Genomic DNA, 57671 nt, shown 5'->3' with positions numbered 1-57671 from the left:
CTCATCCATAACCTTGTAATATTTCCCGTTTTGCTGCTTACAGTAAAAGCAATACAGAGCATGTTTGCTTGTTGTCCTGGGGACCCAGCTCACCGAATACTGAAAGCCGCATGGGCAGACATATATCCAGTGTCCCCGGGTCAGTGTCACGGATTTGACTTTTATAAGCGGTTGAACGACGGTTCCAGTCTCACCCATACGCCGAGATCGTTTTTCTCGTAGAAGTAGAAGTTCGTGGAAGAGGCTTCGACCAAATGGGATTCTTTGAATAGGCTCATAATGGAACTGTATTCCGGGTTATTGAAACGTTCTTCCAATTCATACAGCTTACTGACGGATTTATAGTCGAGATCGCCGTATTTGTTACGCTCCAAAAGTGTCATTGCTAATTGATACATCGGATCGTTCGTCCCGTCTTTCTTTTCCTTGATCCAACTTTGCAGGAACTCGATCAGGCGACTGGCGGCTACATCGGCACGTTCATCGAATTTCTTGATCTTGCATGTTTTCACCTCGATCCGGAAATTGCCTTCCTGCACGGTGTAATTCATTTGGCCGGGATTACGAAGCTGGCCGTATTCTGCGAGCGTATCACGGAACGCCCCCAGTTCATCCACGCAAAACTTATGAAGTCCCTTGACTTCCTCACATACTGCCCGGACCTTGTTTTCAACCCGTTGCACCAATTCGGCACGAATACCCTCATAGGCTTCACGGTTTTTCAGTGCCGTCTGATGTTCTTCTTCTCTCTTTTTTGCCAGCAACTCTTTCAGTTCCTTGCTTGACAGTTTACTTAAATCTAATGACATGTTACTTTGATATTTATACTGTTAATATTCCATTGATTTTTCTCCGGACAGACGGACGTAATCGACATCTATCCGGTTGAGTTCGTCCAATAGCTCCTGGTTGGTCGGATCGTCAAAAAGCAAGTCGAGTATCCGGTCGCTTTCCCGTTCCAACCGCGACAACTCTTCCCGCTGGGAGGCTGTCGGGATTTTCTTCTCTTGTTTGACACGAGGCATTTTATCAGTTTTCTGTTATGATATAATCCAGTTCCGGGTTCCCGGTAATATCCACGGCGTTCTTGTTCCGCCATTCCGCATATACGGCACGTAAACGACTAAGGGGGATGCCATTGAAATAGGCACAATTCGCGGCCCTGGCTGCGATAGCCTTCGCATATTCGACTTTCGCCGCAGGGCTGGGAAAAACATATTTGCATTTGTCTACATAGGCACAGATCGCCGCAATGACGCGCTTACGCTCCTTATCCAGGGATTGGTCGTAACGTTGCGCCTTCTGCTTACCGGAACCTTTCATGTTCTCTATCATCAGGCTGTATTCACCCGGATATTTAGAGTACATTTCAGAAAGTGAACTCGTTTTACCACTACTGTAATTATAGACCAGTCCTTCTTTTATGACATCTTTGTACTGTTCCTGATAGCCTTTCGTCTGCTTTAACAGTTCCCAAAATAACGCATGGGTAGACCTTTTTTTTCTTGTTTTTGCTGCCATATCCTTAATTGATTTCACGTTCCCCATGAATGAGGGCCGCTTTGTTTTCGTCGATGTCTATCCGGCCTCCTTCACCGTCACCGCCGCGAACCGTGACAAATGCGGAGAGACCTTTTATCTGCACATACACGTTAGAGAGTTTTTTGGCAAGGATACCGGCCGATGTTGCCGGTTCCCCCGCTTCTTCATGATCCAGAAAAACAAAAAGCGTTTCAGGGAATTGACGGAGTAATTCTACAATGGCGTTTCCCTTCAATTCGTCCTTATAGGCGATCAGGTTGTCTATGAAGACGATTTTTTCCGCTTTCCGGTTTTCTTCCAGTTCTTTCCTGAGTTCTTCCATAGGGAGGTAACCCAGCGTATGGAATGCTCTGTTGTCTTCCCGTATGCCGGCTTTTTGAACAGCCCATGTATACGAATATCCATAGCCTTCTTCCGCTGCGATGTACAGGACCTTTTCGATGGAAGACAGATAATTTGCAAGCCGTAGGGCAAAAGACGTTTTCCCGTTTTTCGCATTGCCGTAAATCATCCAGCAGCCTTTCCTTTCACGATTCCCCAGTATCTTTTTCCATTCCCCCGTAAAGGGCATGAATTTGAATTTCTGGCTGTACAAATTGCTTACTGATAATCTGCGAGGCATATCCTTATTCCTCCATTAAGATTAATAATGATTCGGCACGGCGTAAACCTGTTTCGGCCTCCTGACTGTCGGTTGCAAGACAGCGGGTAACGATCCGGTCAATAAGGCTCTTGTTAGCTACGTTTACCGAAAGGACGTCCCGGATCAGTTTCCGGTAAAAATCCAACCGTTCAGACGGGTTGTAAGGGACCACATGGTTATACTTGCTGGAGAAACGGCTGAACAGTTCCTTATAGGATTGCTTCTTTGACTTTCCCTTGCCTTTTTGTAACTTGGTACGAAGACCGTCCGCACCCATCATATACCATCCGCATGTATCCTGTGTACCGTTCCAGAACTCATGTAGAAGCTGGAGCGACGAATAGGACAGGCAACCGGCTTCATCTATAATCACGATCGGACGGGGAAGGATGTTCAAAATATACTTTGTGGACGCTTTGATATCTTCCAGGGTTCCTTCCAGTTCGGCACCGACAGAACGTGCCAGTTCCTTGATAAAGGCACGTTCCTGACGGCATTGGCTGGCATCGACATAAAAACAGTTTTTCAATGTCCGTGACAGGTAACGGGCCGAGTAAGTTTTTCCGATGGCGCATTCATCCACGAACATCATGGATTTGCCGAACTCCTTGCAGAATACGACGTCATCTTCAATCATATTGAACACGTCGGTCCGGGCCATGTTCCATTTGCGTTCGTTAAGTGATACTCCCAGGACCCGGCCCAGTTCCAGCCATTTGGCCGGGGATATCTTTTTCTCCGTTTCACCTTTTTTCAGTGAACTGTAGACCGTTTTGTTTATGCCGTATTTCTTTGCAAAGTTGGCGTCGCTGCCATCGTAACGGTCGCGTGCCTCTGTAAGTGCGGCCAATACTTTCGTTTTAAAATCTTCTGTCAATTCTATCATGGTTGTAATTTTTATTGTCGTTAAAATCTTTCACTAAGTCCTCTCACGTATGACCTTTGAACAGGATTCGAATACCCTTCAAATGCCGTTTCTTCGACCTCTTCCAGGATTTCAGTTTCTTCCTCCGTTTCCGGCGCCTTATAACGGTTCAGTCCGGAAATGGAGAACTTTTTGTTCAGGGTGATATCCCGGTTGTCTATGACCGTGACTTTCTCTATTGCATGGTAACGGCGCTGGCTGTAACCTTCCAGCGTGGCACGGTAACGGGCAAACAGTTCGCGGTTCCGGGCCTGCTGGGGCGTTTCCTCAATTTTTGCACGTGCTGTTTCCGGCTGTCTTACGAGTTCACAAATCACACGTGTCGTATCTTTCAGGCAAGCTACGGCGGCAAGGATATCGCCGTTATTGTCATCCAGCCAGTAGATATCGATGTCCCTTCCGGCAAGGACCTGCATGTGACGGATCAGCCTTTCACCGGTCACCAACTCGCCGCCATCGGCCAGTAGAAAAATATCTTTACGGAACCTGATTTGACCGGCTTTGTTACAACTGCTTGCCGTTTTATACCCAAGGGTGAGCAAAATGGATTTGTAATTGATCGGGCGGTTGTTGTCCGGATTCTGCTTTTCCATAAAGACTTCCCAGCGGGTTTTCCCGGGGTATATGGTGCATTCCATGTTGTTACACGTCTCGATGTCCCGCAAACACTGTTCAACCAGCTTTTCGTAAGGAACGATCTCTTTTTTATCCGTTCCTGCCTGGTTGGCTTCCGAACGGGCAAATGGACGCGCGATCCAGCCGATATGCTGTTTTTCCAACTGGTAACGTATCGGTTTCCAATAGGCTTCGCAACGCTTGCTTCGGGCACTGTTGGACTCGATCCGAACGGTTTGGAACATGCTGCCTTCTTTCAGGAAGCCATCACGATAATCTGCGTTCAGGTTGCTTTCACATTCGATTTCAGCAGGAAGGGGTAGTCCCCACATGGCATAATTCCGGACCATCTGGCGATAAAAATCAAGAATGATCCCTTCCTTGCTGGTCCCGTACACCCAGGTCACGATCGCTTCACTACCCAGGTCGACGCCAAGATAAAACCACATGCGTGAACCCTTTTTATATTCGAAAGGAGGCTGGCGGTCATCGACCGATATGATCGATCCGGCAAAGCGGGGATGAGCCAGCTTTTCGAACGGTACGAACTGCGCCAGGCGTATCTGACGGTTCCCTGTTCGTTTCCGGGATGTGGCCAGCGAACTGTTCCATGAGTTCAGAAACATGGTTATGCTTCTCTGACTTATGCGTTTGAAGTCCTTCGGGTCAAAGATTTCTCCGGTCTCGTTGTTGATTACCTGAACATAGCCTGACAGGAACCCGTCCAACTGGCGGTAAACTTCGGCGGGACTCGGTTTAAAAGATTGATGGGTGAACATACTTTCCAGCAAAAGGCGGGTTTGTTCAGCTGCCTGACCGCGATTATTGTTATCGTAGCCTTTCAACATCGAACTGTAGCCTTCTTTCTCAAACCGTTCGATCTTCCGTTTCAATGATATGTGATTAGAGGGAAGTTTATGCAAGGGAAGTTGTTTCAACGAGCGGAACTCATTGAAGTTATTCACGACTGTGGATAATAACTTGTACGTGTTTTTTAATGGTACATCGCGTTTAATACATTCTTCAGTATGGGCAACACGCCAACGGATGGCCGCCCTCATAACACTGGCATCCAGAACATATTCTTTCTGCCTTTCCGGGTCTATATTTCCGTATTTACTGGGTGATATCTCTGAAAAGAATGTGACTGCTTCTTTGTCCTCCCAGAAAAACAACTCCAGAGAACAATCAACCTTGCGGGGATCACCTAATTGATTACGCCATTCTTCGGGAAGGGTGTCAAAATCAATAAGTATTTTTGTATTTGAACCACCACCTCTCTGAACTCGTCGAATACCAAAAGATTTTCTTGAATCACGGGTAATCTTTTTTTGTAATGCACCCAACGAAGGAAAGAAAGCCGGTATCAGCTCATCTTTCGTAACCACTACCATATTATTCCAAATTTGAGGCATATTCTTATTCATTTTTATTTTTCTATGTTGTTCCCCGGACCAGGATTCGAACCTGGGACACCATAGCGCCGGACTTTGCCGGCGCCGTGCTCTGCCTGACTGAGCTATCCGGGATACCACCCTCGTACCGCGGGCCGCGTACCGATACTAAACCAAAACCAATCTTTACCTAACCACCTTAGATTGTTTATCTTTCGTCTCCGAACGTTCGGTCGAACCACCGGTCGAACTCGGTAACAGCTTCATCCACTTCTTTTTGATACTTGATCGCCAGCAGGCTGAAGACCACAAACGACATAAACATCGCCAGTCCTGCAAAAAAACAGGGATCACCCGTCTCCATTGCCCAAGCCATCAAAATCAGACCGATCAACATGACCGGAAGGCTGGCCACCCATCCATAAAGTATTATCCTGCCTTTCATGTCACTTGCCTTTCGCTAATTGTGTCTTTGTCAACAGTCTCGTTTTTATGACCAAAGACGGATCAGTCAGTTCCATCCATCCAAACCGGTTCGCCAGCAGCCGGTCCAGTACCGCCCAGTTCTCCAGCGACACACAGTCGTTGTAATTATACCACTGGTTCTCGCCCGTCTCCGGGTCCAACCCGATAATGCCCCAAAACTCCTTACCTGCCGCTCCGATACGCACCTTGCACTCACCCTTGGCAATCACCACCCGGAACACCGGACGTTCCTCTTCTTTCTTTCCGGTATACACCAGCATCTTGAAGTTTACCTCATATTCAGAATCCATGTCAAACGGTGCCTGGCATAATGCCTTGTAGTCGATTCTTTCCTTTGTTTCCATTTTGATATCTGTTTTTTTTATTATCAATCGTTCCCGTCCCCGGTCTCGCTCCGGTAGTTGCAAGTCGTTGGCTTTCTTGGCGGGAATAGTCAGAGGTCTCGGTTAAATTACCTACCTTTGTAGGTTCAGGAGAATCCTTTGATCTCGCTGAAAGGGCACAAAAACACTTGTTGAACCTGCTTACGCCACTCACATCTGAAATTGGGCTAAACGTGACTTCAGAGATATTCGACCAGTATGAGGATGAGATTCACGAGATGAAGGGAATTCGACAACCGATAGTTTCTCTTCATTTTGAAGCTCATGCACGAACGATCGACCAGCTGGTTGATTACAATCTGTTCCTTCGTTCGTTGGCTCGTCTGATGGACGACCAGTATTCTGATATCCGTGTCCGTTATGAGCCGGGGAAAAGTGCGGTTTGCCTCTCTGGGATTCATTCCAAATCCCAGCCCAATAATCCTCGATAGTCCTGATCCGCTTTTCGCTTCGCAGTGTCATTAATATCTGCATTGCCTTGTCTATATCTTCCACCGTGTTGTTTACCGTGATGGAAATTATGTTGCTGTCTATTGTTGCTGTCATGTCTGTGTGATTAAAAAGGTTTATTATTTTACGTCCTCTTCGTCCCGCTTAGCCCGAAGACCGGGAATTCCATATCGGCATAGATTACAACAGGCTTGGGAAAGGCAGTCCTTTTTTGGTTTACGGTCACCTTTGTTTTTTCCTACAGAAATGGTATCGGAATTAGCCTTCTGACTATTCGGTTTATACTCTGGAACATGAGGTACACCGATAACTGAGCCTTTATGTAGATTTACAAGGAGATTTTCAATTTCCTGATCTACTTGCTTTACAAGGCGGAAGAAATTTTCTTCCTGAATTTCTTCCTGTAGGTCTCTAAGCTGATCAATTAATATGTCGATATCCTTCGAACCGGATATCCCCTCAATACGGATATCGATTTCTGCCAGTTGAATACGATGTGTTGTTTCAGATGCTTGGTACGTTTTGATAATTTGAGTCTTCATGAATTCTGATTTTTTTATAGTTTACATGTTTTATTACTTGATTACCGAACGGGAACCACTTTCCTGGATATTACATTCGTCCCACTTGATACACATTTGTTCATGCACCGGCTCCGGCTCCGGATAGGTCACATTCCGGTGGCGGTTGTATAATGCTTGTTCGGTGATCTCCCTGACGATCCGCTCGCTGACCGATGTCCCGGCATATACCTTGCGGACATGCCCCATTGTCACTCGCATGCTGCTTGCCACGCAATCCAATTCGCTCCAGCTGATATAAGGCTTCACACGATTCTTCCACTCGTCGAAGAACGGGCGGTATTTCGGAAGGGGAAGACGCTTGCGCATGCACTCCGACTCACCTTTGATCCTGTACTGGCCGGTGCAACGGAGGGTGGGGAGAACTTCTCCGGCCACCCAGTTAACGAAGGCATCCGCCTGCGGCTTGTTGCTTCGGAAAGTTAATTTGTAGAGGGCGGCTTCGTTGATAACCGTTAGCATCTGTTCACCACCGCCACGGGTTCCAGAAGAAGGGGTGGTGAGTTTTACCATCCCTTTCCATCCCTCTGGAATGGAGTCGAGTGTATGTCCCGACCAAGTAATCTCTAAAGCGTTTGCCACATCCTTGGCCACAAACCAAGGCTCATCGTTCACTTGCTGAGTGCGAATCGTTACGTTCGTGTCTTCGTTGTAGAAAAATTGCAATTTGTTTTCCATTTGAATACCATTTAAAATTCAACATTCATTCTTGTAGGAATCCCACGCCTCCGAATATTGGCCAAAAACATTTCCACCGGTTGAGTCTTCGGAAAACGTGGGCGATTATCTACCGGCATATCTTTGCGTAATGCCTCAAGGACTGCGATCGCATCGCTGATTTCGTCTCTCGAACAGCCCACCGCTATCGCGACGGACTGTTCGTTCTTTAATACTTTCATGTTCTATTAGATGATTGTTACTTCCTTATAGGGGTTATCTATCTCTCTCTTCTCAATGTTGATTGTCAGATCATACATCCGCCCACCATGATTCAAGGCGTAAGCACGGATAACCTTTGCCGTCGGGCTGTTTGTGTTGAACTGCAAGGCTTCAACTACCGTTCGCATGGTTACTTTCAGCTTCGCCCGGATTTCGTCCTTGACCTCCTTGTTTACTTCAATTACTTTCTTTTTTTCTTCCATCTTATTTAATGTTTAATGGTTTGTTGTACCTTTAGAGCGCCTTTCCACTGGAAGACTTCGCAAAGATATACTCTTTTGTGGATATTTGTTTGGATTTTTGACGCAAAGTATATTCGTTTGAATATAATTAACAATTTAATATATACTCGTATGCTTATAGATCGCATAAAAGAAGTAGCAAAATTGAAGAATATGAGCCTGAGAAAGTTTTCAGAATCAATAGGTTTCAATTATACCACATTAAATGGTTATTCTACGGGTAATCGAAAAACTATAGATTCTTCTCTTTTGGAGAAAATAGCATCCACATTTGAAGATATAGACTATTCTTGGCTTCTCACTGGTCGCGGCAGCATGTTGAAAAGTGATAGTGTGGTGTTGATGGGTGACAAGGAATCGGAAAAATCGGAGGTTTTGCCGGCCAAAAAGAACCTGATTCCGTTTTACGATGATGTCTCTACCATTGGCGGATTAAATGACCGTGTGGTCAATACCGACCCCAATAGTTCTCCCACCGAATGGATCGATGCAGGCGATTGGTTCCCGGAAGCGACAGCCGCTATACGACATTATGGCGATAGCATGGTGGAATACTCCAGTGGTTCTATCCTTGCTCTGAGGCGGGTAAATGACCAACGATTAATAATGAATGGGCGTAACTACGTGATAGAGACCTCTGAATATAGAGTAACAAAACAACTTCAAGACGACGGAGACCACTTTATGGCTTATAGCACCAATCGGGAGACTTATCCAGATGGTCGTCAAATTCATGCGCCATTTTCTATACCCAAAGATGCGATCCGGTATATCTATCTTGTGTTGGGCTGCGTGACGAAAGAGTATAGCAATGGGGCTATACAGATTAGGAAGTAATAACCGGCGAAAGCCATAATATAACGAATATGATAACAGCAGAATCAACAAAGAAAGGAACTGGTATCCAGATTTGGGGTGATTATGGTGATTTGACATTTTTGTATGAAACAGTCTCCAAATTAATGCTTACGGAAGAGGATACACAAAATAAATATGTAATAGCAAGGGGACGTTTGATTTCATTTTTCTGTTACGAACTGAGACACGCCTATCAAGGAGACCGTGATTTGAAATCAGTTTGCTATACAGAACAGGAATCTCCCTATCTGGGTTTTAAAATTGATTGGATCACATATATAGTAACCTTGTCCTGTCTACGTGATAATATGTGCATGATAACTATCAATGAATTGGATATAGCCCATATTCGGCTTTTAGAGTTCTGGGGGAAACAGGCTATGCGAAGTTTTGATGAGAAAGGGGCTGCATTGTTGGAGAAATACATTGATGTGGGCATACTTACAAATGAATACGTATATCTTATCCACCAGCAACTGGTTCGGAAATATTATCAAAACAAACCAACGGTATCCCGCTTTAGAAACATATCGAAAGTACTATATGACTTCTATGTTTACAGCAAGAATAAACAAATTCTTAAAGCGCAAATAAAGGCTGATGCAGATCGTCTCAAATGTGATTTAAACGAACTTGAACTTCCGTATGAAGATATTGATTTTGAGTGGTGATTTTATTCTTCACGGTAAATCATATCGGTATTGATATAATGGATAATGTTATCAGCCATATACGATACTTCACAGTTATCTGGATTATAATTCCGGTTGTAAGCAGCCTTAGAATGATTTTCTGTCTAAGGCGCTTTCTTTCCAATCTTTTATTTTTGATAATATAGACATTGCTAAAAAGGTATTATTTGTATTACAAAACCAGCCCAAAAGGCTTCTCGCATCACAAATATAATAAAAAACTTGAAGGCTCAACGTAAGATATTGATTTATAATATACTATATTTACACTCCAAGCCGTAACCATGAAATAAGGGTACACGAAACCGAACAAAAAGCCCGATATTAACAACAATTAACCACCGATACGGTATCGAACACGTCAAAAAGCACAGACGAAATGTCCGTCCAAGTGTCCACCCAAGTGTCCACCCTCTCTTCATCGAATAGCTTTTTTTGCTCCTTTCTCTGATTATGAGAAAACATCATAATTTGCCTTGTTACCTATTGTATACTTCTTTAGTAGAATTGCAAATCAGGGGAAAAAGGCATGTTTTGCAGTATATATTCAGTTACTACGAAGGGAATTTCTATTAAGTCCCTAAAGTGCCTTTCAATCTTTCTAAACGATTAGAATTCTTACTGTTATGAGATTTGCATCATAAATTTTTTACAAATAATATCGGTGGATTTGTGGTCCATTTTAGAGGTTTTAGATTGGAATAGATATCAGAAGGCCAAATGTGAAGAAAAGGAAGGCTGAATGTGAAACAACTTCACATTTTTCTTATGCTTTCTCCATTAAATGTGAAGTAAATGTGAAGCAATGTGTATTTTTCGTATTCCGTAGGGTTGTATGTTATTTTCTGATTATCAATATTATATAAAGACAGGGGGTGTACTTTTCGTATTTCCTATAATAGTTGTTGTCATAGTTTTTTACTGCTTTACTTTCAAATGTAATGTTTAGTGTTGTCATAATTCTTTTTATTTTAATATTTTCCCTCTTTTCTGTTCGGGATTTCAGGAAACCAACTATCGAGATGTGCACCTCTCGTTGTTGATTACACTGCAAATGTATGGCGACTATGGCAAGTATATAGGATAAGTTTTGATTATACGATTTGTATCCTTTATTTGGGGAAAGTCCAAGATAAATCCATTCCTAGTTCATATTTATGAGACATATTCATTTTCTGATCTTTAAAATCTCTCATAAGTTTGTTATAATAGCCTAAGTCTAAGTAGTTCTCTGGATTATCAGCAAATTTACATACATATAAAAGACAGAGTATTAGTTCTTTTTCCTTATTAGACAAGTTAGCTTTTTCTCTTCGCTTAATACTAGAAACACCTTCAATTTGTAAAAACAGAGATAATTGAAGAGCAAAGAAGTAGCTTGTCTTTCTTCTGGAATCTGCTTTCTCCGCTGGACTTAAAGTATGTAAACCGCTTGCAAGTTCCATTTTCTTTGAAGAATTAAGATTATTGGGAATAAATTCTAATGACAAAATGTCTATCAATAAAGGGTCAGATAAAGTTATTTTCTTTTTATCCGCTGTCTCAAAAGTAATAGAGGTAATATTCGGATTAGATTTTACAAAATCTATAAACTCTTCATATATCTGAATATGAGTTTTTTGAGGGGAAAGTAGATTTTTACAAGCATCTGTCACGAAATCATAGAGATATAGCGTTAACCCCCAGAATGCGTCTTTATCCAGATTCAATTCAGTAAGAAGTTCCTGCAAACGCTCATGTTTATCATAGTCCGATTTTTTGAAAGGGATTGATTTTAGAATATCCTCATACCAATGGGCAAATCCAACAGGATACCAAGTATTCATTAAATACGTGTTGCCATCTTCATCTGTTTCTAAGATAGCTTGACAAGAACCGAAGTATTTCAGTACATACGTTAATAATGGGTTATCTATTTTCAGTATCATTCCTTTTACTTGTTTGATGAGGCAAAATTAAACAATAATTATGCAAAAGTAGAAATACAATTCAAATCACTATCTTTGTGTAATTATCAAATTTGTTGTTTTATGTATAAAGATATACCTGATATAGAACCATTGAACGATGATGTTCAGATATGGAAATATATGGATTGGGCTTCTTTTACAAGCCTTGTATTAAATAAGCGTTTAATGTTTCGTAGGGCAAGTTTTTTCAAAGATTACTACGATACTTATGTTGATTTAGACAAAGAATCAATAAATTCTTTAATTGATGCTTTTAAAAAACAAGAAGGTCAACCTGATAATTTTCTGAATATATCTGATGTAAGTTGTGAAAATGAAACAGATAGATTGTTCTTTGGAGGAAAACCGATACAGCCTTTTTATAGAGGAGAGGAAATTTCTTTTGAACTAACTTATGATGGCAAACCTATAACAACTGCAGATGTAGCTTACTGTTGTTCTTGGCATGAAAATAAGAAGGAAAATTATGCTCTATGGAAGATTTATTTAGGTAATCACCCTGAAGGGGTTGCGATAAAAACATCTGTTGGCAATTTGAGAAATATATTGAATGTTCGATCAAACAGTGATTTTTACATCGGCAAGGTTAATTATGACAGTAAGAAAATAAACATTTTTAAAGACAAAGAATCTAACCATACCATTATATTAAGAAAAAAGGAAGAATATATTTATGAACAAGAAATACGTATTTATACTATAAATGAAAAGCATCCTGATCCATTTTTCTATCTTCAATTATCTAATATTGAAGATTTAGTTGAAGAATTATGGGTATCTCCTTTTGTTGGAAATTGGTTTTTTGAAGATGTCAAATTGTTTCTTAAAAACAATGGAGTAACTCTAACTCCTCAACGATCATCTATAAAAGAACGGTAAAATGAAAAGAATCCTGTCCCCATTGCTGGAAACAGGATTCTTTTGCTTAATACATTAATCATTAATATCGAACTTCAATATATTTTCCAGTTCATCCATTTCTCTTTCAACTGAACTATCCAAAATCCTAGCATAAATCTTAGTCATAAGAATAGAACTATGTCCTAACATCTTAGATACAGATTCCATTGAGACATGATTTGCAAGCGTTACAGTAGTGGCAAAAGTATGTCTGGCACAGTGAGTTGTCAGATTTTTAGTAATGCCACATAACTCCGCAATTTCCTTCAAATAGGCATTCATTTTTTGATTCGTAGGAAAAGGCAAAAGAAAACCTTGTTTTCTTATTGGGTGCTTATCATATTTATCTAAAATAGCTTTTGCCTGTGGTAACAATGGTATATGTGACCATTTCTTTGTTTTCTGTCTCTGCATTTTAATCCACACCTTACCTGATGAGGTTGTATAAAGATGTTCTTGTGTTAAGTTCTTTGCATCAATAAAAGCTAAACCGGTGAAACAGCAGAATAGAAAAGCATCTTTAATCTGTTCCAATCTCTGAACTGTAAACGTTTTATTAAACAAAGTCTGCAATTCTCTCTCATCTAAGAACGGACGGTCTATATCCTCAATATGTAAACGAACCGAACTCAATGGATTCTTTTTAATATGACCTGCTTCAAAGGCTATCCGTAGAACCTTACCCAGATTACGCAAATACTTGACTGTCGTATTATTCCCTATGTTTTTTTCAGACCTAAGGAAAAATTCAAAGTCAGTTACGAATACATTATCAACTCGCTCTAATGGAATATCATCTTTGTTATATTTCGTTCTGATAAAATCCAAAAGGTGATTTCTTGTTGTATAATGACGCTCTAATGTAGCATAGGTATAGCCTTTTCCTATCAAAGCCTTCATCTTATCATTGTGTTCATCATAAGCAGAAAATAAAGTAACCTGTTTATAACTTATTATCCCCAGATAGTTATCTTTAATATTCGCTGCCGTTACTTCAATTCCTCTTTCTTCCAAATCACGCATCGAATCACAAAGTTTGATATATACATGATCCAAATAAGTATTCAAACTCTTAGCGGAAATAGAACTCCCTAATGCTCTATTCGTTTTTTGATTCCACAATGAAGGATTCACACTATGCTTAGCAACAAACTCCGCTCTTTCACCATTCAATGTTATTCTTACAAGAATAGGAACTTCTCCATTACTAAAAGGCTTATTCTTCCTTAGTAAATACGTTACTTTAAATGTTGTTTTCATCATAAAAACATGTCTTTTAAATGTTAAAAAGGTGTACGCATTTATGATTTAATTCATTGAATAACAAATCAGTACAACGGCAGCCAAAAGTTAAAAAGGTGCCAGCCATCACACCAAACTTTCGAAACACCGATTTGGCACCTAAACAGCCTTATTTCGATATGATTTATCTATTTCTGAGAAAGGAAAGAAAACGTCGTAACCATCTAACAACCTGCATAAAACAAAAAATCCCTCTAAGAACATCTTAGAAGGATTTTGCATTTTGTGCGGCTGAAGGGACTCGAACCCCCACGCCGTGAAGCACCAGATCCTAAGTCTGGCGTGGCTACCAATTACACCACAGCCGCATTTGGTTTGCGGTGCAAAGGTAAATCTTTTTTATTAATCTGCAAGTATTTCGGGGGAGATTTTATTTATATCAGGCTCTGACAGTTCTGAGCCGGACAAAAGGCGTGAGATAGCAGCTTCTATAATAGTGTCTTTTCCTTTCTGCATATCTTCTTTGGCTATGGCCACTTCCTGATCCGGGTCAATGCCAAACTCTGTATGTCTCTTGTCTGCATCAAGGATCGGGCAAGCGGAAAAACGGACACTCCACCCTATGGGTAACTCCGTTGTAAAAGGGAAACCGCTACCACCTCCGGTACGGTCACCCATAATCGTTACGTGGGGTAATAAACGCATCGTACTCACAAAATTATTCGTGGCACTGTAACAATGACGGTTCGTCAAAACGATAACCGGTTTCTGCCAGCGAAGCCGATCGGACGGAGAAAGATATAAAGGATAAGGGGTGGAAAAGTCATTATGCCCATTCCCTTTTTTATACATGACATAGCCGGTCAATATCTTTTCTTCCAGGAAACGCTGGGTGATCCGGTCCGAATTTGACATCGCACCTCCCCCGTTATTTCGTACGTCAAAGATGATACCTTTACAGTCTTTGAAATGCAGGAACATATTATCCAGATTACTTTCGCCTACCCCACTGGAGAAATTACCATAGTAAACATAACCCACCTGGTTATCAGACAGACATTTATATTTTAGTCCACCGGCAATTTTATAATCTGTCCCCAGATAATTCTTCTGTATGTCCGAATCGAAATTAGCCGGATAATCCTCATACCAGGCCCAGTAACGGGCCACATCGAATGAAGAGAACAGATTCGTATGCCCGTCCTTCAGTTCCGCCAACATTTTACCCAATACATCAAACAGATCGTACTGGCTCATCTGATCGTTGATCTGAAGGCTGTAACGGTCATGCACCTCATCCCAATCGATATTTTTAAATTCGAAGAAACAGTAATTCTCATCCAGAATCCGCCAAAGCGCCTCAAAGTTATCCCTGGGAGACGGATTATACTTATCCGCCTTCTCACAAGCAGGAAGAAGGATAACAGCCAGGAATAAACAATATAGGATACGTAATTTCATTTCACTTTCAATAGTAGGCACTGCTGTACTTATGCTTCTGTTTCAGGCGTTTCCCTCCGAAGGAATAAAACTCCTTCACCAGGCCGATCATAAAGGAATTGGATAAAACATGCGTCTTAATCCCGTTCACATCTGTCCGGTACATGCTATTCAGATAGCCGGCCCTCACCGTAAAATTTGCTATCGGAAAGTCGAAGGTAAAATAATTCCTCATGGCGAACTTATTATGAAGCGAACTGAACTTTATCACGCCGCTACGGTCTCCCTGGCTGAGATAATAATAAGGTTGACCTTTATGGATGGCAAACAGGGCACCGACAAACGGTATTTCCATCTGGTAACGGAAAGTCACCGGATAATTTCCAAACTTAAAACCATAAATTCCCATTGCCGAGAAGTTCAAATCCAGATCAGCCTTGCCCGAAGCCGGATTGTTCGTGTTACGTGTATTATAAATAAAGCCACCCGACAAACGACCTGAAAGGCCTGTCAGAACCTTCAGATTCGGCAACAGGTTGGTAAAGCGGTAATGATATCCAAGCGAATAGTCCACAAAACCCACATAATCGGTTGCCACGTCCGCAGCATTCCGGGTAGATGCAAACTCGACATTAAGAAACTGCTGGCGCGATACCTTATAATCCGCCAGCCGGACAATCTTCATCCGTTCATTCTGTATCCGTACACCCCATCCCGTATATTTCGTTTCTATCCCGGGAGTCAGGTAGGTATCCATTACATTGTAACCGCCTATTCCTATCATCGTCGCCTCATTGACCGATCGCGGAATTTCGTCTTCCACATTTTTGTCTGTCTGGGCCGCAAGCGGAAACACCAGACAAAAAGACAAAATCATCAGAAAGGCCAACGTCTTCATAGGCTATTCATCAAACAGCTTCATCTGCCCGGTTATTTCGTCTATAATATCCGAATCACTCTCTGTTTGCCCGGTATCGTCATTATCCGGATTACCTTCTCCACTCGTATCTCCCGGCTGTTCCGCAGGGGCGAAGCGGGTTGGTTCAAGCTCGTTGACTGTTTCCACCTCAAAGGTAGAGATACGTTTGCCTTTCGCTTTGAAGCCTTTCACTGCGATAAACTCTTCCGCATCCAGTACAAGAGGCTCGCGGAAAGCGTCATGACCACCAAATACCACCTCAATACGAGGATAAACCTCATCGGTAAGCAACATCAGGCGACTCTTCGGATTCTCACCCAGGAAGTTCTGTTTCTTGCTACCGGCTTCCAGTACGAAACGTTTCAGATACGGATATTTCTGGTCGGCATCATATAAGGCGGCCGTCCAGACTTTATTCGAGTTGAATTTCTCTATAATCTGTATATTGTCGTCGTAGTGATTGCTCAGATCAAAGTTCGTCGTATAGAAATCGCCGTTGCGTAAAACTACCAGGATCAGGTCATCGCTCTGGAATTCACCCAGTTCGTCACCGCGACCGTCATAGTTCAGGCGCAGCACGTCCCAGTCGAACCAAACCTGACGTCCTCCCAACGTAGAACTACCCTTCTGTTTCAGGCTGATCTTATGCACATCCGCCTTTGTCAGGATATTTCCCATCGAGCCACGTCCCTTAATGGCGATCTCGCTGAAATCCTTTTCAAACACAAGCAATTTCTGGCGGGGTTTTGGTTTGAGGATCACTTTAACCGTTTCAGCTTCCCCATTAGGGTTCGCACTGAAATATAATACTCGCGAGCCCTCCGTTCCTTTCGTCACGTCATATTCCTTATCACGTGTCACACCGGTGACGGCAAAGCGTTTGATGTAGTTATAGCCGACTTTTCCATCGCGGTAAATAACATTGTAAATAGTGCGGGTATCGTTACGTTTGAATACGTTCACATACAAAACATCTTTCCCGACAAACATCTTATCGCTGACCTTCACTATCTTATAAGTTCCGTTACGATAGAACAGGATGATATCGTCTATATCCGAACAGTTACAAACATATTCATCTTTCTTGAGGCTCATTCCCATGAAACCTTCCGCACGGTTGATATAGAGCTTTTCGTTTGCTTCCACCACCTTCGTTGCTTCGATCGTGTCGAAGTTGCGGACTTCGGTCATACGCGGATAATTCTTGCCGTATTTTTCCTTCAACATGGTAAACCAGTTGATCGTATAGTCTACGATATTATCCAGATGATGATTGATACGCTCGATCTCTTCGCGAATCTGGGCAATCAATGCATTGCTCTTTTCCGAGTTGAATTTAAGGATACGTCCCATCTTGATCTCCATCAGCTTGAGGATATCTTCACGGGTTACTTCACGGATAAAATCAGGCTTGAACGGAGTCAGGCGCAGGTCGATATGAGCCACGGCCTCATCCATATCCTTCGAGTTTTCAAACTCTGCATCCTTATAAATACGTTCTTCAATAAATATCTTTTCGAGGGAAGCGAAGAAGAGTGTTTCTTCCTGCTCGGCTTTCTGTATCTGTAATTCAGTACGCAACAGATGCAGCGTATCGTCTGTCGAATGGCGCAACACGTCGCTCACTTTGAGGAAGTGAGGTTTGTTGTCCATGATCACACAACAGTTAGGCGAAATGCTGATCTCACAATCTGTAAAAGCATACAAGGCATCGATCGTTTTGTCTGACGATACGCCCGGAGCCAGATGCACCAGGATTTCTACATCTTTCGCCGTATTGTCATCGACTTTCCGGATCTTGATCTTTCCCTTGTCGTTTGCTTTCAAGATGGATTCGATCACGGAAGAGGTCGTTCTTCCGTATGGAATTTCGCTGATAACCAATGTCTTGTTATCCAGCTTGGTTATTTTAGCACGGACTTTTACCGAACCGCCGCGCTCACCGTCATTATATTTAGAGACATCGACATAACCTCCTGTCTGAAAATCAGGATATAAAGCGAAGTCTTCCCCCTTCAGGTAAGCTATCGAAGCATCCAGTAACTCGTTAAAATTATGAGGAAGTATTTTAGAAGAAAGACCGACAGCAATACCTTCCACTCCCTGGGCCAGCAGCAAAGGGAATTTCACCGGCAAAGTAACCGGTTCTTTATTACGCCCATCATAAGATAGCTGCCAAAGGGTAGTCTTCGGATTAAAGACTGTTTCAAGAGCAAATTTGGAAAGACGTGCTTCGATATAACGGGGAGCAGCGGCACCGTCACCGGTAAGGATATTCCCCCAGTTTCCCTGGCAATCGATCAGCAAGTCTTTCTGTCCTAACTGTACCAGCGCATCCCCAATAGAAGCATCTCCATGAGGGTGAAACTGCATGGTATGCCCCACGATATTGGCGACCTTATTATACCGTCCGTCATCCAAACGCCTCATCGAGTGCAAGATACGACGCTGCACCGGTTTCAGACCGTCATTGATATGCGGCACTGCACGTTCCAGGATCACGTACGAAGCATAATCCAAAAACCAATCCTGGTACATCCCCGACAGATGATAGGATATACGTCCTTCACCCTTCCCGGGTATTTTATATTCCGAATGTGTAGTAGAATCAGATTGCCCACCATTTTCCTGTGAGTCTGTATTTGTCTGTTCTATTTCCTCGTTCTTGTTTTCTTCTGTGAAATCTTCAATATCCTCTGGTTTCATATACTTATATGGTGCTCTATCTTCTTTTTCAGCCTCTGCCGGAAAGTAAATTCCAGCGTGTAAATATACGAAATATTGGCGAGATAATAAAAAAGCATTATTGTTTCAGTGAGATATCTGAATTCTCCCTATATTTGTCTCCTCAAAAATTTAGCGTAATGCTCACACTCGATAAGATTTATCAGGCATCTTTTGCCCTGAAAACGGTTATCCGTCGCACCGACCTGATCAGTGCGCCCAATATTAATCCGGATTCTCATATCTATCTGAAACCGGAGAACTTACAGATCACGGGATCATTCAAAGTCCGCGGTGCCTGCTTCAAAATCGCCCAACTGACAGAAGAAGAGAAGGCCAAAGGCGTCGTAGCCTGTTCTGCCGGTAATCATGCACAGGGTGTCGCCCTGGCTGCCACCACCCATGGCATCAAGTCGCTGATCTGCCTGCCGGACAATGCACCGATCTCCAAGATCGAGGCTACCAAATGGTACGGTGCCGATGTCTGCCTGGTCGAAGGCGTGTACGACGACGCTTACCAGAAAGCCCAGAAACTGAGAGATGAAAAAGGATATACGTTCGTCCATCCTTTTGATGACGAAGACGTTATTGCCGGACAAGGGACTATCGGACTGGAATTGTTGGAACAGTTGCCCGACCTGGATGCCGTAATCGTTCCGATAGGCGGCGGGGGACTTATCTCCGGCGTCGCCTTTGCAATCAAACATCTGAATCCGAATGTAAAAATATACGGCGTACAGGCCAGTGGTGCACCAAGCATGCTGAACTCCATCGAGCACAATAAAATCGAACGGATGGGATTCGTCCGTACCATTGCCGACGGTATAGCCGTAAAAGAACCGGGTGAACATACATTTGAATATTGTAAAAAGTATGTGGATGAAATCGTTACAGTCAACGACGATGAGATTTCAACCGCTATCCTGGCCCTGATCGAACAGCACAAATTAATCGCCGAGGGAGCAGGTGCAGTAGCCGTAGCGGCAGCCATGTTCAATAAAGTTCCCATAAAAGGTAAAAAAGCGATCTGCCTGGTATCGGGAGGAAATATCGACGTAACGATCCTGTCTCGCGTTATCGGACGCGGTTTGCAGAAATCCGGCCGGTCTTACACCATGACGATCGAACTGGTCGACAAGCCCGGACAGTTACAGCATGTTTCTGAAATTATTGCCCGTACCGGAGCCAATGTGGTATCCGTCCATCACGAACGAGTTAGCCATACCGCCGACATCAACGGCTGCTATCTCCGTCTGGAAATGGAAACACGCAACCAGGAACATATCGACCAGATACAATATACGCTGACAGCAGCGGGGTATAAGATTATTCCGGGATAATAATTATCCTCAATCAGTAGCATGCCTGTGGTAAAGTAATAGCATAATAGTGTCAGCCATCCTAACACTATTATGCTATTACTTTCAGTACTACTGTATCAATGGTGTGAAACCTTTGCTTCCTTTCCCATCTTTACTACGAGCTTTCCTCCTTTCAAGACATCTTCCTGTGATATTTTAAAATTATTCACCGGCTTTCCGTTCAAAGTTACCGACTGAATGTATTTATTTTCCTTGGATGCACCGGGAGCTTCGATCACAAAAGTTTTTCCCCGACCATACTTACCGTCCAGGCGAATCGTTATTTTCGGATAACGGGGGGATGCCAGTTCATAGAAAGGCTTTTCCGAACAACCTCCCTCCATCTGGAACAGGCCAATGGCACTCATAACAAACCAACTACTCATTTGCCCCAGATCCTCATCACCCGGATAAGCGTCATAAGGGGTAGTCCCGTAATACTGTTCCTGTATAGCCCGTATCCATTTCTGTGTCAGATGGGGAACGCCTGCCCAGTTAAAAAGATAGGCCACTTCCATAGAGGTCTCATTCCCATGATTGATTGGGAATGCAGAGAAATTATCTCCTGCCGCATTAAAGTTGGCATGAGCAGACTGCTCCATCGCTTTATCCAATCGATCAACAAAACGTTCCTTACCAACCTCACGAATTAACTTCTCCGGGTTATGAGGGACAAACCAAGAATAGTTGAAAGCATTCCCTTCCGTAAATCCGGGAGTATGATACGGGTCGAAAGGTTCCACCCATTTTCCATGTTCATCTTTCGGACGGATAAAACCGGACTCGGCATCAAACAGGTTATACCAGCTGTCAGACCGTTTGTCGAAGAAATGAAAATCGTCTTTCTTTCCCAGTATTTTAGCCATTTGCCCCAGACACCAGTCATCGTAAGCATATTCCATCGTATTGGAAACGGTACCTTTTCCTGCCGGAATATATCCGTATTCCATATAGGGAACTAAATTCTCAACACCAACAGTTCCACCGCCTTCGTATTTCTGAGGAGGTGTCGTCATCATCTTTTTCAAACCATCATACGCGATATTCAGGTCAAAGTCACGTATACCACTTTGCCAGGCTCCCAGAATCTGAGAGATCGGATGCATGGCAACCATAACACCGGTATGTTCGATTCCGGCAGGGTCCGTATTGAACCATCCGCTATTCTGATATAACTGAATAGCCGAACGAGCCCATTGGCTGGATATTTCAGGGGTAATCAAGTTAAACAACTGCTGGTTATTCCAAAATGTATTCCAGTATTCACCACTGACAATACAATCATCCGGTTTCTCCAACTGCCTGATCCGCTCGTCTTCATCTACAAAACGACCATCCGCATCGCTCCAAGTTGCTTTAGCTGCCAGGGCACGATAAAGATTCGTATAGAATTTTTTCTTTTGCAGGTAATCATCTGTTTCAATCGCTATCCTGCCCAGATATTCGTCCCAGACAGAACGAGCGTTATCCACGACTTTCTCAAAATCCCAGCCAAACGGATCAGCCAGTTCCTGTTTCAGGTTATTCCGTGCCCCAGCCATATCAACCAGAGAAACACCCGAGCGGACAAGAATCTCTTCATTCTCCTTCGTCTTATAATTTAGGAAAATACCGACATCACCTTTGCCGTCTATCTGCGTGATATTCTGTTTTATTTCAGCAGGAGTCTCAAACTCGTGATTCCTATTCCATCCAGGGATATAACCGGTTACCGGTTTAACACCTTCGTTCACCCATCCCCCCATCGAGTCAAAAGGCTTACTAAATTGAAGGACAAAATATAACGTATAACTCTGCTCCAACGTATAACCGGTAAAAGCATTGTAATAAGTCGCATATCCTTCTATCTCAGTATCATTCACTTTCGTGATATGCGCATTCACCAGATTATGCGGATACTCGTTGGGAGTAAACATATCGATCAGAATCCGGGCATCTTCCCTGGCCGGAAAAATATACCGTTGCAGGGCTGCACGACGCGTTGCCGTAATCTCCGCCTTAATCTTTGTGTCGGTCATATAAACGGAATATCTGCCTATTTCAGCTTTTTCGGAAGCCTTATCGATACGCGAACGATAACCTTCATCGGGAAAATCCTCCCGTCCGGGATTTACTTTCAGTTCCCCACAGGTAGGCTGCATCAGGAATCCGGTCATGGTCCAGTCGCTGAAATGATTGAAGCCCATGATATTTTCAATCGTATATTCATATCCGGCTTTCCATATCTCATCCTGGTTATCAGGGGCGATCTGCACCATACTCAACGGGAGACTCGGTCCGGGTTTAAACATCCAACGTGAATTACCGGTACCCATCAGCAGGTCGACATCATCCGAATAAGAATGAAGAGGCTGCCGGCTACGGGTAATTTCTCCTTTATAAACAATCTCCTTGCCATCCTGAATCGTGAACTGCAAAGTTTCCTGTTTGTCATTGGTCTTAGCAGCAGGCATCCATATCTCCTGGATACTCTCGCCCGTTTCAATCACACGCGAAACCGGCTGGCATCCCTCTATCCGGAACGTCAGTTCCCGGGAATGGTCAAACTGGTTCATATCCACCAGGACCGGTTGCATACGTTCCCCGTTTTCTTTCCGGTATTCGAACGGAGCTGCTTTGACAGAACGTATCAGGGAAGAAGAGGCTTTCCCCAGCCGGATGCCGGCCGGTGCTTCCAAACGGATACAATCAAAAATCGCCCAGGTTCCTTTAATTGTTCCCAACTGGATTTTATTCATCCCGGCAGTAAGCCACGCAGCAGGAAACTGTATTTTTATTTCTTTCGCCTTTCCGGTCTCCTTATTCGTAAGTAACTCTCCTGAGTTTTCTCCGTTCAACTCCTCCTCAAACCGGTTACCGTTTATCTCTACCCGTATCTTCACAGGATGGCTGTTATGCGCCCCGGTAAAGAAAAAAGTCAGGAAACATTCTCCCTGCGCAGAGACCTTATCCAGATTAAAAAACACAGCAGGGAAATGGCGGGGATGGAACCCGGCCCAATATCCGCCGCCAGCCCAGCTATCCAGTGGTCCCGGCAAAACATAAGGCCAATGCTTACCGGCCGACGAATAACCGACATAAAAAGATTTCTCCCCTCCGAAATTAGCCAAAAAACTATTATAGTTATCGGGATACAAAGCAAACTCGGCAGCTGAATTATCCTGCTTGCCTATTTCAAAAAGGACCTTATTCCCGGCATATAATCCGGAAGACGATAAAAACAAGAATAGAAATAAGAATAAATGTTTCATTTCGATCATTAGAATTACAATCTGAATAACTAAAAAAACTGTTTTGAATTTATCTTTTGTTCTATTCTTTCTATTAAGGAAACCAAACAGTAAATTCAAAACAGTTTCTAAATTACAAAATAAAAGTAACCTTCACTACTGAAAAATAGCAAATAGTTGCCTATTTGATGGATTATTATTGTTTTTTACTTCCAATAAATCAGTATCCCGGATTTTGTTTTATTTTTCCCTGAGATTCATCTATGATATTTTGTGGAATAGGGAATAATTCCATATGTGGTTGTGCTGATGTATAGCCTTCTTCATGAGCCGTAGAAATCAGTTTTCCATGACGTATCAAATCCCTGCGACGATGTCCTTCACAAAATAACTCTCTCCCTCTCTCATCTAAAATGAAATCACGGAATGCATCTTTGCTAGCTGTGGCTACTGCTGGTATTGAATTAGGTAAGCCTACCCGGACACGAACCTGCTCCACATAAGAAATAGCTTCCTGTGTAGGTCCATTTTGTTCATTGATAGCTTCGGCTAATTCCAGTAACACATCCGAATAACGATGAACCACCACATCATTGCCTGAATATTCGGTTGTCTGTTTCGGATCTTCAGGATATTTGAAAGGAAGAGCTCCCTTTTCAAGATATTGATAATTATCACGAGTCGCTAACACTGAATCCGTAGCCCCTTCCGGCAAATATTTAAACTCTCCAACCAAAGAATTCAAGCGATCATCCCCCTTTTCATATTTATCATAAAAACACCAGGGAGTGTTATGAACATACCAACGTTGTATTTTATCGTTTTTCAGGGGATATCCCGGAGGTGCAATGTGCGTCATCCACATATTTCCTTCCCCCCCTTCTGAAAGACAAGGTATAGCCCATATGATTTCATTATTTTTAGCATTTTCAACAGAGAAAACGGAAGAATAACTTGGCTGTAAGCTATATCCCAGCTTCAAAATCTCTCGACAAGTGGCTTCTGCTTCCTGCCAACGCTTTTCTTGCATATACAACTTCACCAATATGGCATAAGCTGCTCCTTTAGTAAAGCGTCCCCAATCGTTTGATGCGTAAGTCGAAGGCAATACTGAAGCCGCACTTTTCAGGTCATTCTCTATCAACCTAACGAATTCTTCTTTGGGAAGGCGTTCCAGGATCACTTCATTCTCCGGATTACGTAATATTTCCGGGTCCATTACAACTCCCGCCGTTCCATAAAAATCATATAACATAAACATATACTGGCCACGAGCACACTGTACTTCCGCTATCAGCTCCTGTTTACGGGTTTCATTCATCGGAGTACGTTGCAGATCATCCATCAAAAGAGTTGCCCTGCTGACATGTTTTATAAAGTTAGTATAATGTTTCGTCACGTTCCCCTCCGTAGAGGACCATAAGAAACGTTCCACCACCTCCAGGTCGTTCCGCTGTAATCCCATTTCGTCTGTAACCAGATTGGATTCCATAAAATAACTGGCGACATGGGCACTGAATATACTACCGCCCCATCCTGCTACAAACGGATTATATATAGCCGTAACAGCGGCCCGTGCATCATCTTCATTCTGAAAATAATTTTCCGGAATAATCTTGTCATTCACTACAGGATCCAAATCCAAACAAGAGGTCAGCCCCAAAGTACAAACAGCCAACAATGATATTGTATTTTTAAAATAAGTCTTCATAATCTATATTTATCAGAAAGTTATATCAACGCCAAATGAAACAGTCAATTGAGTCGGATAAGCTGCCATGCTATCCATTTCAGGGTCTACACCGCTATACTTCGTAATAACGAACGGATTCTGTACATCCCCGTAAACACGAAGATTCTGTATGACCTTATCCAGATTCTTGATTTTAGGCAACGTATATCCCAACGTAATATTCTTACAACGAAGGAAATTCGCATTTTCCAACCAGAAATCAGAACTCCGGTCGTACGGATTCATGATGCTGGAAGGATATTTGCCAGTCGGATTATCATGCGTCCAACGATCCTTTACAGCAACAGCCATGTTCACTCCATTTTTCAAGAACCAAGAACGTTTCAAATACCAGTCATAAGCTGGATTTTCCAATTGTCTGCCGAAATAACCATAGAAGAATATATTCAGGTCAAAACCTTTATATGCAAATGTATTACCAAAACCCAAATAAAATTTAGATGTTTTCGTTCCCAGGTAAATGATATCGGCATCATCCAGTTTACCGTCCGGCCCTTCCTTCAGGTTTCCGTTTTCATCACGTCCATTCAAGTCTTTATATTTAATCATACCCGGTTTAGCATTAGGCATATGGGGTAATTTGCAAGTACCATCCGGATTCATGTCTTCCGGCTGTACCAAACCGTCGGATATATACAGATAATACGGATTCAACATGTCTTTCTCGCTTTCATAGATCGCTTTCTTCCATTGAGGATTTCTTTCCAACCAACGGTCACGATACAAAGAAAAGACAACGTCAGTCGACCAAGTAAACTCACCGATCAAGTTACGGGTATTGATTCCCAATTCGAAACCTTTACTACCTTTCGCTCCGATATTGGCCATCACTTTGCTTATCGGATTATATTGCATCAATACTTTTTCATCCAACAAATCATCCACACGGCGAGTAAAGAACTCCATAGAACCGGTAATCCGATTTTGGAAAAAGCCGAAATCAAGACCGACATTCAATTCCGTAGTTGTTTCCCACTTCAAATTCGGATTTGCCAACTGGCTTTGTGCTACACCTACAGATTGCTGGTCGCCGAAATTATAATTATAACCCGTCGAATACAGAGCCAATGCATTATTTCCGATATTAGAGTTACCAGTCTGTCCTAGACTGACACGCCATTTCAAATCGGAAATAAGATCCTGTTCCTGCATGAATTGTTCATTGACCATACGCCATGCCAAAGCCACAGACGGGAAATAACCCCACTTATGATTCTCTGCAAACTTTGAAGAAGCATCACCACGCATAGTGGCAGAGATCAGATAACGATCGGCATAATTATAATTTACACGAGCAAAAACAGACCCTAATACCTCTTCACTACCATACGAGCCGACAGACGGTTTCGTATTTTCACCGGCTGCCAGGTTATTCCATTTAAAAGCATCCGTGATAAAACGGCTATTACCCGCATTAAAACCATTGGAAGAAAAATGTTGATAAGAATAACCGGCCATTGCAGAGAAATTATGTACCTCATTGAATGTCTTCGCATAAGAAGCAGTCAGATCAAACAACTTGCTTGAACGGTTAGAATACGATTTAGATGCTTCACCTCCAGCTTTCTGGCCATATAATGTGGTTTTAGGCACATACGTATTACGTTCGCCTTTTTCTTGTTGGAAACCGGCATTCATTTTTAAATCCAATCCTTCAAACGGTGTAAGAATCAAATAGAAATTTCCTAATAATTGATTAATCGTACTTTCATCAGTCATATCCAACAGAGATACAGCATTTGCCAAATAAGGCTGGTCCGGATCCAACGTATAATTACCTTCTTCATCATAAATAGGGATAGAAGGATTAGCATTCATAGCAGCCCTGATAACTCCGGCATTTTCATTTCCTCCATCTCCCAACGGCACATTATTGCTCTTTACCTGGCTGGCATTGAAGTTAATGCCTGTTTTAATATATTTCCCTAATTTCTGATCAAAGTTGGCTCGACCTGAATAACGCTGAATGCCATTATTCTTAACTACTCCCTGATGATCATAATAATTTCCGGAAATATAATAAGATGTCTTATCCGTCCCTCCGGTCAAAGACAAATTATGCTGTGTGATGACACCGTTTCTTTCCACTGCTCCCAACCAGTCTGTTGTCTGAGCATTGGCTATCTGATCCGCTGAATATTTCGGACTAAAAGGTGCTACTGTTGACGGATCCGTGTTTCCATAAGGGCCAATCTTATTATCAGACAAATAGTCTTCATAAAGAACCCGGTTTGTTTCTGTCATGAATCCTTGAGCATCAAGCATATCTATCTGTTTGACTCTTTTCTGAAAAGAAACAGAACCGGAATATTCTACTTTTGGTTTTTCACCTTCTTTACCGCGTTTAGTCGTGATCAATACAACGCCATTAGCAGCCCGAGCTCCATAGATAGCTGTCGCAGAAGCATCTTTCAGAATTTCAATAGAAGCGATATCCGCCGGATTGAGATTATTCAAAGGTGACTTATTGCCGGAACTATATCTGTTACCACTTCCAGGCTCCATATTCTCTGTCGAGATAGGAAAACCGTCAATCACATAGAGAGGACCGCTATTTCCTGCACCGCCGGACGCATTGCCACGAATCTGCATCCAAACACCGCCACCGGGCTGTGCGCTTTGTAACGACACTTGCATACCGGCAGCCTTTCCGGTCAACATCTGTCCCAAAGACATATTGCCTGCCTGAGGCAAATCCTCAGCCTTTACCTGCGTGATCGCACCGGTCAGATTACTTTTTTTGACGCTACCATAACCGATTACCACTACTTCTTCGAGGCTTTTTGTATCCTCTTTCATTGTCACATTGATAATTGTTTTATCTTTTACAGGGATCTCCTGTGTCAGGTAGCCTATATAAGAAATTGAGAGTACAGCGTTAGATGGTACATCCAACGTGTAGTTGCCATCCAAATCTGTTGTTGTTCCATTAACCGTTCCTTTAACAAGGATGTTGACCCCAATAATCGGTTCCCCGTTTGAATCGGTTATTACTCCGGATACTTTTTTCATCTGTTGGGGTTCTGACAGAGCCTTTGAATTGCCTACACTTCGTAAAGAAATATAATTATTGGCAAATTCATAGGAAATACCCAAATTCTTCAATGCATTGTCCAAAACCTCAGAAATCGTCTTGTTCTTTGCATTCACTTTTACCATCAGGTTCAAATCAATATCATTCTCGCCATAAATGAAAAGGTAGTTTGTCTGTTTCTCTATTTCTGTGATCAGTTTATCCAAAGAAACTGTCTTTTCGTTGATTGTAACCCGCACATTCTGGGAGTTGGAGGTCGTTGCATGGGAACAGAATACGGCAACGAGAACTAAAAAGATGGATAATCTCATAATACGAATAAAATGCTTTATTTCAATATCTTTGCATACGTTGAATAATAGCAATAAGTTTTTTTTCATAACTTTGCTTCTAATTTAAAGTTTATACTGTTTTTATCAGAGTTCAAAAAAGAAATAGTATTACTTTCAGGGACAGATGGTGGTACATCTGTCCCTTTTTACTATTCCTCAGGAATAATTTTTCTTATCTCATAGGCTATATGTGTTTTTAATGGTGAAACATATTAATAAATCTCTATCCGGTTATCATTCTCATGAATTCTGAATTTGAATTTATGTACTCCCTGGAGAGCTTTCAATATATATTCAATTTCATCACTCTGACGAAACTTACCTGAAACTTTACGATCCAGATTCGTAGCCCGGTTTAATTCAAATTTTACATTATACCATAAAGAAAGGTAATTCAATATCTCAGAAAACGGAACACCTGCAAATCTAAATATTCCATTCTTAAGATATTCCTCATTGTCAAAGACGTGAGATATTTTGACAAGGCAATTATTTTCCAAATAAGCTTTTTCATTGGGCTTAAGTATCATACTATCATCCTGATTTTCCCTGTTGTAGACATGTACTGAGCCTTCAACCAAATCCGTTTCAAACCGGGGAGATTCCGAATAGGCAAAAACATTGAATTTTGTACCCAACACTTTAACATCATATTTCTGTGTCTTGACAATAAACGGTCTTTGGGGATCTTTACAGACAGAAAAATACCCCTCCCCATCTAGTTCTATAATACGATTATCCTTATTAAACTCATTGGGTACAATAACTTTTGTCCGTGGGCTAAGCCACACCTTTGTTCCATCCGCCAATGTTATGTGAACACGTTGACCGGCCGGAACATCCACCTGTGTATGGAAAGATTGTCCTGACCCTGTTCCATACTTCGTCATCAACCAGGTTCCAGCTACAGCTAAAAGAATCACTGAAGCATATCTCAACATATTAAAAATAAGATTCCGGTATTTCTTCCTGTTTACTTTTTCATACAACTCATGCATCTTTCGAGAACTCCATTCCTCATCTCCTCTCTGAGAGGCCATAGATGACAAGGCAGTCAGTACCTGTAACCGGGCATATTCCTGCCTGCTCTTCTCACTGGCATTGATTTGGTCAAAGAGTTTGTCTTTTTCAGTAACAGTTGTTTCGTCTGTCAGGTATTTATATAGTTGTTCTTCCATAAAAAAGAATGAGTTGTTTTAACTTATAACGAAATAAATAAAAAACACCCCTACATGAAAATTGAAAAAAATGAACTCGGTGAGATAAATACTAGATAATAAATATAAATAAGGGAAGATAATCCTTCAGCTCAACTCTCAGTTTCCGGATCGCGGTCGTCATTTGATTCTCGACTGTTTTTGTAGATATATTCAGCTTTTCAGCAATCTCCCTGTTTTTCAGGCCTTCCATCCGACTGAGGATAAAGACCTCGCGACATTTCTCCGGCAAAGAGTTTATCGCATTATTCAATATAATTTCTATATCTTCATTTGAAAGCGCGTTTTCGTCAAATTGCTGTAAAGCATATATCTTAAGTTGTATCTCCTTATCGAAAACAGTTTTGAATTCTTCTTTCCTGCGCTCAAGAAGTTTTTGCTGCCTTAACTGGTCTATACATTTGTTTTTTACCAACGTAAACAGGAAGGCGTTCAAGTTTGTCAATGTATTCAGTAGCTCCTGGTGTTCCCATAGATAAATAAAAATGTCTTGTATAATATTTTCTGCATCTTCTGTAGACAAAACGAACTCACGGGCAAAACGTACCAACTTTGGAAAGTATATAGAATATACTCTCGAAAAGTCAGACTTCTTATCATTTTGTATATGTAAGTTTACTATATCCATTTGAAGATTTTCCGGTAATACAGGCAAAAATATAGAATTATTCCATTAATAATCTATTTTAACGTATTATTTTAAAAAAGATAGAAATAGATATTGTATTAAAAAAATATTATTCCAAATCAGAAAACTAGCAGAATGAACAAGAATCAGCCTATCTTTGTTTCTTTGGAAAACATATACATTTCAAGACGTGAAAATATTAATAGTATGCACAGGCAATAGTTGCCGCAGCCAGATGGCACAAGGATGGTTACAGTCTTTCGATAAAAATCTGAATGTTTGTTCAGCCGGGACAGAGCCTGCCAAAGAAGTAAATCCGTTGGCAATCAAGACAATGAAGTCCTCAGGGATCGACATCAGTCATCACACGCCCAAATCGATCCATGAATATCTGAACGAACCCTGGGACTATGTTATTACCGTTTGCGGTGAAGCAAACGAAAATTGCCCGGTCTTCAATGGGAAAGTAAGGCAGCGCCTGCATATCGGCTTTTATGATCCTTCAAGAGCCCAGGGGACTCCCGAATTCATTGAAAGTGAATTTCGCCGGATATGCAATCAGATCAAGACCAAGATGTATGATTTCTATACCGACGAAATACTCAATGGTGATGGCGGGCCAACCTGTACCTGCGGGGCGAACAGGTTTTGCAGATGTAACTGATACGAACAGGAATAACAGCCGGCAAGCTACCAGACAATCATTTATTTGCCGGCATTCATTACTCCCGAATCATTATCCTGGTTATATATCTTCTTCCCGTTACTCTGGTATTTACGACCGAACCGGAAATTCCAGGCAAGAGTCAGGAAAAAGGCATGAGAGCTTTCATTGATATAATTCTCCTTGTACGAGGAAACATACTTATTCCAGTTTTCATAAATCCGTTTATAGTTATTGGCAAAAGGATTGATCATACCGGCTCCAACTGAGAACTGTTTATAATTATACCGGACCATCAGCATATGAAGATTCTCTCCGCTCGACATTTTCTCTCCCCAGAAACTATTCCGGCGGTTGTAAATACTGAACATAGCCGTCAAATGTTTATACTGCCCCATTATCTCTGCACGATAATACCAGTTCGTATAGGTATGCCGGTAATCTTTCCCATCACTCCAGTAACGGTTCACGCCTCCGCTAAGAGAAAATTGCAGAATATTCCATAACATACCGGCCCGCAGGTTCAACTCGCCATTCAAGGACTGAAAACCCTCCTGATTTTCATAAGTATGAATAAACATGCCATTCTCAATAAAAGTAGATTCCATTATCGCTTTCGGAGCATTCCGATAACGGGAAGACAAGCCGACAGAGACTTTCCCCTTCCGGTATTCCATATACAAATCAGCCTGGTAACGGTTGTACGGATTCAGATCCGGATTTCCCCGCTGTATCTGCATCGAATCAATCAGCTGCTCGACAGCACTCAACTCCGACAGTGCCGGCGGATTGTTCGCCAGGCTGCCATTCAGGCGCGCATAGAAATTATCAGAGAAAGCATAACGGAAAGAAAAACGAGGCCAGAACGTATAGGTCTGATAACCATCTTCCCCTTCCTGTTTCAGCCATGAACGGGTAACGCCCACACCCAACGAATAATTGAGCTTTTGCCATTTGCCCTGAAACTCGGTATATAAATAGGTATCCAACTGTTTCATCTCCGTTTTATATGTCACATTTCCATCATAGGTATTCTCCGAAAAGGCTTGTGAATGTTTCAGTCCTGCACTTAACCGGCCTTTTTCAAAGCCCTTTTCATAAATACCTTCACCAATCACGGAATATTTATTCCCTTTTACACCGGAGTAGATACCGGTCAGCAACAGATCGTTCTGCTTTTCCTGATAAGTACGCCTGGAGTCGGTGTAGATATATGTTCCGACCAGGTTGAGCGCCAGAAACTGTTTATGCTTCAGGTTCTGCTGATAATATAAATCAACATACGGACGATGTGTGTATGTGTTATTGTTGTCCCGCATATCCGTTACATGGTCCGGATACTCAACGTTATACAACTCACTTCTGTAATCCGTATGCGGTTGCAGATACCCCCAGTAACCCAGCTTTGCATTCAGCAGGTATTTATCCGGTTCTTGATAATTATAGGTGAAAGAACCGCCATGATTCAGTTCCTGAAAATGTCCGGGCTGCCCTTTTTCATACCGGTGCAGGGAGGTACCGTCTTCAAAGAGGAAAGATTCTTCGTTCGTGCGCCAACATTTGTAAAAGTCACGCGGACTGGCATAATAACTCAGGCCAAACTCTGATTTCTTATGATTCAATTTAGCAGATATTTCATCATTATGGAATACGACATGCGGGGAATTCATCATATCCAGGCTGACGGAGCCACCCGTTTCGTACCGGCGGGTGATATAATTCAATACGGCTTCGGCATCTCCGTAACGCAGGCCGGGATTCTCTAGATATTCAATACGTATGATATCGTTCGGCTGTAATGCGGAAATATCCTTTGCATCCACTTTCGCTCCATTCAGACAAAGCTGTACGGAGCCACCGCCGGAAACACTGATATCCCTTGTCATCGGATTCACCTGAATGCGCGGCAACATTAGGGCCTGAAGCAAATTCACCCCATTTGTAGAGGCTGCCAGCTGTTGTTTATTGGGAAATACGATCTTACGATCCGCCCGGTTGACAATATTGGCGGCTGTAACTGTCACCTCATCGAGTTGTTCCGCAGTTTCATTCAATGTTAGTTTTCCCAAATCAACTGACTTGGAAAGGCCATTCAGATCGGTTATATTATCTGTATACCCAATAGCGGAAATAATCAGACGATAACTGCCTGTTTCTATTTTTTCCAACTGAAAACGTCCCTTCGTATCAGTCGATACACCTGTGATAAAAGTTGAATCGAGCGTTTGCAACACGACATTGGCAAATTCAACAGAAGCATCCGTGTTTCCATCTGTCACCATTCCGGAGACCTTTATCTTTTGCGCATAACATAGACTGACTGACAGAACAGCACCTAAAATAAATAGATATATTCTTTTCATATAACATAGAATTTGAGTGATTATCTGAAGGCAAAGGTAGAGCCTCCGCAGTAGACAACCTTAAATTCCATGTGGACAAAGAATACCGGATACCTGTACAATCATGCACAGTTAAACACCTAATAAACAAGCAAATAACAGAGTCTGTATTTTTCAAGTGGACAAATCACCCCATCAAAATCCCCACAGATAGACATCGGCCGGTTGATCCTTCCCGATCAACTCGTTTTTCCCCTGATTAATCCGCTCCTTTATACGCTGTTTCCGTTTGGTGACAGAAGAGGGAGCAATACTATACAACCGGGCAATAGCCGAAGTGGACAGTTGTAATTTAATCAGGCAGCAGCACTGGATATCTTCTTCCGTCAGCAACGGGAAAGAAGCGCGAAGCCGCCGGGTGTAATTATTAAATATCTTATCTATCAATTTATAAACGGCAGGCCAGTCTATATCCGACAGATTACGGACTTCTCCTTTGTACAAACGTTCCAACTCTTTATATTGCAAGATAACCTGAAGAGACAATTGTTTCGTGCTGGTTGTAAGCGCTTGGTTTTGTATGACCATCCGCTCATACGAATCCATTTCAACGTTTTTTTCCGGGATATTCTGAGCATATCGGGTCATTTCCTGTTGCAGCTGCTTCTTTTCCCGGTTCAATAGCTCATTCTCCTGACGGATCCGTTCAATTTCAGAGAGCCGGTCGTTCAATTGCTGTTCGACTATTTCTTCCTGCTCTGACTGGCGGGCTGACAATTGTTCGATCGCCTCCTCATTTTGCCGGATCAGCTGTTCCTTTTCGCTTAATGCAATCTGGTGCAGTCGCATCTGTTCTTTCATCTGCCGGATAAAACGTTCCTTCTTCAATAATTTACGTTGGTATAAATAAGCCAGGAAGAAAATCAGGCAAGCGGCTGCCGACAGGATATAAAGAGCCAGGCGGTGGTTCCGGTCTTTTTGAATCTTCAGATTCAGATTCCTCCGTTCCAGTTGGTTCTGCACAAACAACCGCTCTTTTTCTATTGCCACATTTCTTCTTTCCACCGATGCCACCTTTTCACAAAAATCATAGACAGCAATGATATTCAGAGCATTATTCTTCTTTACATCATAAACACTACGAAGCAGTTTCTCCACATAAAAAAAAGAGGTACGATATCCGTTCCCGTAATAATCCCGGGGGATTAAATCGCAACAATGTTCCAATTGTTTCAGGTAAACCTCCGCAGAATCCAACTTCCCCAGATTTAACCAAAGACATACATAAGTAGCAGTCTTTACAATACTATCATGCAGATGTTTCGGAGGATATTCCTGATCTAACTTCCTCATCAGCGGCAAAGCCTTTTCACTCTGGTGAAAAGCATTCAAACCGTCTATATAATTACGGAGAATCGAACTTTTATCAGCCTGCAGCTCTTCCGCCAGTTTAAGTGCCTGTATCATACAATGCTCCATTGAGTCCGGTTCCTGCCGGGAAGCGTAATAACAACCGAGACCATACAAACAGTACATCATCTGCAACGAATCTACAGCATAATAATCGAATATAATGTGCTTAACGTCTTCAGGTACCAGAGAAAGATTCCCCGGAAGCAGATCATGATAACCCAGAGTCGAAGCAAGCTCCACCAGCAAAGTGGTATCTTTATTGTTTGCTGCAATCTGTATTCCTTTTGAAATAAACTCTTTAGCCTCTTCCCTTTTATCTCCCGAATAGTTCACCTGCATAGCAGCTAACATATATGCTTCTGTCAGACGAGAGGATTGTTGCTCCTCATAACAACGAAGTGTATAATGAATCAGCGAATCATTCACCATATTCCGTCCCTGTCGTTGATGCAGCCGGGTGATCCACCAGCCATATTCCGCCCGAAGGCTATCCGAGAGTTCGGACGGAATGACCTGCTCTTCCAGTATCATCGCCAGGCTGTCCGGATTTTCCCGCAGCAGACGTTCAGCCAAACCTTCATCCGGAAAGAAAGCCTCCTGCCGTCCCCACTGACAGGAAGGTAAAAGGACAGTAAAGAACAAGATCAGACAGCAGATGTATTTCATACGAGCGTTATTATAAAGGCTACAAAGATAATGATAATACCCCGGCAAAAGAAGCCTGTGAATAAAGTCTGATCGGTTTACCTCAAAAATATCATTATAATTATTTCATAATAAGCATATTATAACTACATTTATACTATTGTAGCGAAAGTTACAGTAATATTGACTACACCATCTTTCACTCCGAAAGATTTACTGGCTTTTTATACAGTAACCGGAGGTGTTGCACGGTATATAGAACTATTAATCAGGAGCAAAGCTTTTATAAAAGAGAAAATACTGAATACAGAAGCGCAGTAGAAATATCACATGTAAGGATTGATTAAAACCCTTACACAATTACGAAGACACAAAAGTAATACGATAACATCGTAATTCATTAAAAAGTCGTATATTGCACCCCGTAGCAACAATACAAACATCAATACGGCAAAACGATGAAGAATAAATTTCAAACATGGACGGCGGTAACCATGATAACGGTCCTGTTCGCCTGCGACAATAAGTCCGGACAAATAAATTATTTAGAAGAAACCCCGGTAGTAGCAACACGCACACTAATTGACGGGGAAGAGATGATTGAGTTGGATCCTGCGCTGCTGAAAGATACGATGGTAATTCCGCTAAGTTACTTTACGGAAGAACTTCAGATCATCAAACTCGACGGGAAAGACGAAGCACTGACAGGCGCTCCCTATGCGTATGTTTCAGATAATTATATTATGACGGGAATGTCGGGAAATACACCTTTCAAGCTTTTCGACAGACAAGGTAACTATTTGGCGAATGTCGGGAGCATCGGACAGGGACCCGGAGAGTATCGGTCGGTATATGCCGCAAAGATCGACGAGGCAAGCCAACGCATCTACATGTTGCCCTTTTTCGGCAGTCAACTGTTGGCATACGATTTCGAAGGAAAGGCCTGCCCCTCCATCCCGTTGGCACATGAAAGGGTAGTTGGAAAATTCGCTTTGCGCGGTGATACGTTGCTGGTACTCGCCTCACCACAACCCAAAAACTTCACCTCATGCGTCTGGACGCAGGATTTGGCTGGAAACCTAATTCACGAGTTTCCTACCAAACGGTTAGACTTCGACTTCCGGGGTGTGACGGTCGTTTCAAACCAAAATGAAGATAAGCATGTAGATCTAAGCTTCTGGCTACCGAATGCCCGGCTGGATTCGCTTTACGAAGTAAATCTGGAAAAAGGCAAGCTGATCCCCCGCTTCACTGCCCATTTCAAGGGTGATGCGCTGAAACCACATATGTATGGCGAACTTCCCGGCTATTTCGTAGGGGAAGCCATGGGCCAATGGTGGCAGTCGACCGAAGATAAAGACGGGAATATTCAGCAAAGATTGGCAGGTGACGCTCCGGCCTACTATATCGTAGATAAGCAAACATTGAAGGGAGCCTTCTATGCAATAGAAAACGATTTTCTCGGTGGAGAACGTTTGGAGAATCCCCTTGCATTGGAAGATGGCTGCTACACAACTTGCCTAGATCCCGGTGAACTGTCAGATCAGCTAGAAAAAGCCCTTCGATCCGACCGCCTTTCTGAACAGCTACGGAAACACCTTACCAAAGTGCAAGCAGACATCACAGAAAATGATAACAACTATATCCTTTACGCCAAGCTGAAACAGCGGTAAGTCTGCTCCCGGTAGTGTGTAGGCATTCGGCCAACGAACAAATACACGAAGGAAAGGAAAAAATCATTCTCATGAATGGCTTATATCATATACTTTTCTTTATCTTTGCAAAGATATGAAATACCATTTTTTCATAGTCTGCTTTTTAGCCGGAATAAATCTGTTATTCTCCTGTTCGCCAAACGTATCTTATCCCGAAGCAATGCAAAAGGCCATACGTTGTATCGAGCAAAATCCGGATAGTGCCCTTACATATCTTTCTTCGCTCGACTCCGTCATCCGGTACGAGCCAGAAGAGACAGAAATGTACCACGGATTACTTACAACTAAAGCTAAAGACAAAATGTATATTATACATAAGTCCGATTCGCTGATGAGAAAAATAGTTCATTTTTACGACTCCTTTGGCGATAAAGAAAAATTAATGGAAGCTTATTATTATTTAGGCTCCATTTACCGGGATATAAAAGACATACCACAGGCGATAACAGCTTTTCAACAGGCAGTTGATGCAGGAAGGAATAGCCAGCAATATCTTATTTTAGCTCAGATTCATACACAGATGGGGACTTTATTTGCCTATCAGTCATTGTATGAGGATGCCTTGAAAGTATATAAAAAATCGTATATTTATTATCTAAAACAAAAAGATGAGTTAGGACTTATCTACGCTTTACGAAATCAAGGACGAATGTACGAATCTATGAGCCAACCTGATAGTACAATACATTACTATCAGGAAGCCTATGAGAAAGCTCTTAACTTTAATGATCAAAAGGTAATCAATTCCATATCAAAAGAATTTGGAAATGTTTATCTTGATTTAGGAAAACCTTCTCAGGCAATGAAGTTATTTTATTCCATCCCCGAACAAAAAGATGATGCTATCTATTTATATGGATTAGGTTCTGCTTACTTATTAACGAACCAATTCGATTCAACCCAATATTACTATCTGGAAGCATTAAAAGAAGGAAAAAAGAATCAAAACATTTACTTGATAAGTTCCATATACAAAGCATTAGCAACAATAGAAGCCCAAAAAAGTTATTATTCATCTGCTTTTAATTACGTACAGAAAAGCCTGGATCTAGAAGATTCTATCAAAAAAACAACTCGCACAGAAGCCATTGGTAAAATACAATCTCTTTATAATTATCGGCACACCGAACATGAGAATCAACAATTATTGTTAAAAAACAAAGAGACACAGATATACATTTATTTGCTGATTATTGCATTGCTACTAATAGTTGGGATTACAGCTCTCTATATCAACTATACAAAAAAACAAAAACGCATTGCAAAAGAACAAACAAATAGACTAGATCAGCAGAAAAAAGAACAACATAAATATAGCCAAGAGTGTCTACAAAAGAATAGAAAAAAAATAATAGAAATAAAAAAAATGCTTCAACAAGCAAATGAAGAAAAAGAGAAGAAGAGTTGCTATCAGATCCAGGCTCAAAAAAAATTGCAAAAAATACCAACTTTAAAAAGTCAATTAACTTTATTCGAAAAAAAACTATTGGAAGCTCAAAAAGAAATATTGATATTATCGAACAACTTAATAGAGGCAAAAAAATATGAAGCACTAATATTAAAAAACACCTTTGAAAATTCATCTATATACAAACGATTTCACGAAGCATCCTGTGAAGATAACTCGACGAAAATTAATAAAGAAGACTGGGACATTTTAAGACACGAAATTGATAAAGCATATAATAATTTCACAGATCGAATAAAAACATTGTATCCACCAATAACAGAACAAGAACTTCATATATGTTATCTGATCAAAACAAATATTACTCCTACTGGAATGGCAGAAATCCTTTGTCTTTCTACATCTGCTATCAGCAATGGGCGTGCCCGTATGTATAAAAAGATATACAAAACAGATGGCAGAGGAGAATTACTCGACAAACTAATCCTTGATTTTTAAAGTTAAAAAAATCTTTCACTAGTGTCTGGAGAAATATTACCAGATTATATTAGAATTTTAATACGATCAAACAATTTGCATATGGGAATTTTCTCGAAAAGAACCAATCCAATGGCATTAGAAATAATATAAAGACTTTGTTCTAGACAAGTCATTAAACAAGAAACGGTATACTGTTCCTCAAAGAATCGGATTATGCCGAGCTGAACAATTGTACCCATTACCGGACAGGCTACTAATTTTGTTTATTCATGTTATTTTCTATTTCTGTCAAAGCCTTAGTAAGATAATAACCGGATGATATTTTTTTATTGATATTTTTTATATTTTCTCTCATCTGATCATAGGTCTCCGCTGAGATAGAGGGTAATATAGAATCTAATTCATCCAACGAGTTAATGCAGATCCCTATTTGATTATTTGTGACAAAAGAAGCTAAAGCAGCTTCTTTCCATATGATTAAAGGGAGATTACATTTGATATATAAAGATACTTTGTGAGGATTGTTAATCTTTAAATATTCTCCATAATTGCCCGAACAAATTGAAATACTATCTCCATCCCATATTAATCCAAAATGAGCACACACATCTTCAATAAGTTGTTCAGATGGTACGAATCCATTGTAATTGAAATGTTCTTTGTTAGTTATTTTATTGTTATCAAAGCCATTGCCATAAAGTTCAAATTGCCATTCAGATATAATATGCTCCATTTTATACAAAAATTTATTTTTTTTGTAACCTAAACTTCCTGCATATATTACTCTGATTGGAGAGGTTTTGATCTTTATATTTTTGTTGTTTTTAGAAGAGGATAGATAGTCAAATATTTCTAGTTCTATTATTGTTTTTTTGAGCTTTTGGGTCTGTAACCAATTTTTCATATTACAATTATGTGCGACTAAATAATCTGAATTATTTAATCGCTTAATTTCTTTTTTGGCAGATATTTTTTTTCTTCTGAAAGTGCCAAGATCATGAATTATTGTGATAACTTTTCCCCCTTTAGCATGAGTAATATGACAAATGAATGTGTAATATTTTTTGAAAGGATACTGAAGTACTATACAGTCGTTTTTTGAGATAGTAAAAAACACTTTTAATACACCGATTAAAGTCATTATAAATCCAATGACTTTATTTGAATAATGTGTTTGTGCTAACCCTGCATTTTTGTATCCAAGATTAGCGAGAATGGTTTCTATGTCAGTTTTTGCCTTGTTACCAGCACTGTTTATTTCGTTGTAATTTTTAGATAAATAGAATTTTCTCATAGGATTGTTATATTAATAGTTCTTTTTTTGCAAGTGAAATAGCTTCTGCAATTGTATCATCCATATCAAAATAGGCATATTGCCCTAGTCTTCCTCCAAAAATAACATTGGAAGTATTTGCTGCAAGATTCTTATATTGGTTTAAACGTGTTGAATTCTTTTCATCATTTATGGGATAATACGGTTCTTCTGATGATGGATATTCTTTTGTTATTATTGTTGTCGCCTGCTTTCCGAATTCAAAATGTTTATGCTCTATGATTCGTGTATATGGAATTTTAGCTTCATTGTAATTAACAACGGCATTCCCTTGATAGTCTTTAATATTCAAATGTATATGTTCAAATCTCAAACTTCTGTAATCCAGTTTACCATATATGAAATCAAAATATTCGTCAATACACCCTGTAAAGAGTATTTTTTTTGCAATACTATGAAAATAATGTTTATTATCGAAATAGTCTGTTTGTGTATATGTCTGTATATTGTTTAACAGATTGTTAATTAGTTGGCTATATCCGTCTTTGGGGATGCCTTGATAAAGATCATTGAAATAATTATTATTGTATGTAAAGCGGATTGGGACTCTTTTTATTATGGAGGCTGGTAATTTGTTGGCAGGACGTCCCCATTGTTTTTCTGTATACTCTTTAATTAAGGTATAATATATATCATCACCACATAGTTTTAAAGCCTGTTCTTCCAGATTGGATGGCTGAGTTATCTCTTTATATTTTTTGCATTGTTCCTGGATTTTATTTTTTGCATCTTCAGGAGTAATGACATTCCAAAGCTTGTTAAAGGTATTCATATTGAAAGGAAGATTGTATATATTTCCTTTATAATTGGCGAGAGGAGAGTTTATAAAATTGTTGAAACTGCAAAATCTATTTATATATCGCCAGACATCTTCATTATCTGTATGAAATATATGTGCTCCATATAAATGGATTTTTATTCCATCTTCCTCTTTTGTATATATATTTCCTCCTATATGATTACGCTTTTCTATAACAAGACATTTTTTTCCGTATTCATTCATTATTTGAGCGAATACAGATCCAAATAATCCGGATCCGACAATTAGATAATCGTACATGAAAATGAAATTGAGATTGTTTATAAAATAATAACCTTGTATATTCTGTTTATTTTAATTGAATAGAGAGTTTGGGTAACAATATATTCCTAGCTGATAAAGTTTTGCTCCTGCTTTTCCGTAAATGCCGTGCATTTGGAAGCCAGAAACTCCAAACTCCAACTCTGTTCGGTTTGCTCCTCCGGGACCACCAAATACATGGACTTTGTCGAGATTGGTAGTAAAAGCAACATAATCAATTTTAGTACCACTATGTACTTCAATTTTTTTGATATATTCATTACTACTAAGGAACATCCATGATTCTGCTCCACCATTACCCCCGAATTGTGGAGAATTTGTGAATTTATCATTATCGCTAACCCAATATAATTGAATAGCATCAATAACGGCTCCATGCCTTACTTTTATGGCATTGATTTTCTTCCATTTTTCTCCGTTATATATAACAGCCGGAGCATCAAAAGCGACGCCGCTGTCACTGCCCCATGGACCAAAAGCAGCAGCATCAGAAGATTTTGTTCTTATATTATCCATAGGTTCTTCGGTGCTGACCGATTTCAAATATTCTATTTCTTTTGAATAATCCGGTCTGTTGTTATTATAATATACAGTTTTCCCTTCATACTTTTTTGCTAGTGTAGCTTCAAAAGAAGCTAAATCTGTTGTATTATCTGTGATAGTATTCTCTTGTTCATTATTACAAGATACTAATAAGCAACAGATACCTATCGCTAATGTTGAAATAATGGACTTCATGTGTATTTGTTTTTTAATTAGTTATATATGAATTTACAAGGTTATTTTTATTTGTAAGTGGCAGTAGTGTATGGTAATTTGAAAGATAGAATCTTAACAAGTCTTATTTCGTTAAATACCAACTTATTGGTTTGTTGTTCTTTGTCAATATTACCTGATAATAGCCATTCGGTATATCTGATAGAGGGATAATTTGTTCCTTTTCAGCTGGAATGGATATCATATTGATATAGATTGTTCTACCATTTGGATCAATTATTTGAATGCCAATATTATCCCATTGTTTATCGGAATAAATATGTAGGTTATTTTTTTCTATGGTTAAGAAGATAGTTACTGATCGCCTATCCATAGAATCCCAAGTTGCTTCATGCGCATCTACTTTTGTTAGAAGCAAAAGAAAGAAAAAGCATACTGTCAATAAAGTCTTTATAGTCATCTTTCCCATTAATTTAAATTTGTTATTGTTTAATGACAAAAGTAAGACTGAATATCTACGGAGCAGGAGAAATTGAATTTACAATTGGTGTAAATTGAGTTTACAATTTATAAAGAATTTGCACCAGTGTCCGGATAAATATTCCAGACTATTAATTAATAAAGTTGTATTTCAATGATTTAAGGATACATAGAGTTTAAACGTCTTTACAAAATGTCCAGCCGCAGAATGCATTTTTTGTGCCCAAGCTAAAGACAATATAGCTTATGAGGTCAAAGAAGAGTATGAGGTAGATTCTTTCACCGGGTTTATCTGTAATCAAGCCATTATGCTTACAGGATAGAATAAGGCTGGGTGTATGAAGGTTTTGAATTAATAATCCCACAAAGTATCTTTACATATCCTTACTCCTTCGCGGCCAACACATAAACCCTGTGCGTTTTATATCCCATCTCACGGATGATACCTTCTTCCAAAAACTGTTTCAGTTCTTTGCCTGCCCGGTAACGAGTACAATTGTTCAACTCTGCATAATCCGATTCATTGATGCTTTCATGCTTGCGGATATATTCCAACATCTTTTCTTTCCGGGTTTCGATGGGTTCGGAAGAAACATTTTCCCTTTTTACTTTCTTGGGACGTTCTTCTTTAACCATCTCCTTCAAACGGTTGGAACAGCGAAAATTCACCCCGTCGACAGAAACACTAAACCTGATTTTTCCGTTTTCCTCGGAAATTTTCCGGGTACGCAACGCCGGGGAGAAATGTCCGATCCCCTCCAACTCGATACTATATCCGTAGCCAAGTTCCCTGCCCATATATACGGTCAATGCTTCCAGCACACCTTTTATATCGGCCGAATTAACCGTACAAGCATCCGAGAGATCTCTGCATATCTCTTCAAGACCTTTTGTTCCTCTCGAAACAAGACGTGCATGTTCTAACGTATCTTTACTCCCTTTAGGCCGGGGAGTCTTATAAACACTGAATTTGATACTCATGGGAATTAGATTTAAAAGGTTACGTACGGTGTCTTTCGGGATGCCATACTGTATTAAATTTTATGCCTTACTAACTTATTGCCGACAGCCATCAGTAATATAACTGATAGCTGTCGGCAAAATTACTGATGGCTATCGATAATCTTATCGAAACCAATCGGCAATCAGTTTGTTGCGGTACAAATATACGAAGGAAAGGGATAAATTATTCTATATAACCAACATTATACATTATAATACTCTTCCCATCCTTTGCGTGGCGGCTGTCCGCTCAGCATCTGGTTGGCAAAGCTGTCATTGACGATCTCTTTGGTGGTGCGGTCGAGAACTAACTTGCGGTTCAGGCGCTGTGCTAATACACCCAGGCAGAATACCTGGCTCAGCGGACCGGCGATAGAGAACGGTGAACGGGGCTTTTCCTTGCCCTGGCAAGCCAACAAGAAGTTCGCGTAATGGTTGGAAGGACTCTTCTGGTATTCGGGAAGGGTCGGATTCATCTCCTTGGCAATCTTATCAGGGATGACAGACAATGTACTGCCATGAGAACCGCCTTTGAATGTCAGCGTCTTTGTATAAATTTCCTTACCCGGATTCAGTTTCATCAATTGCAGTTTGCCGCCGGCCACAGTCGGAATATTCGGGTCGACATCCGAAGAACCGAAGTTCTCAGGAACAGGAGGTATATTATCCAGACCATCGTACCAGGTAACATCTATTCCCGGCATATCGCCTCTTTCGGGGAATTTGAACAGGATAGTCGACGACATCGGGAAGAAGAATTTATTATGATCTTTCAGATACAACGGGTTGATCTCTGTTGGCAATCCCATATCCAGGAATTCGTGTGCCGTATCCAGAATATGTGCACCCCAGTCACCCAGCGCCCCCATACCGAAGTCATACCAGCAACGCCATTGTCCCATGTGATAATCATGGTTATAGTCATGATGCTGCACTACCCCCAGCCAGGTATCCCAATCCATTGTTTCAGGAATCGGTTCTCCCATCGGCATATGCTTGATATTCGGATTCCATCCGTGCCAGCGGCGCGGAGAGTTCATATGAGCGGTGATAGCTGTTACATCCTTTATCAGACCAGCTTCTTTCCATGCCTTGAACTGGAAGTAATTAGCTTCGGAATGTCCCTGGTTACCCATCTGTGTGACCACGCCATATTTCTTTTCACCACGCATCATCAGTTCTATTTCCTGGAAAGTACGAGCCATCGGTTTTTCAACATATACATGTTTGCCGTGGGCCATTGCCTCGATTGTGATCGGGAAATGGGCGTGGTCGGGAACCCCCACTGTCACAGCATCGATCTTATCCGCCATCTGATCGAACATCTTACGGAAATCCTGATAACGGGGAACTTTCGGGAACATGGAGATCAGTTCCTGCGTATGCTTTGCCCCCATATCCACATCGCAAAGGGCTACAACATTACACAATCCGGTCTTATACAATTCCTTGGCAATTTCACCACCCCGGTTACCAATGCCAATAAATGCGATATTAACTTTCTCGTTCGCACTAACGAACGGTACACCCGGCATTGCACCAGCCTTCGAAGGGATCCAAAACGAAGGTATTGCAGTAGCTGCCGATAATGCCAATGCCCGTTTCAGGAACGAGCGACGTGAGATGTCTTCTGATTTCATGGTATTCTATTTAGATAATTAATTATTGTCTGCGCAAACATTAAAAACATCAACTTCGCAAAAATAGATATTTTTTGTTGATTTGAAAGGAATTAAGACAGAAAGTTCATTAATTATCCGAAAACTTTACCAAGCATTATTCACTGTATGGTCAGCCAGTACCGTTTCCACCATCTTTCTGTAAACCTCGACACCCGTTGCTATATTCCTGGAAGCATCGGCACTTCCCATGCCATAAACCACCAATGGCGTCTGCCAGGTCATTCCAGCATGTATTGCACATCCCTGATAAGGACGCAGAAGTTCATCCATTGTGAAACAATTCCTGCCTCCGCTACGGTAAGCGGCATACTCCGAACCTGTTGTTGTGACGATCTGCAACGGTTTGCCGGCTACAGCTGGTGTCTTTGCCAGGGAAGTAAAGACCTCGTCCAGCCATCTTTTCAACAGCGAAGGCGCTGACATCCAGTGAAAAGGAAACTGAAAGACCACCATGGAAGCATCGGATATAATCGTGCTCCACACATTTACATCAAAAGACTGATCCTGATATTCATACAGATCGTATACCATCACGCCATCGATATCTTTTACCGCATCGGCTAAAGCCTTGTTAACCTGTGATTCTTTCAGATTGGGATGAGCCAAAAGAATTACCACTTTTTTTGAAACGTCATTCATACTATTGTGTTTTATAATGTAAAATCGTATTAAAACATAAGCTTTCACAAAGCTAAACAAATCCATGAAAATACATCAGGGAGATTTAGATTAAAATTACCACCATTATCTAAATAACAATTGATTACATAAAAAAGCATTTCAGCGGGAGAGAAAAACACCAGATAACAAAACATTTAACATATTGAAACATTAAAAAAAGGCTTGACTCTGCAAATTAAAAATTAAGGCAAACAAATGAACTGTAAATATATAGTCAGCATTTTACATTTTTCTAAATGATATTGTTCTAGTAGAACTAATTCATAATATCTATCAAAAAATAGATTAGCAGTTAACATTTCATTTCCGACCTCATTTTTTTATAATTAATTACAACTAATTTGTGACAAATTTAACCCTTTTAGCACACACAAGCATCTTGTTAACTAATTTAAAATATATTTATTCTATTTTAAGCAATGTAGCATACTTTCTTTTTGACATAATTCCATAGTTCTACTAGAACTATGATAATAATTTAATTGATGCTGAAACACATTATACACACATCTATTTTTACTTATAAATCAAACGCTTATGTCTAAAAAATTGAAATTTCCAAGCTTGATTTTGCTTGCCGGTGCATTAGCAACTCCGACAGGAGTCTACGCCGACGTATTGCCCGACAGGCAAAGTGTAAACATTTCCCAACAGAGTGGGAAAGTAACCGGAGTCGTAGAAGACGCATTAGGTCCGGTAATTGGAGCTTCTGTGGTAATCAAAGGCACCACTAATGGTATTATGACTGATCTTGACGGTAAATTTACACTGGATAACGTCAAAAAAGGTCAAGTCCTGCAAATTTCTTTTGTCGGATACAAAACAAAAGAAATCGCCTACACGGGACAAACGACAATGAAAATTCTTCTGGAGGAAGATTCACAAGCTCTGGATGAAGTTGTGGTAACAGCCCTGGGTATGTCGCGTGACAAAAAATCACTGGGTTACGCCATGACAGAACTGAAAGGTGATGAAATCGCCAAAGTAAACTCTCCTAACCCGATCAATGGTTTGCAAGGTAAAGTTGCCGGTGTACAAATTAACATGGGTAACTCCGGTCCGCAATCTTCACAACGCATCATCATCCGTGGTAACACATCATTGGGCGGTAACAACCAGCCTATATTCGTTATCGACGGTATTATCATCGACAATGAAGTAACAAAAACGGGAGCAGGACAAGACTGGGGTAATGACCTGAAGAACCTGAATGCCGATGACTTCGAATCAATGTCCGTATTGAAAGGTGCTGCCGCAACCGCTTTGTACGGTTCACGTGCCTCCAACGGTGTGATCCTGATCACAACCAAAAAAGGTCGCAAAGGAGAAGGTATAGGCGTTTCCGTTTCACATACGCAGCAGTGGGAAAATATCTATGCCACCCCCGACTTGCAGAACGAATTCGGTTCGGGTTCATCGCCGGTATGGGCATTGAATGACGACGGGTCTGAAAACCGATACACCTCGGCCGGCCGTAGCTTCGGACCTCGTTTCGACGGCAAGCCGTTTTATGTAGACGGACAGGAAATGGTCTATTCCGCCAAAGACAATAACCTGAAGAACCTTTACCAGACAGGGCATTACATGAATACCAACGTGGCCCTGCAAGGTGGTTCCGAAAAAAGCGCTTTCCGTTTTTCTTATTCGAATTTGCAATCGGAAGGTCTGACATTCAATAACGAATTCAATCGTAATTCATTCAGCTTAAACGCATCGCATGATATCAGCTCCCGCCTGAAAGCGGAAGGAGGATTCTCGTACATCGAATCGACGGCACAGAACCCGACTGTACAGGGCGGCGCAGGCTCTCCGATCTACGACTTCATGTACAGCATCGCCCGTGAATATGATACGGACTACTGGCTGAATAACAAAAATTATATCAGTCCGGCCGGCGACGGTTATAACTCACAGGACCCGTATGGTTATTCCAAAACGATTTATGACTATCTGGAAAACATCTATACACAGGACGAAATGAGTGTACGTGCATACCTCAACCTGGATTTGAAGCTATTGGATTGGTTGTCTTTGAAAGTGAAAGGCGATATCTATAAACTCTATACCACCAACGAATCGAAAGTAATGGCTACAGGTGCCAGTAACTACGACGGTGCTGCTTACAAGATTCATGAAAACAAGAAAGACCAGTACAAAATTACCGGTATGATTACAGCCAACCATTCGTTCGACGACTTCAATATCAGCGGTAGCGTGGCTGTTGAACAATGGGATACGAAGAGCGGCTATCATAAAACCGACTCAAAGAACGGTTTGCGCGTGCCCGGCTTGTTCGACATGACAAACTCGGTCGAAAGAGCGACCACCGAAGTAAGATACAATACTAGCAGAAAGCGTATCAACTCTATCTATGCTTTTGCCAACATGGACTATAAAGGTGTTTACTTCCTGGATATTACCGGACGTAACGACTGGTCGTCTGCCCTGATCTACGAAAACGGAACGGGACATACCTCTTACTTCTACCCCTCTGTAGGTGCTTCCTGGTTGTTTGCCGAAGGCTTGCGCGATGCAATTCCCGAATTTATCTCTTTCGGTAAACTGAGAGCATCTTACGCTATCGTAGGTAATGACTGTGCTCCTTACCTGACAACAGGTACCGGCTATTATGCATTCGATAATACGTTCGACAACCAGATCAACGGCGGTACGTATCCGTATTATAAATTTGACAAAGATGAATTGCCCAACCTGAATCTGAAGCCGGAGAAACAGCATTCAATCGAGATCGGTCTGGATATGCGTTTCCTGAAAAACCGTCTCGGCTTCGACTTTGCGTGGTATAAGACAAATACGAAGAACCAGATCCTGGCATTGCCGATCGCCTCTGAATCCGGTGTTTCAAAACGTTGGATCAATGCCGGTGATATCCAGAATAAAGGTATCGAGTTATTGATCACCGGTACTCCGATCGAAACGAAGGACTGGCGTTGGGACTTGTCTTTCAACCTGACACGCAACAGGAACAAGATCGTTTCTTTGTTTGAAGGCGTTGAGAAATATCAACTAGTAGGAGGAGGTACAGATACACAGGCATGGGCTACCGTAGGTGGTGCTTATGGCGACATCTATACATCTTATGCTTATACACTCAATGATAAAGGAGAAAAGCTGTTGAATGCAGACGGTTCTTATCCGCGTTCGAATAAAAGCGAAAAAATCGGTTCTTTGCAACCGAAGTTCTTGTGGGGTGCCAATACATCGGTAAGCTGGAAAGGCATCACGTTGAATGCCGTCATCGATGCCCGTTTTGGTGGAGACATCTTCTCGGCAAGTTATTACTATGGAATGAACTCCGGTAACATCAAGTCTTCACTGGCCGGTCGCGACACACAATACGGCGGGCTGCCCCGTACATTAACCGACGGAAGAACCGTTAACGACGGTGTCATTCCGGAAGGCGTATTTATGCCCGGCACAGAGATTAAAGGGGTAGACGTTTCCGGCATGAGTTATCAGGCAGCTTACGAGCAAGGCTTGGTCGATCCGCTGTCGGCTTACAAATATTACGACAATGTGTACAGCTGGTCAGGCGGTATACGTTCGGAAGGTATCCACAAATGTTCCTGGGTCGCCTTGCGCGAACTTTCAGTACAGTGGCAGTTACCTAAAAAATGGGTGAACAAAGCCTACATCCAGAATGCAAGCGTCGGCCTGATGGCACGTAACCTGGGATTCCTGTATAACAGTCTGCCGGACAATATCCACCCGGAAGGATTGAACACATCTTACAGTTCTGAATACATGGAAAGTGGTGGTGCCGTGTTCTCACGCAACATTGGTTTCAGCGTGAATGTTTCGTTCTAATAACTTATATACAATAAAACAAGATGAAAAAAATTAAATATTATATTTTCGGAGCATTGGCTTCCATGGTTGCACTGACCTCCTGCGATGCCGATTTCGTCGAAATCAACAAGAATCCTGATACAGTCTACGAGGTTGACCCGGAAGTATTCCTCTATCAGATTGAAAATGTAATGTGCAACGCCGGCGAAACATGGGCCGATTCATACGCTTGCCGCCTGAGATGGATGCAGTATTGTGCCGGAATCTGGGGATATAGCACAACCAACTTCACCGAATGTGCCGGTTGGGCCGGAACATTATACAGCAACTATGTAAATGCCGGTAAGTATGCCCGCCATATTCCTTATTACGTTAAGACCAATATGCCGGAACAGGAAGCAGCTTACAGCGACTTGACCGAGGTAGCCCGCATCCTCTTGATTACAAAAGGTATCCAGGCTTCCGACACATATGGTTCTTTGGTATACACCGACGGTTGGGGTACACGCAACGGCAACGTGGAAATTCTTGAACCGGCTTTCCAAACCCAGGAAGAGTTGTTTACGATCTGGAACCAGGAGCTGAAAGAAGCTGCCAATAAGCTGGCAACGTCTACCAATCAGGTAACTTTCAAAAATTATGACCTGGCTTATAGCGGCGATATGTCGAAATGGGTGAAGGCAGCCAATGCCGTTCGTCTGCGTATTGCCTTGAGATTGTTGAAACAAAAACCGGAAGAAGCGAAAGCCATTGCTCGCGAAGTACTGTCTTCGGGTAACATATTCAGTAGCATCGACGATAGCTTTATCCTTTATTTCGATAATTACTGGACCACATTGGGAGACTGGCACTCTGTGATTGACATGGACCGTGCATCTTCTGCATTCATGGCTTACTTACTGAAATATAACGACCCGAGAAAACGCCTGTTTTTCCAGATCAACAATTTGACTCCGGAGAATGTAGCCGAGTTCAATGCCAAAGAAACAACAACTCCTGCGCAAGTCATACCGACCCATCTGGGACGTTGGTGCGGTGGTAGCGTAAGCTATGATAAATGGGCTACTGACTCTTGCCGTACATCACGTTATCTGGACGACATCGACATGCGTCCGATGAACAGACCTCAGACTCGTCTGTGGAAAGGTGCACAAGACAACGGTAGTGCCGGCGGCTGGATTCCTCTGGTAACATATGCTGATTTCTGTTTCATGGCTTCCGAATTTACACTGGAAGGCGTAGCCAACAGCAAAACGGCTCAGGAATGGTATGAGGAAGGTGTAAAATCATCTTTGAGACAATGGAGTAAAATTGCAGATTATTGTAAAATCAACGATTACGAAGCTGTCACAGAAGCTGAAATCGACGCTTTCCTGGCACAGGATGGTATTGCCTGGAACAGCGCCATGGCCAAAGAGCAGATTTACTGCCAGACTTGGGTAGAACATTTCAAAAACAACAATGAATCATGGGCTATGTACAAACGTACCAATTATCCGAGTACAACATCCACGTTGGTTACTTGGGAACCGATCAATGTATACGGAGAATTGCAGCAAGTACCGCGCCGTAAAAAATTCACCATGTCGGCTGAAGGTTCTGCCAACTATGCAAATCAGGTAAAACGCCTTGAAGACATGCAAAAAGAATCAAACTTCGGTCGTTTGGACAGCGAGTTCGGCCGTATCTGGTGGGACAAAGAATAAACCCAAAACTAATTTTTCAATATAATTTTTGATGGTGAAGGGTGGCCGTGACGGTCACCCTTCTTTGTATGTATTAACGAATAAGCCGCTGGAAATGCTGTAACTTACAGAAAAAATCATTTACTTTGCAGGTTGATAATAATTACATATAGTTATGGCACAAGAAGATGTTTTCAAGAAATTAGTTTCACACTGTAAAGAATACGGATTTGTATTTCCCTCTTCAGAAATATACGACGGTTTGGGAGCAGTATATGATTACGGACAGTATGGCGTAGAGCTGAAAAACAATATAAAGAAATACTGGTGGGACAGCATGACGCTGCTTCATGAAAATGTGGTAGGTCTCGACTCCGCTATTTTTATGCATCCGACCATCTGGAAAGCATCCGGCCATGTGGACGCGTTCAACGACCCTTTGATCGACAACAAGGATTCAAAGAAACGGTATCGCGCCGACGTACTGATCGAAGATTACCTGGCTAAGATCGACGAGAAAATACAGAAAGAAGTAGACAAGGCCGCTAAAAAATTCGGCGAAGCATTCGATGAAGCACAATTCCGTGCAACCAACGGCCGCGTATTGGAACACCAGGCTAAACGCGACGAGATACATACCCGTTTCGCTAAAGCACTGAACGATTCCAACTTCGAAGACCTCCGTCAGATCATTATCGACTGCGAAATAGCATGTCCGATCTCCGGAACACGCAACTGGACGGAAGTTCGCCAGTTCAACCTGATGTTCTCCACAGAAATGGGTTCTACTGCCGATGGCGCTTCCAAGATATATCTGCGTCCGGAAACGGCACAGGGTATTTTCGTTAACTTCCTCAACGTACAGAAGACCGGCCGTATGAAGATTCCTTTCGGTATCGCCCAGATCGGTAAAGCGTTCCGTAACGAGATCGTTGCCCGTCAATTTATCTTCCGTATGCGTGAGTTCGAACAGATGGAAATGCAGTTCTTTGTTCGTCCGGGCGAAGAAATGGAATGGTTCAAGATGTGGAAGTCTACCCGCTTGAAATGGCATAAGGCTATGGGATTAGGTGATGAAAAATATCGTTACCACGATCACGAAAAACTCGCCCACTATGCCAATGCCGCTACCGACATCGAATATGAAATGCCGTTCGGTTTCAAGGAAGTGGAAGGTATCCATAGCCGTACAGACTTCGACCTGAGCCAGCACGAAAAGTTCTCAGGAAAGAAAATACAATATTTCGATCCGGAATTAAATAAAAGCTATACTCCGTACGTTATTGAAACATCTATCGGTGTTGACCGCGTATTCCTGAGCGTTATGGCAGGTTCATACTGCGAAGAGACTCTCGAAAACGGTGAAACACGCGTTGTTTTGAAATTGCCGGCAGCCCTGGCTCCTATCAAACTCGCCGTATTGCCGCTGGTGAAAAAAGACGGGCTTCCTGAAAAGGCTGAAGAGATCGTCAACATGCTGAAGTTCGACTTCCGTTGCCAGTATGATGAAAAAGACTCTATCGGTAAACGTTACCGCCGTCAGGATGCTATTGGAACTCCGTACTGTATTACAGTTGACCATGATACTTTGAAGGATAATTGTGTAACGATCCGTTTCCGCGACACGATGGAACAGGAACGTGTAAGCATCGACAAGCTACACGACATTATCTCTGAAAAGGTAAGCCTGAAGACTTTATTAAAAAAGATAACTGAATAATTAAATGAAGAAGTACCTGCAATTCGCGTTGATGATTTTTTGTATGTCTGCCGTCTTTACTTCCTGTAAAGATGACGATGATAGTGATGATGTAGCCGTTGAAGCCTACAAGCTGGAAAACGAACAGGCTTTCGCGGCGAAGGCTAATGACCCGGATTTCTTTAAGGTAAGCATACAGGGAGCCGGTGATGATTTCATTTATGCTAAAAGGCTCAAGGAAGCAGATAAGCCTGAAATTCCAATCTATTACAACAGTCGTGTCACTGTTTATTACAAAGGATGGTTCCCCAATAGTGAGGACGGTGAATATTTCGACAAAAAAGAATTAGAAGACGGATCACCTTCCGAATGGGCAGTCAGTACAGCCTCTTCAAACTACAATAGTTACTATGGAACAGGAATTCCCAGTCCCATATCAGGATGGACTATCGCTCTACAAAATATGAAAGTAGGCGAGAAATGGGAAGTCTGGATTCCTCAAAGACTAGGTTATGGTTCGGTTGACAAAAAAGACAGCGCCGGGAATGTTACTATCCCTGCCTACTCTACTTTAGTTTTCGAAATTGAAGTAATAGAACGGACAGCCGAAGTTGCCGGTACAACTTAATCCGTTCTTATATAAAAGAAAAGGGAACATCAATCGACCTGATGTTCCCTTTTTTATTGTTTGTTAGTTTGATATAATAAGGCTCGCATAAAGCAAACCCCTATAAACAATTAAAGCCTGTCTCACGACAAGCCCTAACCAAACTTTGTTAACCTTAAATCTAATACTATTATGAAAAAACCACAGTACAAAGATAAGGCTGTAGAGGCCTTTTGTCAAGCCTTTTCAGACTAATAAACGTTAAGCAAAACACTCATTCCAGTCAAATTTTGTTATCGAACACAAAACTATATAGATTACAATCAAATTCTACTAAAATTAACAGTTGGAGAGTAACTTTTCCCCTCTTGAGAGGGGGCAGGGGGTGTGTTATAGTTACGCCTTAAAACGAGCTTTAACACACCCCTTAATCCCCTCTCCAGAGGGGAAACAGATACCATTATTTTACGAACTTCAAACATTCTGATTCCTGCACGGAAGTGACCGCCTGAACAAGAAACATGCCTTTTGGCAAATCAGCGATATTTATATCATAGCGGGCCTGCGGATATAAAGCCGGAAGTTTCTTGACCAACGTTCCCTGCGCCGAGTAAATGAAAAGACCTTTCAAGGTCTCTTCACTCTGAATGAACAAATGATCATCCTTCACCCAGCCTGTAATCTTTTTATCCGGCGCAGTAAGACCAGATATTCCGGTACCGGTACCTTTCTTCTCTATCTTATATAGTTTCACGCCATACTTGGGTAAGGATACAGGGATTTCCTCACCTTGCAATGACACATCCTGCCCGGTCCACAATTCCTTAATTCCTTTTACATCGGAAGAGGCGATTCCCAGTCTCGACAATTTTATATTTTCCGAGAAAACCAGGTCTTTATAATTAAAAGCAGCGACATACAAATAATCTTCCGTATCCAGCATAAAGAGATTCTCGCCGCGGTTACGTCCCCAACTATTCTTTCCCGAAGCCTTTGCCCCTTCTACCGGATAAAAAGATTTACCGATACGGGCAACTTCGTTCACTTCCGCATTCGTTGCGAACTTCTCTGCTTTCTGGCGGGCTGCCAATTCCCCGACACATGTTCCCTTCTGGCTGAAGTTATCACCCAGGATATATGTCCCGGTAATCACACCGGAGGTAATACGCATACGGTTCTCATCCTCATTATAATCGTCTCTATGAAGCACCAGGTGGTCGGCATCATTAAAGTTATACACCTTGTCGAGCCACCAGCCATAAGAAAGGCCGTTCATTACATATTCCGTATCCTCTTTGGCTCCCCAGGCATCACAACTGATACGACGGGAATTGCCGTATTGGGCCGGAAATGCAGGCGCAATGGATAAAGCCATAAACAGATCGTCTCCGCACAATTCCGTCAGATATTTCATTCCGCTGTTGTAAGCCTGAACGCCGGTCGTTACATTCTTATCATAATAAGAGTCCGCTTCAAGGATCGCATTATTCAGGAAATCGAACTTGATATATTTATAACCTAAATCTTTAAATCGGTTGATGAAATAACTCATCCGCTGGCGGGTTCCAGGATGCGTGGGGTCCAGGGCACGGGAAGCGATCTTTTTAGGCTGTCCGTTTACATATAAATAGGCTTCCCCATATTTATAGTTACTTCCTTCCATCGTGCGGCTGCCGTTTTCCCCCCAGTCGGAGAAAGGAGCCCAGTAAATGCCGGGAACCTGTCCGTTGGCAACACATCGTTCGGCAAATGATTTCAATTGGGTATCAGTCAGATTATCCCAATAAGAATCGAGGATGACATAAGCCGTGCCGTCATTGGTAAAATTGTTCGGTTGCAGGTTCGTACTGATATAATCAGAGACATCCAGCACACCTTCGTAGTTCAGCTTCTCAGCCATGGCGCCCCAGCTGTTCCAACCGAAGATATTGCCTTTCGACCATTTACGGGGAGGCGCGATCAAGGCATTGGCCTCGCCATAGGCTTCCAACCCTTCGCGCCAGTCGTCGAACATACCGATTAAGAGCTTCGGTGATTTCAGTTTAGTGCCGGAAATGCTGCCGTGGGCTTTTGCTCCGGTAGCATCTATATCGTGAGTCACGCGATGGCTTATGCCGCCAAAACATTCAAGACGGTTTACTTTCTGGTTGCCGGAAGTGGAATAACGGAGTCCTGTCTTCCAGGTATCGTGTTCTACCGAGCCGACTACCAGCCCTTCGCGGGTATCGCCACAGTAGAAAGAAGTAACCTCGAACGATACGGAGTCGACCGACAAGGCCAGGGAGGAATAGCCGATCCAGGCATCGTTATCGAAGGGGACGGATAACACGCGGTTGGAGGTATTCGTATTCAGGAAAGAGTTAACTGTTTCGGTAACAACCGGAGCGATATAATTACTCGACGTACCGGCTTCTGAAAGGATAAAAGCCTCTGTCAGGAAATAGCTTTTATCGGGATAGAAATAAAACAACTGTTGTAGGGAAGGCGCTCCCTCCTGTCCGGCATAGGTGAATGTATATTTATGGCCGGCACCGAAAACGTCGTCGACAGCTTCTTCCGAGAAGGTCGGCTGGCCGTATTCCGTACTGCGCAGCAGTTGGTCTTTATCTTTGGCCTGGACGAAGACACCCGCCAGGATTGTTTTTCCTTTATGGATAAAATCACAGGTTTTCGTATCGTTGTTATAAACGATCTGCCAGTCACCGGAAGTTATCGCCTGCTGGTCAGCCGCAAACGTCTCCCTCCCCATGAACAGGCTGATGAAACAAAAAAGCAGGGTAATTCTTAGTAAATTCTTTTTCATGATCCTTGTATATTAGTTTAATTCGGTTAGTAAATAAAACACCGGGTAAAGACACGCCTTCCCGGTGTTTTTCTTCTTACAATCTTTTTGCCATTACTGACTAGTGCTTAGTCGATTACAAGCCCTATTATTATCTGTAACCCGGGTTCTGATCGTCCTGCGTCATGTCCGGATTCTGTTCGATCTCTTCGTTAGGTATCGGATAACGGACATTATAATCCTGTATCGTACCCGAACGTTTCGCCCATTTATTGCGTTCCTTAATATACTCGACAAACTTGCCTGTACGGATCAGGTCAGCACGGCGCCAGTTCTCACCCAGAAACTCACGGATACGTTCATCCAATATCTTTGTACGGAAAACATCTTGCGACATGCCTGCATCCCATTTCTTATCAGCCGGGATACTAAAGCCCCACGCACGGTTACGCACTTCGTTTACCTTTTCGACAGCCTGCCCGGTTTGTCCCAATTCATTCAGACATTCAGCATAACTAAGAAGCACATCGGCATAACGGATAGCCGGGATATTCTTACCCGAGTTCCACATATTATTGATACCCAGTCCGGAATGCTGGTCGGTACGGAAATCTTCATATTCTTATGTTTTTAGCAAAAATTTTCCGATAAAATAGGAGAATAAAATTCATCCCTTTTGATAACGGCGAACATTCTCGCCACAAGTTTTGCCCGTAAAGCATTGATAATGGTCATTTTGTTCTTTCCTTCATCAACTTTACGTTCATAATACGCTTTAAGCTCACCACTTTTCCTATGTGTTATTGCCACAGCAGACATGTGAGCAACGTTTTAATATACTTACAGGCTCTCTGCGAGACTCTGTTTTTGGAGTGCTGGCTACTTCCAGAAGTATAAGCAAACGGTGCCACACCTGCATAACAGCAGAACTGCCTGGGATTATCG

45 protein-coding genes, 2 tRNA genes and 2 pseudogenes (1 of these 49 running past the window's edge) are annotated in these 57671 nt (G+C 41.8%); 12 read left to right on the top strand and 37 right to left on the bottom strand.

The window, feature by feature from the left end; genetic code table 11:
* The 10 genes from NBH15_RS16460 to NBH15_RS16415 all read right to left on the bottom strand — a co-directional run.
* Positions 1–9, bottom strand: the start of a protein-coding gene (locus tag NBH15_RS16460; protein ID WP_250823092.1) for a hypothetical protein. 345 nt of this gene lie to the left of the window's left edge; 9 of the gene's 354 nt are visible here — the first part of the coding sequence; it begins with the start codon at positions 7–9; its stop codon lies beyond the left edge, outside the window.
* Between the two features lie 152 nt (positions 10–161).
* Entirely contained in the window at positions 162–809 is a 648-nt protein-coding gene (locus NBH15_RS16455) for a DUF3164 family protein (protein ID WP_195584856.1), read from the bottom strand.
* 21 nt (positions 810–830) lie between these two features.
* Positions 831–1025 carry a hypothetical protein gene (locus NBH15_RS16450; RefSeq protein WP_250823091.1) on the bottom strand — a complete coding sequence of 65 codons (195 nt, stop codon included), beginning with the start codon at positions 1023–1025 and terminating at the stop codon, positions 831–833.
* Between the two features lie 4 nt (positions 1026–1029).
* A complete protein-coding gene (locus tag NBH15_RS16445; RefSeq protein ID WP_250823090.1) occupies positions 1030–1521 on the bottom strand; it encodes a hypothetical protein in 492 nt (163 codons plus the stop codon).
* A gap of 4 nt (positions 1522–1525) precedes the next feature.
* Positions 1526–2164, bottom strand: a complete 639-nt coding sequence (locus NBH15_RS16440; protein WP_250823089.1) for a hypothetical protein — start codon at positions 2162–2164, stop codon at positions 1526–1528.
* Positions 2165–2168: 4 nt separating this feature from the next.
* Positions 2169–3071: an AAA family ATPase gene (locus NBH15_RS16435; RefSeq protein ID WP_250823088.1), complete on the bottom strand. Its 903-nt coding sequence runs from the start codon at positions 3069–3071 to the stop codon at positions 2169–2171.
* Between the two features lie 20 nt (positions 3072–3091).
* Positions 3092–5140, bottom strand: a complete 2049-nt coding sequence (locus NBH15_RS16430; protein ID WP_250823087.1) for a hypothetical protein — start codon at positions 5138–5140, stop codon at positions 3092–3094.
* Positions 5141–5171: 31 nt separating this feature from the next.
* Positions 5172–5254 (bottom strand) — tRNA-Cys (locus NBH15_RS16425).
* Positions 5255–5327: 73 nt separating this feature from the next.
* Positions 5328–5564 (bottom strand): hypothetical protein, encoded by a 237-nt coding sequence (locus tag NBH15_RS16420; RefSeq protein ID WP_250823086.1) that lies wholly within the window; start codon positions 5562–5564, stop codon positions 5328–5330.
* Position 5565: 1 nt separating this feature from the next.
* Positions 5566–5949 carry a hypothetical protein gene (locus NBH15_RS16415; RefSeq protein ID WP_250823085.1) on the bottom strand — a complete coding sequence of 128 codons (384 nt, stop codon included), beginning with the start codon at positions 5947–5949 and terminating at the stop codon, positions 5566–5568.
* A 212-nt stretch (positions 5950–6161) separates the two neighbouring features.
* Here NBH15_RS16415 and NBH15_RS16410 point away from each other — a divergent pair, with 212 nt between their 5' ends.
* Positions 6162–6419 carry a hypothetical protein gene (locus NBH15_RS16410; protein ID WP_250823084.1) on the top strand — a complete coding sequence of 86 codons (258 nt, stop codon included), beginning with the start codon at positions 6162–6164 and terminating at the stop codon, positions 6417–6419.
* A gap of 138 nt (positions 6420–6557) precedes the next feature.
* On the opposite strand, the gene NBH15_RS16405 is transcribed toward NBH15_RS16410, so the two are convergent.
* The 4 genes from NBH15_RS16405 to NBH15_RS16390 are packed head-to-tail and all read right to left on the bottom strand — an operon-like array spanning position 6558 to position 8161.
* Positions 6558–6980 (bottom strand): hypothetical protein, encoded by a 423-nt coding sequence (locus NBH15_RS16405; RefSeq protein WP_250823083.1) that lies wholly within the window; start codon positions 6978–6980, stop codon positions 6558–6560.
* Positions 6981–7013: 33 nt separating this feature from the next.
* On the bottom strand, positions 7014–7697 hold the full coding sequence (locus tag NBH15_RS16400; RefSeq protein ID WP_250823082.1) for a BRO-N domain-containing protein: 684 nt from the start codon (positions 7695–7697) through the stop codon (positions 7014–7016).
* 11 nt (positions 7698–7708) lie between these two features.
* Complete coding sequence (locus NBH15_RS16395) at positions 7709–7918, bottom strand: hypothetical protein (RefSeq protein ID WP_250823081.1); 210 nt, start codon at positions 7916–7918, stop codon at positions 7709–7711.
* A 6-nt stretch (positions 7919–7924) separates the two neighbouring features.
* The gene (locus tag NBH15_RS16390; RefSeq protein ID WP_250823080.1) at positions 7925–8161 is read right to left on the bottom strand and encodes a hypothetical protein; all 237 of its coding nucleotides are present in this window, start codon (positions 8159–8161) and stop codon (positions 7925–7927) included.
* Between the two features lie 354 nt (positions 8162–8515).
* On the opposite strand from NBH15_RS16390, the gene NBH15_RS16385 reads away from it, so the two are divergent.
* Positions 8516–9037, top strand: a complete 522-nt coding sequence (locus tag NBH15_RS16385) for a S24 family peptidase (RefSeq protein WP_250823079.1) — start codon at positions 8516–8518, stop codon at positions 9035–9037.
* 29 nt (positions 9038–9066) lie between these two features.
* Positions 9067–9729, top strand: coding sequence for a DUF6904 family protein (locus NBH15_RS16380; RefSeq protein WP_250823078.1), 663 nt, complete (start codon positions 9067–9069; stop codon positions 9727–9729).
* 1133 nt (positions 9730–10862) lie between these two features.
* Here NBH15_RS16380 and NBH15_RS16375 read toward each other — a convergent pair.
* The gene (locus NBH15_RS16375; protein ID WP_250823077.1) at positions 10863–11678 is read right to left on the bottom strand and encodes a hypothetical protein; all 816 of its coding nucleotides are present in this window, start codon (positions 11676–11678) and stop codon (positions 10863–10865) included.
* Between the two features lie 102 nt (positions 11679–11780).
* Here NBH15_RS16375 and NBH15_RS16370 point away from each other — a divergent pair, with 102 nt between their 5' ends.
* Positions 11781–12599 (top strand): DUF2971 domain-containing protein, encoded by an 819-nt coding sequence (locus NBH15_RS16370; RefSeq protein WP_250823076.1) that lies wholly within the window; start codon positions 11781–11783, stop codon positions 12597–12599.
* 54 nt (positions 12600–12653) lie between these two features.
* On the opposite strand, the gene NBH15_RS16365 is transcribed toward NBH15_RS16370, so the two are convergent.
* The 5 genes from NBH15_RS16365 to NBH15_RS16345 all read right to left on the bottom strand — a co-directional run bounded on the left by NBH15_RS16365 (position 12654) and on the right by NBH15_RS16345 (position 18927).
* On the bottom strand, positions 12654–13883 hold the full coding sequence (locus NBH15_RS16365; protein WP_186959528.1) for a site-specific integrase: 1230 nt from the start codon (positions 13881–13883) through the stop codon (positions 12654–12656).
* A gap of 265 nt (positions 13884–14148) precedes the next feature.
* Positions 14149–14230: transfer RNA gene (locus NBH15_RS16360), tRNA-Leu, on the bottom strand.
* Positions 14231–14264: 34 nt separating this feature from the next.
* The gene (locus NBH15_RS16355) at positions 14265–15323 is read right to left on the bottom strand and encodes a S41 family peptidase (protein WP_250823075.1); all 1059 of its coding nucleotides are present in this window, start codon (positions 15321–15323) and stop codon (positions 14265–14267) included.
* A 7-nt stretch (positions 15324–15330) separates the two neighbouring features.
* The gene (locus NBH15_RS16350; protein ID WP_250823074.1) at positions 15331–16200 is read right to left on the bottom strand and encodes a DUF3316 domain-containing protein; all 870 of its coding nucleotides are present in this window, start codon (positions 16198–16200) and stop codon (positions 15331–15333) included.
* A 3-nt stretch (positions 16201–16203) separates the two neighbouring features.
* Positions 16204–18927, bottom strand: coding sequence for a DNA gyrase/topoisomerase IV subunit A (locus NBH15_RS16345; protein WP_244050540.1), 2724 nt, complete (start codon positions 18925–18927; stop codon positions 16204–16206).
* 158 nt (positions 18928–19085) lie between these two features.
* Between NBH15_RS16345 and ilvA the strand changes: the two genes are divergently transcribed.
* Positions 19086–20285 (top strand): threonine ammonia-lyase, encoded by a 1200-nt coding sequence (gene ilvA, locus NBH15_RS16340; RefSeq protein WP_250823073.1) that lies wholly within the window; start codon positions 19086–19088, stop codon positions 20283–20285.
* A gap of 98 nt (positions 20286–20383) precedes the next feature.
* Here ilvA and NBH15_RS16335 read toward each other — a convergent pair whose 3' ends face one another.
* The 5 genes from NBH15_RS16335 to NBH15_RS16315 all read right to left on the bottom strand — a co-directional run bounded on the left by NBH15_RS16335 (position 20384) and on the right by NBH15_RS16315 (position 30500).
* Positions 20384–23557, bottom strand: a complete 3174-nt coding sequence (locus tag NBH15_RS16335) for a GH92 family glycosyl hydrolase (protein ID WP_244050539.1) — start codon at positions 23555–23557, stop codon at positions 20384–20386.
* A 199-nt stretch (positions 23558–23756) separates the two neighbouring features.
* The gene (locus NBH15_RS16330; RefSeq protein WP_186959523.1) at positions 23757–25247 is read right to left on the bottom strand and encodes a RagB/SusD family nutrient uptake outer membrane protein; all 1491 of its coding nucleotides are present in this window, start codon (positions 25245–25247) and stop codon (positions 23757–23759) included.
* A gap of 12 nt (positions 25248–25259) precedes the next feature.
* A complete protein-coding gene (locus NBH15_RS16325) occupies positions 25260–28703 on the bottom strand; it encodes a TonB-dependent receptor (RefSeq protein WP_250823072.1) in 3444 nt (1147 codons plus the stop codon).
* 164 nt (positions 28704–28867) lie between these two features.
* The gene (locus NBH15_RS16320; protein ID WP_186959521.1) at positions 28868–29833 is read right to left on the bottom strand and encodes a FecR family protein; all 966 of its coding nucleotides are present in this window, start codon (positions 29831–29833) and stop codon (positions 28868–28870) included.
* 91 nt (positions 29834–29924) lie between these two features.
* A complete protein-coding gene (locus NBH15_RS16315) occupies positions 29925–30500 on the bottom strand; it encodes an RNA polymerase sigma-70 factor (protein ID WP_128134649.1) in 576 nt (191 codons plus the stop codon).
* Positions 30501–30690: 190 nt separating this feature from the next.
* Here NBH15_RS16315 and NBH15_RS16310 point away from each other — a divergent pair, with 190 nt between their 5' ends.
* Positions 30691–31164, top strand: a complete 474-nt coding sequence (locus tag NBH15_RS16310) for an arsenate reductase ArsC (protein WP_128134648.1) — start codon at positions 30691–30693, stop codon at positions 31162–31164.
* Positions 31165–31205: 41 nt separating this feature from the next.
* Here NBH15_RS16310 and NBH15_RS16305 read toward each other — a convergent pair whose 3' ends face one another.
* Positions 31206–33527, bottom strand: coding sequence for a TonB-dependent receptor (locus NBH15_RS16305; RefSeq protein ID WP_250823071.1), 2322 nt, complete (start codon positions 33525–33527; stop codon positions 31206–31208).
* Between the two features lie 174 nt (positions 33528–33701).
* Positions 33702–35585 carry a hypothetical protein gene (locus tag NBH15_RS16300; RefSeq protein ID WP_250823070.1) on the bottom strand — a complete coding sequence of 628 codons (1884 nt, stop codon included), beginning with the start codon at positions 35583–35585 and terminating at the stop codon, positions 33702–33704.
* A gap of 437 nt (positions 35586–36022) precedes the next feature.
* Between NBH15_RS16300 and NBH15_RS16295 the strand changes: the two genes are divergently transcribed.
* Both NBH15_RS16295 and NBH15_RS16290 read left to right on the top strand, forming a co-directional pair.
* The gene (locus tag NBH15_RS16295; RefSeq protein WP_244050537.1) at positions 36023–37237 is read left to right on the top strand and encodes a DUF4934 domain-containing protein; all 1215 of its coding nucleotides are present in this window, start codon (positions 36023–36025) and stop codon (positions 37235–37237) included.
* A gap of 373 nt (positions 37238–37610) precedes the next feature.
* Positions 37611–39185: a hypothetical protein gene (locus NBH15_RS16290; protein WP_186959516.1), complete on the top strand. Its 1575-nt coding sequence runs from the start codon at positions 37611–37613 to the stop codon at positions 39183–39185.
* A gap of 235 nt (positions 39186–39420) precedes the next feature.
* Here the strand turns inward: NBH15_RS16290 and NBH15_RS16285 are convergent, their stop codons facing one another.
* From NBH15_RS16285 to NBH15_RS16255, 7 genes are all read right to left on the bottom strand, one after another.
* Positions 39421–40461, bottom strand: a complete 1041-nt coding sequence (locus tag NBH15_RS16285) for a glycosyltransferase (RefSeq protein ID WP_244050536.1) — start codon at positions 40459–40461, stop codon at positions 39421–39423.
* Positions 40462–40468: 7 nt separating this feature from the next.
* The gene (gene glf / locus NBH15_RS16280) at positions 40469–41560 is read right to left on the bottom strand and encodes a UDP-galactopyranose mutase (RefSeq protein WP_284706473.1); all 1092 of its coding nucleotides are present in this window, start codon (positions 41558–41560) and stop codon (positions 40469–40471) included.
* A 54-nt stretch (positions 41561–41614) separates the two neighbouring features.
* A complete protein-coding gene (locus tag NBH15_RS16275; protein WP_128134643.1) occupies positions 41615–42319 on the bottom strand; it encodes a jacalin-like lectin in 705 nt (234 codons plus the stop codon).
* Positions 42320–42422: 103 nt separating this feature from the next.
* Positions 42423–42767 carry a DUF3244 domain-containing protein gene (locus NBH15_RS16270; RefSeq protein ID WP_128134642.1) on the bottom strand — a complete coding sequence of 115 codons (345 nt, stop codon included), beginning with the start codon at positions 42765–42767 and terminating at the stop codon, positions 42423–42425.
* 395 nt (positions 42768–43162) lie between these two features.
* Entirely contained in the window at positions 43163–43759 is a 597-nt protein-coding gene (locus NBH15_RS16265; RefSeq protein ID WP_128134641.1) for an HU family DNA-binding protein, read from the bottom strand.
* 224 nt (positions 43760–43983) lie between these two features.
* Positions 43984–45420 (bottom strand): Gfo/Idh/MocA family oxidoreductase, encoded by a 1437-nt coding sequence (locus tag NBH15_RS16260; protein WP_009860298.1) that lies wholly within the window; start codon positions 45418–45420, stop codon positions 43984–43986.
* 126 nt (positions 45421–45546) lie between these two features.
* Positions 45547–46101, bottom strand: a complete 555-nt coding sequence (locus NBH15_RS16255) for an NAD(P)H-dependent oxidoreductase (protein ID WP_128134640.1) — start codon at positions 46099–46101, stop codon at positions 45547–45549.
* A 579-nt stretch (positions 46102–46680) separates the two neighbouring features.
* On the opposite strand from NBH15_RS16255, the gene NBH15_RS16250 reads away from it, so the two are divergent.
* From NBH15_RS16250 to bamJ, 4 genes are all read left to right on the top strand, one after another.
* Positions 46681–49971, top strand: coding sequence for a SusC/RagA family TonB-linked outer membrane protein (locus tag NBH15_RS16250; RefSeq protein WP_128135701.1), 3291 nt, complete (start codon positions 46681–46683; stop codon positions 49969–49971).
* Positions 49972–49994: 23 nt separating this feature from the next.
* Positions 49995–51659 carry a SusD/RagB family nutrient-binding outer membrane lipoprotein gene (locus NBH15_RS16245; RefSeq protein ID WP_250823069.1) on the top strand — a complete coding sequence of 555 codons (1665 nt, stop codon included), beginning with the start codon at positions 49995–49997 and terminating at the stop codon, positions 51657–51659.
* Between the two features lie 154 nt (positions 51660–51813).
* Positions 51814–53358, top strand: a complete 1545-nt coding sequence (locus NBH15_RS16240) for a glycine--tRNA ligase (protein ID WP_128135699.1) — start codon at positions 51814–51816, stop codon at positions 53356–53358.
* Between the two features lie 4 nt (positions 53359–53362).
* Positions 53363–53965: a BamJ family beta-barrel-assembly machinery protein gene (gene bamJ / locus NBH15_RS16235; RefSeq protein WP_128135698.1), complete on the top strand. Its 603-nt coding sequence runs from the start codon at positions 53363–53365 to the stop codon at positions 53963–53965.
* Positions 53966–54404: 439 nt separating this feature from the next.
* Here bamJ and NBH15_RS16230 read toward each other — a convergent pair whose 3' ends face one another.
* The 3 genes and pseudogenes from NBH15_RS16230 to NBH15_RS29515 all read right to left on the bottom strand — a co-directional run.
* Positions 54405–56747 carry an alpha-galactosidase gene (locus NBH15_RS16230; RefSeq protein ID WP_250823068.1) on the bottom strand — a complete coding sequence of 781 codons (2343 nt, stop codon included), beginning with the start codon at positions 56745–56747 and terminating at the stop codon, positions 54405–54407.
* Positions 56748–56877: 130 nt separating this feature from the next.
* A pseudogene (locus tag NBH15_RS16225) lies at positions 56878–57348 on the bottom strand (RagB/SusD family nutrient uptake outer membrane protein); the annotation flags it as partial.
* An 8-nt stretch (positions 57349–57356) separates the two neighbouring features.
* Positions 57357–57671 (bottom strand): annotated as a pseudogene (locus NBH15_RS29515) (transposase); the annotation flags it as partial.

It is taken from the genome of Parabacteroides caeci, from assembly GCF_023656795.1.
GTDB classification, from domain to species: domain Bacteria; phylum Bacteroidota; class Bacteroidia; order Bacteroidales; family Tannerellaceae; genus Parabacteroides; species Parabacteroides segnis.
This window is presented reverse-complemented; position numbering and strand designations above follow the sequence as displayed.

Coding starts and splice junctions, on each gene's coding strand:
- NBH15_RS16415 (WP_250823085.1), bottom strand. CDS start 5,949: ATGGAAACAAAGGAAAGAATCGACTACAAGGCATTATGCCAGGCACCG.
- NBH15_RS16300 (WP_250823070.1), bottom strand. CDS start 35,585: ATGAAATACATCTGCTGTCTGATCTTGTTCTTTACTGTCCTTTTACCT.
- NBH15_RS16260 (WP_009860298.1), bottom strand. CDS start 45,420: ATGAAATCAGAAGACATCTCACGTCGCTCGTTCCTGAAACGGGCATTG.
- glf (WP_284706473.1), bottom strand. CDS start 41,560: ATGTACGATTATCTAATTGTCGGATCCGGATTATTTGGATCTGTATTC.
- NBH15_RS16380 (WP_250823078.1), top strand. CDS start 9,067: ATGATAACAGCAGAATCAACAAAGAAAGGAACTGGTATCCAGATTTGG.
- NBH15_RS16395 (WP_250823081.1), bottom strand. CDS start 7,918: ATGAAAGTATTAAAGAACGAACAGTCCGTCGCGATAGCGGTGGGCTGT.
- NBH15_RS16420 (WP_250823086.1), bottom strand. CDS start 5,564: ATGAAAGGCAGGATAATACTTTATGGATGGGTGGCCAGCCTTCCGGTC.
- NBH15_RS16430 (WP_250823087.1), bottom strand. CDS start 5,140: ATGCCTCAAATTTGGAATAATATGGTAGTGGTTACGAAAGATGAGCTG.
- NBH15_RS16405 (WP_250823083.1), bottom strand. CDS start 6,980: ATGAAGACTCAAATTATCAAAACGTACCAAGCATCTGAAACAACACAT.
- NBH15_RS16250 (WP_128135701.1), top strand. CDS start 46,681: ATGTCTAAAAAATTGAAATTTCCAAGCTTGATTTTGCTTGCCGGTGCA.
- NBH15_RS16315 (WP_128134649.1), bottom strand. CDS start 30,500: ATGGATATAGTAAACTTACATATACAAAATGATAAGAAGTCTGACTTT.
- NBH15_RS16375 (WP_250823077.1), bottom strand. CDS start 11,678: ATGATACTGAAAATAGATAACCCATTATTAACGTATGTACTGAAATAC.
- NBH15_RS16400 (WP_250823082.1), bottom strand. CDS start 7,697: ATGGAAAACAAATTGCAATTTTTCTACAACGAAGACACGAACGTAACG.
- NBH15_RS16285 (WP_244050536.1), bottom strand. CDS start 40,461: ATGAGAAAATTCTATTTATCTAAAAATTACAACGAAATAAACAGTGCT.
- NBH15_RS16385 (WP_250823079.1), top strand. CDS start 8,516: ATGTTGAAAAGTGATAGTGTGGTGTTGATGGGTGACAAGGAATCGGAA.
- NBH15_RS16320 (WP_186959521.1), bottom strand. CDS start 29,833: ATGGAAGAACAACTATATAAATACCTGACAGACGAAACAACTGTTACT.
- NBH15_RS16335 (WP_244050539.1), bottom strand. CDS start 23,557: ATGAAACATTTATTCTTATTTCTATTCTTGTTTTTATCGTCTTCCGGA.
- NBH15_RS16295 (WP_244050537.1), top strand. CDS start 36,023: ATGAAGAATAAATTTCAAACATGGACGGCGGTAACCATGATAACGGTC.
- NBH15_RS16350 (WP_250823074.1), bottom strand. CDS start 16,200: ATGAAGACGTTGGCCTTTCTGATGATTTTGTCTTTTTGTCTGGTGTTT.
- NBH15_RS16355 (WP_250823075.1), bottom strand. CDS start 15,323: ATGAAATTACGTATCCTATATTGTTTATTCCTGGCTGTTATCCTTCTT.
- NBH15_RS16330 (WP_186959523.1), bottom strand. CDS start 25,247: ATGAAGACTTATTTTAAAAATACAATATCATTGTTGGCTGTTTGTACT.
- NBH15_RS16305 (WP_250823071.1), bottom strand. CDS start 33,527: ATGAAAAGAATATATCTATTTATTTTAGGTGCTGTTCTGTCAGTCAGT.
- NBH15_RS16245 (WP_250823069.1), top strand. CDS start 49,995: ATGAAAAAAATTAAATATTATATTTTCGGAGCATTGGCTTCCATGGTT.
- NBH15_RS16370 (WP_250823076.1), top strand. CDS start 11,781: ATGTATAAAGATATACCTGATATAGAACCATTGAACGATGATGTTCAG.
- NBH15_RS16270 (WP_128134642.1), bottom strand. CDS start 42,767: ATGGGAAAGATGACTATAAAGACTTTATTGACAGTATGCTTTTTCTTT.
- NBH15_RS16325 (WP_250823072.1), bottom strand. CDS start 28,703: ATGAAAAAAAACTTATTGCTATTATTCAACGTATGCAAAGATATTGAA.
- NBH15_RS16365 (WP_186959528.1), bottom strand. CDS start 13,883: ATGATGAAAACAACATTTAAAGTAACGTATTTACTAAGGAAGAATAAG.
- NBH15_RS16240 (WP_128135699.1), top strand. CDS start 51,814: ATGGCACAAGAAGATGTTTTCAAGAAATTAGTTTCACACTGTAAAGAA.
- NBH15_RS16445 (WP_250823090.1), bottom strand. CDS start 1,521: ATGGCAGCAAAAACAAGAAAAAAAAGGTCTACCCATGCGTTATTTTGG.
- NBH15_RS16450 (WP_250823091.1), bottom strand. CDS start 1,025: ATGCCTCGTGTCAAACAAGAGAAGAAAATCCCGACAGCCTCCCAGCGG.
- NBH15_RS16275 (WP_128134643.1), bottom strand. CDS start 42,319: ATGAAGTCCATTATTTCAACATTAGCGATAGGTATCTGTTGCTTATTA.
- ilvA (WP_250823073.1), top strand. CDS start 19,086: ATGCTCACACTCGATAAGATTTATCAGGCATCTTTTGCCCTGAAAACG.
- NBH15_RS16390 (WP_250823080.1), bottom strand. CDS start 8,161: ATGGAAGAAAAAAAGAAAGTAATTGAAGTAAACAAGGAGGTCAAGGAC.
- NBH15_RS16345 (WP_244050540.1), bottom strand. CDS start 18,927: ATGAAACCAGAGGATATTGAAGATTTCACAGAAGAAAACAAGAACGAG.
- NBH15_RS16290 (WP_186959516.1), top strand. CDS start 37,611: ATGAGAAAAATAGTTCATTTTTACGACTCCTTTGGCGATAAAGAAAAA.
- NBH15_RS16440 (WP_250823089.1), bottom strand. CDS start 2,164: ATGCCTCGCAGATTATCAGTAAGCAATTTGTACAGCCAGAAATTCAAA.
- bamJ (WP_128135698.1), top strand. CDS start 53,363: ATGAAGAAGTACCTGCAATTCGCGTTGATGATTTTTTGTATGTCTGCC.
- NBH15_RS16435 (WP_250823088.1), bottom strand. CDS start 3,071: ATGATAGAATTGACAGAAGATTTTAAAACGAAAGTATTGGCCGCACTT.
- NBH15_RS16255 (WP_128134640.1), bottom strand. CDS start 46,101: ATGAATGACGTTTCAAAAAAAGTGGTAATTCTTTTGGCTCATCCCAAT.
- NBH15_RS16230 (WP_250823068.1), bottom strand. CDS start 56,747: ATGAAAAAGAATTTACTAAGAATTACCCTGCTTTTTTGTTTCATCAGC.
- NBH15_RS16455 (WP_195584856.1), bottom strand. CDS start 809: ATGTCATTAGATTTAAGTAAACTGTCAAGCAAGGAACTGAAAGAGTTG.
- NBH15_RS16265 (WP_128134641.1), bottom strand. CDS start 43,759: ATGAGTATCAAATTCAGTGTTTATAAGACTCCCCGGCCTAAAGGGAGT.